This window comes from Methylobacterium sp. FW306-05-D, assembly GCF_058782155.1.
The window spans coordinates 1-53582 of record NZ_JBYSXL010000029.1 but is presented as its reverse complement, the minus strand read 5'-3'; the positions used below and the strand labels follow the sequence as shown (position 1 = coordinate 53582).

The window sequence follows — 53582 nt, the reverse complement described above, 5'->3', positions numbered from 1 at the left end:
CCATTGCCGCCGCCGCCTCGGCCCCAGGGCCCTCCCCCGTTGCCGCTACCGCCGCCGCTCTGATTGCTCCAAGGCATGCTCGCCGATCTCTCCTGTTCCAGCAGCGTCTGCGCCGCGCACGAAGCCCACCCGCGCTCTCCGACCCGGCCTCCTCAGGAGGCGGGCCGGATCTCCCCCGCGTGGACAAGAGTGTTGATCTCGTCGTGACCCGACCCTGGCACCTGCGTGGGCGCGCGTGATCCTGTCAAGATTGCCACTTGGGCATCGGGCGCGGGAAAGACAACCGCACCGGTCGCCATTGCGCAATGGGTCGCGGTGCCATGGTTTACGCCGCGGTCACGCCGTGCGCTCCAGATCGACGAAGCTGAAGGCGCAGGCGTCGTGCTCGCCGGGCGGATGCGCCTCGCGGTGCGTCTCGTGGAAGCGGCCCCGGTCGAAGGGCGGGAAGGCCGTATCGCCCTCGGGCGCGAGATCGACCTCGGTGAGGTGGATGCGCGCCGCGTGGGGCAGCGCCAGGGCGTAGATCTCGCCGCCGCCCGCCACCATCAGCTCCTCGGCCCCCTCGGCCGCCGCCAGGGCGCCCGCCCAGTCATGCGCCACCGCCACCTCCGGCACCGCGAAGCCGGGGTCGCGGGTGAGCACGATGGTGCGCCGGCCGGGCAGCGGCCGGCCGATCGACGCGAAGGTCTTGCGCCCCATCAGCAGAGGCTTGCCCAGGGTGAGGGCCTTGAACCGGCGCAGGTCGCTGCGCAGGCGCCAGATCAGGTCGTTGTCGCGCCCGATGACGCCGTTGCGGGCGACCGCCGCGATGATCGTGATGCGGGGAACCAAAATTCTCTTCGATCTGACTCAAACCGCGACGGGCGCGCGGATGGCTGGGTGCGCCTCGTATCCCTCGATAGTTATGTCTTCAAACCTGAACCCGTCAATCGAACGAACCGCCGGGTTCAGCCTTAACCTGGGAAGCGATTTTGGCTCTCGAGATAGCTGCAAGTGCGCCTGATCGAGATGGTTTAGGTAAAGATGGGCATCACCCAATGAATGGACGAAATCGCCAGGCTGAAGGCCACATACTTGAGCAATCATAGAAGTTAGCAAGGCATAACTTGCTATATTAAAAGGTATACCAAGAAATACATCCGCGGAACGCTGATAAAGCTGGCACGACAGGCGTCCATTTAAAACGTAGAATTGAAACAAACAATGGCACGGAGCCAAGGCCATTTTGTCTAATTCTGCTGGATTCCATGCAGTTACGATTAATCGACGAGAATCGGGGTTACGCTTTATCTCTTCGACGACCCAGGCAATCTGATCTATTGTCTCGTCGGTTATTCCCGGTTTTTTCCAGGATCGCCACTGCTCTCCGTAGACCGGCCCCAAATCACCGCAAGGACTAGCCCATTCATCCCAGATTGTGACACCGTTCTGGTGAAGCTTTTCGATATTTGTACTTCCGGAAAGAAACCACAGAAGCTCGTGAATGATTGAGCGCAAGTGAAGCTTCTTCGTGGTAACCAATGGGAAACCTTCGCTCAAGTCGAAGCGCATTTGATGTCCAAAAATAGACAGAGTCCCGGTGCCGGTCCGGTCATCCTTACGGACACCTTGCTCAAGGATTTTTTTGAGCAGAGAGTGGTATTCATGCATAACAAGAGTCTCCACGGGCTATTAAACCGCCCGCGCTACGAACTTTCTCTTAAGCGGACTCAAGGGACGAACGTCTCAATCCGGGATACCGATTCTTAGACTCGACACGTTGATTTTAGGACTTTCGCCGCGAAGCAACAACAGCTCTTCATGGGCTGGATTCCGGCCGCGCTCAGTCCAGCGGGGGGGCGAGCACGTAGGCGATCATGGCGAGGTTGCTCCAGGCGTGGAGCACGATGCCCGGCCAGAGCCGGCCGCTGCGCCAGCGCACCCAGCCGAGGACCAGCGCCAGGGGGATCAGCGAGACGGGCCGGGCGAGGCCCGCGGGGGTGAGGTGGGCGCCGGCGAAGAGCAGCGCGGTCGCCAGGATCGCGCCGCGCGCCGCGAAGGCCTGCCGCGCCCGGGCGAACAGCGCGCCGCGCATCAGGAGCTCCTCCGCCAGCGGCGCCAGCACGAGCACGTAGGCGAACCACAGGGCCGCCGCCGCCGGGGTCAGGCCCGGCGAGAGGGCCGTGTGCCGTCCGATGGGCATCCGGAACAGCTCGGCGCTGCCGGTCACCCAGGTGATGTGGATCAGGGGCCAGACCAGCAGGAGCGCGGCGAAGCGGCGCGCCGACAGGCCCGGGGCGCCGGGCCCCCAGGGCGGCGGCACCGGCGCCGCCAGGGCCAAGGTCCGGCGCCAGGCCGCCCCGTCCCGCCAGCGCACCGCGCCCACGACGAGGAGGGCGAGGACGACCTGCCGGACCACGTCCACGGCGAGCTCCCGCAGGGCGAGCTGGCGCGGATGCAGCCGCGGTCGCTCCCCGCCGAGGAGGGCGACGCCGTCGATCCAGTCGCCGCCGACCCGGACGATCACCAGGGCGAGGAGGGTCGCGACCGCCAGCGCCAGGAAGGCCGCGAAGGCCAGCCCGGCGAGCGCCGTCACGGCCGCGAGGCCGGTCCGCACCCGCGACGCGCGGGGCTGCGGGCATGCGGGCCACGCCGCCTGCGACTCCGGCAGCGGCGCCCCATCATCGGGCTTCAAATGCGGCGGCACTCCCACTATGATCAAGGCGTTGGCCGAGGGGCTCGGCGAGGACGGGGACCCGGCTTGGCCGGAACGGGGTTCGCGGTCGGAACGGTAACCCGGCGGCGGCGCTCCGGACCACGGGCTTTTGGACGCAAGGCCCCCGTCCGCGAGGCCCCGAGGCTCGACAGGCTCCGGGTTTTGGCGGAAGCTCGGTCTTCGGCCAGCCGACGTCACGGCCGTTCAGGCAGGGTTCCGGGAGGGCCGTTCACCGGTGCTCCCATTCGATTTTTCATCCGACCCGGAGCGCCCTCGCGGCGTGAGACGGCGGGCAGTGACCGGGCATAAGCGACCGCAGATGGCAGACGACCTGATCCGCTACGATCTCCTGGTGCAGGACGCCCTGCGCGGCGTGGTGCGCAAGGTGCTGACCGACGCGGCCCGCGAGGGCCTCGCGGGCGAGCACCACTTCTACGTCTCGTTCCGCACCGAGGCGCCGGGCGTGCGCATGTCGCAGCGCCTGCGGGAGAAGTACCCGCAGGACATGACCATCGTGCTCCAGCACCAGTTCTGGGATCTCGGCGTCACCGAGCACACCTTCGAGGTCGGGCTGTCCTTCTCCGGCGTGCCCGAGCGCCTGCTCGTGCCCTTCGACGCCCTGACCGGATTCTTCGATCCCTCGGTGCAGTTCGGCCTCAAGTTCGACCTCAGCGAGGGCACGGAGGCGGTCGCCGCCGGGGAGGAGGCGGAGGAGGATGCGCCGGCCGCCGGCGGCAAGACCCCGCCGCGCGGCGCCGCCTCGGAGCCGACCGAGATCAAGCCGAAGGGCACCGGCCTCGCCACCATCGGCAGCGCGGTGCCGAAGATCGGCGCCGCGCCGGCGCCCGCCGCCCAGGCCGCGAAGGCCGAGGACGGCTCGGAGTCCAAGGCCCCGGCCAAGAAGGCCGAGGACGCCCCCGAGACCAGCGCCGAAGTCGTCAGCCTCGACGCCTTCCGCAAGAAGAGCTGAGCGAAGCGGCGCCGACGCGGACGCCCAACGAAAAAACCGCATCGTCATTCCGGGGCGCCGCAGGCGAGCCCGGAATCCAGAGCCGCCGACGGCGTCAATCCTGGCACCGCCTGTGCGTCTGGATCCCGGGCTCCGCTGCGCGGCCCCGGGATAACGCGGTGCTGCGCGCGGGTAAGTCCTCCGATCCCGGTTGAACGCAGACGACGGCCCTTCGGACAGCGAAGCGCGTCCCTCTCCCCCTCGCGGGGAGAGGTTAGGAGTGGGGGTGGTTGGGTGACCCTCACGGGTCGAGGCCAGCGGAGCCACCCCCATCTCTCCACAGGCTCCCGAGAGCCCCCCTCACCCCCGTGGGCGCACCGTCATGTGCAGCCCGTGCTCCGGCCGGAGCGTCACCCGGTGGAGCGGCGTCACCGGGGCGTGGTCGTCGGCGAGCGAGAAGCGGGCGGCGCGGGCGATGTGGGCCAGCACCACCACGGCCTCCTGCAGGGAGAAGCTCTGGCCGATGCAGACGCGCGGGCCGGCCCCGAAGGGCAGATAGGCGAAGCGCGGGATCGCGGCGCGGGCCTCGGGCAGGAAGCGCTCGGGCATGAAGGCCTCGGGCTCCTGCCACAGGGTCCTGTGGCGGTGGAGCACGTAGGGCGCCACCATCACCAGGGAGCCCTTGGGGATCTTGATGCGGCCGATCCGGTCCTCGGCGATGGCCTGCCGGCTCAGGAACGGCACCGGCGGGAAGAGCCGCATGGTCTCCTCCATCACCGCCTTCGTGTAGGGCAGCGCGTCGGCGTCGAAATCCTGGTCCGCCGGCACGGCGTCGACCTCGGCCTCGATCCGGGCCCGGGCGGCCGGGTCCTGCGACAGGCAGTAGAGCGCCCAGGTCAGGGCGTTGGCGGTGGTCTCGTGGCCGGCCGCGATGAAGGTGACGATGTTGGCCTTCACCTCGAGGTCGGTGAGCCCCTTGCCCGTCTCCGGGTCCTGCGCCTTCAGGAGGAGCGTCAGCAGGTCGGCCGGCGCGGTGCCCTGGGCGATCAGGGCGCGGCGGCGCTCGATCAGTTCGTCCACCACCTCGGCGAAGAAGCGGATGGCGGGGCGGGCCCGCAGGCGGCCGATGCGGGGCACGAAGCCCGGCACCCCGAACACGTCGAGGGGATCGATCGGCCCGACCGATTCGAGGAAGCGGGTGATCGCCCGGCCCAGGGCGTCGGGATCGCTGGCGAGGCCGTGGGTGAAGATCGTCCGCTCCAGCACGTCGAGGGTGACGCGGGTCATCTCCAGGGCGACGTCGATGCGGGTGCCGTCGCGGCGCGCCAGCCGGCGGGCGATGCGGGCGCCGGCGGCGTTCATCGGCGCATTGAAGCCGAGCACGTGCCGGGCCGAGAAGATCGGCGCCAGGGTCCGGCGCTGCAGCTTCCACTCGTCGCCCTCGGCGGTGAGCAGCCCGTTGCCGAGGCCGGGGGCGAGGACGCGCCGCTGCAGGTCGTCCTTGCGGTAGTTGGCGGCGTTCTCGACGTAGAGGTAGCGGATCAGGGCCGGGTCGCTCACCACGGTGACGCGCCCGAGGGCGCCGTCGGCGGCCACCACCGGCTTCTCGAAATGCACGTCGAGCCAGGTCGTCAGCGGATTGGCCCGGGCCGCCTTGAGGAAGCCGAACAGGCCCGGCTGCTCGCGCAGGGGCTTGGGGACCGCCGGGCGGAAGCGGAGCGGCGGCACCGGTTCGACGCGGGCTTCTACGAGGGCGGCGGCACGCGGCATGTAGGACAACTCCGGGTCCCCGAGGGACTGGCACGGGGGGCTGTGAAGCCATGACAATTCGGCGCCGGGCACACGGCCCGTTCACGATGCGCCATCGCGGTTTGGGTGCGTGCGGTTTAAGTAGGGTCCGTTCTAGCCAGACGAAGAGGCCACGATGTCGCCCACCGAGACGCCCGCCACCCGCACCGAGTCCGACACCTTCGGCCCGATCGAGGTCCCGGCGCATCGTTACTGGGGCGCGCAGACGCAGCGCTCGATCCAGAACTTCAAGATCGGCACCGAACGGATGCCGGCGCCCCTCGTCCACGCCCTCGGCATGGTCAAGCAGGCCGCCGCCCTGGTGAACCAGGACCTCGGCGCCCTCGACCCGAAGGTGGCCCAGGCCGTCGCGGCCTCCGCCGCCGAAGTGGTCTCCGGCGAGCACGACCAGGAATTTCCCCTGGTGGTCTGGCAGACCGGCTCGGGCACCCAGTCGAACATGAACGCCAACGAGGTGATCGCGAGTCTGGCCAACGAACTGCTGGGCGGCAAGCGCGGCGGCAAGTCGCCGGTCCACCCCAACGACCACGTCAATCGCGGCCAGTCCTCCAACGACGTGTTCCCCACCGCGATGCACATCGCGGTCTCGCGCGAGATCAACGACCGCCTGCTGCCGGCCCTGAAGCACCTGCACGACGCGCTCCAGGCGAAATCCGAGTCCTTCGCCTCCATCGTGAAGATCGGCCGCACCCACCTGCAGGACGCGACCCCGGTCTCCCTCGGCCAGGAATTCTCCGGCTACGTCGCCCAGGTGGCGCTCGGCACCGAGCGCGTGAAGGCGACGCTGCCGGGCGTGCTGGCGCTCGCCCAGGGCGGCACGGCGGTGGGCACCGGCCTCAACGCGCATCCCGAGTTCGCGGACAAATTCGCCGCCAAGGTGGCGGAGCTGACCGGCCTGCCTTTCACCTCCGCCGCCAACAAGTTCGAGGCCCTGGCGACCCACGACGCCCTGGTCTTCACGCAGGGCGCGCTGACCGCCCTGGCCTCGGGCCTGTTCAAGATCGCCCAGGACATCCGCTTCCTCGGCTCGGGCCCGCGCTCGGGCCTCGGCGAGCTCTCGCTGCCCGAGAACGAGCCCGGCTCGTCGATCATGCCCGGCAAGGTCAACCCGACCCAGTGCGAGGCCCTGACGATGGTCTGCGCCCAGGTGATCGGCAACGGGACCACCGTGAGTCTGGCCGGCAGCCAGGGCAATTTCGAGCTGAACGTGTTCAAGCCCGTCATCGCCAACGCGGTGCTGCAGTCGATCCGCCTGATCGCGGACGCGGCGGTGAGCTTCACCGACAATTGCGTCGTCGGCATCAAGGCCAACGAGGACAAGATCGCCGACCTGATGAGCCGCTCGCTGATGCTGGTGACCGCGCTCGCCCCCTCGATCGGCTACGACAAGGCCGCCGAGATCGCCAAGACCGCGCACAAGAACGGCACCACCCTCAAGGAAGAGGCCCTGCGGCTGGGCTACGTCACGGCCGAGGAGTTCGAGCGCGTGGTGCGCCCCGAGACGATGCTGGCGCCCAGCGCCGAGTGAGGGAGCCGACCGGCATGGCGGAGATCATCAACCTGCGCCAGGCCCGCAAGGACCGGGCGCGGGTGGAGAAGGAGGCGAAGGCCGCGGACAACCGCATCGCCTTCGGCCGCCCGAAGAAGGCCCGGACCCTGGCCGAGGCCAAGAAGGCCATCGAGGTCTCGCGCCACGAGGGCCACAAGCTGGTGGGACCGGATTCGGAGGGGTGATGGGGGACGGCGCTTCGCGCGCGGCCCATTGGCCCGATGCCGTTTCGAGACCAGGCTGGCCCGCTCCCTGAAGGGATGACCCAAGCGTGGCGTCGACGGGAAGCCCGCGCGCAGCACCCCGTCATCCCGGGGCCGCGCAGCGGAGTCCGGGACCCAGAAACGCCGGTGGTGCGAGGACTTGCACCGTCGGCGGCTCCGGATTGCACGCCTCCGGCGCGCCCCTGCGGCGCCCCGGAATGACGGTGTGGTATTGGCTGCGATCAGACCGGAAGCCCCTCACGCAGCACCGAGTCATCCCGGGGCCGCGCAGCGGAGCCCGGGATCCAGAAACACAGGTGGTGTAGGACATGACGCCGTCGGCGGCTCCGGATTGCACGCCTCCGGCGCGCCCCGCGGGTCCGGGCTCGCCTGCGGCGCCCCGGAATGTCGGCGTGGTGCCATCTGCGATAACCCTTCCCGCAGAGGGAGGAGAGGCTGTCACAATGACCACCGGCGTCACCAAGCGCTCCGTGATGATCGCCGGCCACCGGACCAGCGTGTCCCTGGAGGACCCGTTCTGGGAGGCGCTGCGGGCGATCGCAGGCGCGCGCGGTCAGTCCGTCCAGGCGCTGATCGGCGCCATCGATGCGGAACGGCAGGGCCAGAACCTCTCATCCGCCATCCGGGTGTTCGTGTTGGCGAACCTGCGCGCGCAGGCCTGACGGCCGCGCGGTCGTCGGACGGCGGATGTCCAGCAGGCTGTACGAGGCCGGCGCACCGAAGGTCCGGCGGAAGGCGTTGGCGAAGTGCGCCTGGTCGGCGAACGCCGCTTCGTGCGCGGCCCCGGTGAAGTTGGCGCCCTGCACGACGGCCTCGATGGCGCGCCGCATGCGCAGCCAGCCGCGATAGCGCCGGAAGGGGACGCCCATGGTCGCGCTGAACAGGTGCTGCATCCGGGAGGAGGACAGGGACGCCGCCGTGGCGAGCCGTCCGGCGCTCATCGAAGCCTCCGGCCGGGCGCGCAGGTCCCCGAGGATTCGCGCGATCCGGGGATCGACCGGTTGATCGGTCCGCCGGCCCGCGAAATCGGAGAGGTCGGCGATGGCCGCGCCGGCCCAGTCGCAGGCGTCGCGCCGCTCGAACAGCGCGCGCAACGCGCCGACCTCCCCGCTCCGGCCCACGAGGGCGGGGCCCACCGGATCGGCCGGGCCCATCAGCCCGGCGAGGGCGCGTGCTCCGGCATCGGGCTCACGGTAGAGGACGCCGAGGGGATCGCCGCCGCATGCGAGTTCGTGCGGCATCCCCGCCGGGACGAAGGCCGTGCGGCAGGTGATCCAGTCCCCCGGCTGGAAGCGGATGCGGAACGTGCCGTAGAGCCCCGCGAGATAGACCGGGGCGCCGTGCTGGTGACTGGCATTGTAGGCGAGCGGGCCGGCGAAGAGCGTGTGTCCCCCCTCCACATGCCAGATCGGGCCGGGCGACGCGCCGGCCGGCGCAGCACGTTCGTTCAAGCGCGAAGCCCTCCCGCCGCGATAGACCGCTGATGACCGGTCCCGCGACCATCCTGACGGAACCGGGCCACCCGGGAAACTCCCAGCGATGACCGAACTCACCCGCCGTCGTCTCGCCGCGGCTCTGGTTGCCGGCCTCACCCTGCCGAGGGCCGCCCTGGCGGCCCTGCGCCCGACCCTCCCCGCCGGTCTGCACGAGGTCCGCCTCGGCGCCTTCACCGTGACCTCGCTCCGCGACGCCGACGTCGCCATCGACGGGCCCTGGCCGATCGTGGGCGAGGACCGCCCGAAGGCGGAGGTCGAGGCCCTGATGCGGGAGAACGGTCTTCCGCCGGACCGTTTCACGCCCGGCTTCACGCCGATCCTCGTCCGGACCGGCCGCGAGACCGTCCTGTTCGACACCGGCAACGGCGAAGTCGGCTTCGTCCCGCGCCCGGCCGGCGGGCAACTGGCGCGCCTCGTGCGGCAGGCGGGGCTGTCACCGGACGCGATCGACCTCGTGGTGATCACGCATTGCCACACCGACCATATCGGCGGGCTTCTGGAGGACGGGCGGCCGCTCTTCCCGAGGGCCGGGTACGTGCTGGGGGAGCGGGAATTCGCCTTCTGGAAGAACGACGATCGCCTCGCGGGCTCGCCGGACGGCAACGAATACAAGTCGGCCCGGATCTTCCGGAGCCACCTGCTTCCCCTCGCCGAACGCATCCGCTTCATCGCGCCCGGCCAGACCGTGGTGCCGGGCATCGATGCGGTGGCGGCCTTCGGCCACACGCCGGGTCACCTCGCCTTCCACCTGGAAAGCGAGGGCCGGCGCCTGCTGGTCTGGGGGGACTGCGCCCATCACGAGGTCGCCTCCCTGGCGCGGCCCGACTGGCACGCCCTGTTCGACATGGACAAGGCGGCCGGTGCGGCGACCCGCCGGACGATCTACGACATGGCCGCCACCGACCGCATCCTTGTCGCCGGCTACCACACCGCTTTCCCGTCCCTCGGCCACGTCGTCCGCGAGGGACTCGGGTACCGCTGGATTCCGATCTCGGACTCGCTCCGGCCCTGAAGTCCCCCTTACTCCGCCGCCAGGAGCGCCCGCTCCGGCAGCCCCTCCAGGGCCGTCGGCTTCGGGCCGCCGGTCGCCCAGTCCAGCAGTTCCGCCGTGTGGACGATCGGGATCGCCGTGCCCTTCCCGATCTGGGTGGCGCAGCCGATGTTGCCGGTGGCGATCACGTCGGGGCGCATCCGCTCGATGTTGGCCACCTTCCGGTCGCGCAGGCGGTTGGCGATCTCCGGCTGGAGGATGTTGTAGGTGCCGGCCGAGCCGCAGCAGATGTGGCCCTCGGGCACGTCCTTCACGGTGAAGCCCGCCGTCTTCAGGAGGTTCTTCGGCTCGGTGCGGATGCCCTGGCCGTGCTGCATCGAGCAGGCCGAGTGGTAGGCGACCACGAGATCCGTCTCGACGATCGGCGGCATCAGGCCGATGGTGGCCATGTACTCGGTCACGTCCTTGGCGATGGCCGAGACGCGCTTGGCCTTCTCCGCATAGGCCGGGTCCTCGCGGAACATGAAGCCGTAATCCTTGATCGTCGTGCCGCAACCCGAGGCGGTGACGAGAATCGCGTCGAGACCGGCGCCGTCCATCTCGGCGATCCAGGCGTCAATGGTCCGCTGCGCCTGGGCATGCGACGAATCCGCCTTGCCCATGTGGTGGGTGAGCGCGCCGCAGCAGCCCTCGCCCTTGGCCTGGACCACCTCGACCCCGTGCCGGGTCAGGAGCCGGATCGCGGCCTCGTTGAAATCGGGACGCAGCACGGATTGGGCGCAGCCGCGCAGCAAAGCGACGCGACCTCGACGCGACGGCGCGGTATACCCCTGCAACGCCGCGCTCGCCTCCAGGGCCCGGGTCTCGGCCGGAAAGGTGCCGGGCCGGTCGGTCGGGTTGCGGTTCGGCAGGTGGGCCGGGGCGAGGTCGAGCATCGCCGCCAGGCGGTTGCCGACCCGCGGCAGCCGCGCCACCAGGGGCCGGAACGGGGCGCCGATCTTCGCCCCCAGGAGGGCCAGGCGGAAGCGGTTCGGGTAGGGCAGCACGAAGGCCAGGACGCTGCGGAGCAGCCGGTCGCTCAAGGGACGCCGATAGGTTTCCTCGATATGCGCCCGGGCATGGTCGACGAGGTGCATGTAATGCACCCCCGACGGACAAGTCGTCATGCAGGACAGGCACGAGAGGCAGCGGTCGACATGCTTGACCACTTCCGGCACCGCCGGCTTTCCACCTTCGAGCATGTCCTTGATCAGGTAGATCCGCCCGCGCGGGGAGTCGAGTTCATCGCCGAGGAGCAGGTAAGTCGGGCAGGTCGCGGTGCAGAATCCGCAATGGACGCAGGTCCGCAGGATCTTCTCGGACGCCGCCATGGCCGGATCGGCGAGCTGCGTCAGGCTGAAATTGGTCTGCACGGCGTGTCCTCGGGTCCACCCTCGTGCCGTCCATCGGACCGGGCGCACCCGGTCCGTGTCGGCATCGTCGTTCTTGGCCCTGTCTGTTTAGAGCGTCTCGCGCCTGTTGCCGAGCCTTGGAATCGCTCCGAACAGCCCGGCCGGCGCGACCTCGTCCCGCACCGGAGGCCGCTCAGACGCCGGCATACATCCGGCCCGGATTGAACAAGCCATTGGGATCATGAGCGGATTTGATCCCGGCGGTGACCCGCCTCAGCGGCTCGGAGAGGGGCTCGAAGACCGGCACGGCGGCGCGGACGGCATCGGGGGCGCGGACCAGCGTGGCGTGGCCGCCCTGCGCCCGCACCGCCCCCCGGACGATCTCCGCGCCGGCATCGCCCGCCGCATCCGTCGCGAGCCAGATCAGGCCGCCGCCCCAGTCGTAGAACCAGCGGGCGTCGCGCCCGGCGCCGATCGCGGCCGTGACGGCGGGCCCGCGCGTCGGGGCGGTGGAGATGCGCCAGATCGCGGCATCGCGCGGCTCGGCGAAGGCGGTCGCGTCGCGAATCCGCATCCAGAGGGCATTACCGGCCTCGCCCTCGACGAGCTCGGGTTCGCCGAAGCGCTTGAGAAGACGGCGCAATTCGCCGAGCCGATAGTCGATCGACTCCGAAAACCCCTCGATCCGCATCAGCGTCCGCGCGGCGCCGCCCGCGATGCCGGCGGGCAGGTGGGCGGCCCCGGTCAGCTCGAAGGGCGAGCCCAAAGCCGCGCTCAGGGCCGCGATCGCGCGCGCATCGTCGAGGTCCGGAAAGGCGAGGGTCGCGACCCGCTCCTGCACGGGGAGCACCTTGAAGGTCACCTCCGTCAGGAGGCCGAGGGTGCCCCAGGAGCCGGCCATCAGCTTCACGAGGTCGAGCCCGGTGACGTTCTTCATCACGCGGCCGCCCGACTTGATCGCTTCGCCGCGCCCGTTGATGAAGCGCACGCCGATCAGGCTGTCGCGGGCGGCCCCCGCATTGATCCGGCGCGGCCCGGAATTGTTGGCCGCCGCCACGGCGCCGAAGGTCGGCTCGCCGGTGCTGCCCAGCAGGGGACGGTGGTCCATGGGCTCGAAGGGCAGCATCTGGCCGCGCGCGGCGAGCAGCGCCTGGACCTCGGCCAGGGGCGTGCCCGCCCGGGCGGCGACGACCATCTCGGCCGGCTCGTAGAGGGTGATGCCGGTCAGGCCGGCGCTGGAAAGGGTGGCCTCGTCCTGGGGCGGCCGTCCAATCCCGCTCTTGGTCGCACCGCCGACCAGGCGGAGTGTCTCCGAGCCGGAGGCCGCCGCGCGGACGACCTCGGCCGCCGCGCCCTCGTCGTGAGGCTGATATGCACGCATCGCTTCCTGCCCGATCCGGGGCGCTCTGCGGCGCCCTCGATCCTGTTCCTGTGCGGCCACCTTAGAGGAGCTTCGCGCCGATGGCATCCGGCGCGGACCCGCTATTCGGCCGGCGCCGCCTCGGACGGAGGCCGGCCGAACCGGGCCTCCACGTGCCCGCGCAGGCCCGCGATGTCGAAGAGCCAGACCAGGGCGCCGTAGACCACGATGCCGAGAGGCACACCGATCATCAGGGCCCGGGTCGGCTCGATGTGGCGAAGGGGCAGCAGGCAGAGTGCCATCGCCAGGGAGGCGATGCCGGCCGCCAGGATCTCCCACCAGGGCAGGCGCAGGCGGTCGGGTCCGGTCAGTGCGCGCCAGGCCAGGAGCAGGGTGGCGGCGGCAAGGCCGAGGGTCTGCGCGACCGCCACCCCCTCGGGTCCGAGCCGGGGTGGCAGGACCCACAGCCCGAGCGCGTTGAGGCCGAGTCCCACCAGGGCGGCCGCGATCACCGGGCGGGTGCGCCGGCGGATCTGGAAGATCGGGTTCAGGGCGAAATTCATCATCGCCAGGCAGAAGAAGCCCGGGACCATCAGCCCCGCATAGGCGGCGAAGGGGCCGCGATAGGCCTCCGGAACCACCAGCGCCTCCAGGCCCGGCAGCACCGCCCAGAATCCCACGGCACAGGGCAGCAGCAGCGCCACCACCACGCCGATGTTGCGCCCGACCTGACGCTCGGCGGCCGCACGGCCCTCCTCCTCCTCGACCCGGACCGCGAGCTGGAACAGCAGCAGGTCGAGGGCGGTCCCGAGGGTGCCGATGCTGCGGGTCGTGACATCGGCGGCGAGGGCGAAGTAGCCGGCTTCGGCGAGCCCCGCATGGGCGGCGATGCTGCCGCGGTTGAGGAAGGGCATCAGCTGATAGATCGCGTTGGCGGCGATGAGCGGCAGGCCGTAGGCGACGAAGAGGCGCCACGCCTCGCGCAGCTTGGGATGCGGGTGCGGGACAGTTGGATCGCGCAGCGGGCGATACAGCAGCAGGACGGCGAAAGCTTGGCTGACGCCTGCGGCTGTCAGCACCCAGACCGGCTTGGGGAAGAACCAGGCGGCACCGGCCATCAGCACGAAAGCGAGGCCGTTCTTGACGGCGACGAGATTGAAGTAGAGCCCGCCGTCGAAGCGGGCTCGGGCGAGCGCGGCGTGATAGTCGAACACGCCGATGCCGAGGGCGGCCACCGCCGCGCCGGCCGTGATCGCGAGGCGCCCACCCGCGCTGGGCTCGATGGTCAGGCCCAATCCGGCGCAGATCAGGGCCGCCGCGAAGAGCGCCAGCGCCAGGACCATGTAGGCGCGGTCGAGGCCCTGGCGGATCCAGGGCTCGTCCAGGCGAACCCGGGTCGAGTAGAACCGCGTCGCCGACAGACGCAGCCATTCGAACAGGACGGTGTTGGCCACGATGGCCCCGGCCGTCGCGAGGGCGAACAGGCCGAAATCGGCAGGGCCCAGCAGCTTGGCGATGAGCAGGCCCAGGATGAAGTTCAGGCCGGCATTGAGGATGAAGGCAGCGATCACGGCCATGGCGCGGACGGGTTCATCCTCGGATGCCGGCGCGACGGGGTATCGCTGCGCACTGCTCTAGCACCACGCGGGCAAACATTCCGTCAACCGGTCACAACCAGCCCCGGATGCGGAAGAAAACGATCGGAATGATGGCACTCACCAGGATGAGGGCGAGACCGTAGGGATAGCCGTAGGCCCATTCCAGCTCGGGCATGTGTTTGAAGTTCATGCCGTACATCGAAGCGATCAGGGTGGGCGGAATGCCGACCACGGACGCGACGGTGAGGACCCGGAAGGTGTTGTTCTGTTCGATGCTGATCAGGCCGAGGGTCGCGTCGAGCAGGAACTGGACGTTCTCCGAGAGCCGGATCTCAAACTCGTCGAGGGAGGCGATGTCGCGACGCACGGCCTCGAAGCGCGGCACCTGCTCTTCGCCGAGGATATGCTCGCACTCATTGGCCACGAAGGGCACGATCCGCTCCAGGCCGAGGAGGCTCGACCGGATCTTGCCAAGGGTCTTCCCGCGCCGGCCGATGCCGCGCAGGATCCGGCGCAGCGCCAGGTCGCGCCGACGGGGCGTCTGGGCGCGGAGCTTGGTGTCCCCGGCGGGAGCCCCGCTACGGACGTCGAAATCGAAGATCCGCGTGGACAACTCGTCGAGGTCCGCGCCCATGTCCTCAAGAGAGTCCGCGAGGCTGTCGACCAATTCCTCCATCAGAAGGAGGAAAATCTCTGTGGAGGTTGTGCCCGGCCCGTCACCGGCATCGATGCGCTTCTTCACCTCCGCGAAGGCGCGCAACTCGTGGAAGCGCACGGTGACGAGCCGGTCCCGGGTCAGCACGAAGCCCAGGGGCTTCAACTGGGTGTCGAGCTTGTCGAAGGTCACCATCGGGGTGGACAGCGAGAAGCCGGATCTCAGCCGCCGCAGCCGGCTCGAGTTCTCGACCTCGCTCAGCGCCTTGCGGGAGGGCACCCGGATGCCGGTGCAGGCCTCGACCCGCTGGGCCTCCTCGGCACTCGGATCATCGAGATCGATCCAGACGACCTGCGAGGGATAGGCCGCCGCCGGCGCCTGGGCCTCGGGCTCGACCGCGCCTTGCGGACCATGAAGCTTGATCATCCGCGAAGGACTTTCCGTCGTCGTGGGGAAATCGGGGGATGATCCTGTCGCCGGATCGTCGTCGGAGCCTGCGACAGTCTTGACTCGAACGGCTCCCGCGCCTAACTCGGCGCCATCGTTAGCACTCACCCATGGAGAGTGCTAACGGCCTGGGTTGAGCGCGCTGCCGCGCCGCATCAACGCCATCCACGAATTTGAAGCAAGAGGGCAGCTCATGAAGTTCCGTCCGCTGCACGACCGTGTCGTCGTCCGCCGCATCGAAGGCGAAGAGAAGACCAAGGGCGGCATCATTATCCCGGACACCGCCAAGGAGAAGCCACAAGAGGGCGAGATCGTCGCCGTCGGCCCCGGCGCCCGTGACGAGGCCGGCCGCGTGAACCCGCTCGACGTCAAGGCCGGTGACCGCGTCCTGTTCGGCAAGTGGTCCGGCACCGAGGTCAAGATCGACGGTCAGGACCTCCTGATCATGAAGGAATCCGACATCATGGGCGTCGTCGCCTAAGTCGGTTTTCGGTTCTCCTCCCGTTCACGAGCCCTTCGAGGGCGCCGTCCGGCGCCTCGGGGCCCATCACTGACAAGGATCTGACATGGCAGCGAAAGAAGTCCGCTTCGCCTCCGACGCCCGCGAGAAGATGCTCCGTGGCGTCGACATCCTCGCCGACGCGGTGAAGGTCACGCTCGGCCCCAAGGGCCGCAACGTCGTCATCGAGAAGTCCTTCGGCGCGCCGCGCATCACCAAGGACGGCGTCACCGTCGCCAAGGAGATCGAGCTCGCCGACAAGTTCGAGAACATGGGCGCCCAGATGGTGCGCGAAGTGGCCTCGAAGACCAACGACATCGCGGGCGACGGCACCACCACCGCCACCGTGCTGGCCCAGGCCATCGTCCGGGAAGGCGCCAAGTACGTCGCCGCCGGCATGAACCCGATGGACCTGAAGCGCGGCATCGATCTGGCCACCACCGCCGCCGTGAAGGACATCACCGGCCGCGCCAAGAAGGTCGCCTCGTCCGAGGAAGTCGCCCAGGTCGGCACCATCTCGGCCAACGGCGACAAGGAAATCGGCGAGATGATCGCCCATGCCATGCAGAAGGTCGGCAACGAGGGTGTCATCACCGTCGAGGAGGCCAAGACGGCCGAGACCGAACTCGACGTCGTCGAGGGCATGCAGTTCGACCGCGGCTACCTCTCCCCGTACTTCATCACGAACGCGGAGAAGATGGTCGCCGAGCTCGAGGACCCCTACATCCTCATCCACGAGAAGAAGCTGTCCTCGCTCCAGGCGATGCTGCCGGTTCTCGAGGCCGTGGTGCAGACCGGCAAGCCGCTGGTCATCATCGCCGAGGACATCGAGGGCGAGGCGCTCGCCACGCTCGTCGTGAACAAGCTGCGCGGCGGCCTGAAGGTCGCGGCCGTGAAGGCTCCGGGCTTCGGCGATCGCCGCAAGGCCATGCTCGAGGACATCGCGATCCTGACCCAGGGTCAGATGATCGCCGAGGACCTCGGCATCAAGCTCGAGAACGTCACCCTCCCGATGCTCGGCCGCGCCAAGCGGATCCGCATCGAGAAGGAGACCACCACGATCATCGACGGTCTCGGCGAGAAGTCGGACATCGAGGCTCGCGTCGGTCAGATCAAGGCGCAGATCGAGGAGACCACCTCGGACTACGACCGTGAGAAGCTCCAGGAGCGCCTGGCCAAGCTCGCCGGCGGCGTCGCGGTCATCCGCGTCGGCGGCGCGACCGAGGTCGAGGTCAAGGAGAAGAAGGACCGCGTCGACGACGCGCTCAACGCCACCCGCGCTGCGGTCGAGGAAGGCATCGTCCCCGGCGGCGGCACCGCCCTCCTCCGCGCCCGCGAGGCGGTCCGCGCCCTCAAGAGCGACAACCCGGACGTCCAGGCCGGCATCAAGATCGTGCTGAAGGCGCTCGAGGCTCCGATCCGTCAGATCGCCGCCAACTCCGGCGTCGAGGGCTCGATCGTGGTCGGCAAGATCACCGACAACACCTCCTCGATCACCTTCGGCTTCAACGCCCAGACCGAAGAGTACGTCGATATGATCCAGGCCGGCATCGTCGACCCGGCCAAGGTCGTGCGCACCGCACTGCAGGACGCCGCCTCGATCGCCGGCCTCCTCGTCACCACCGAGGCCATGATCGCCGATGCTCCGAAGAAGGACGGCGGCGCCCCGGCGATGCCGGGAGGCGGCGGCATGGGCGGCATGGACTTCTAAGTCCCAGCACCCAGCACAAAGACTGAGAGGGGGGGTCGCCGGAAGGTGGCCCCTTTTTCGTAGAAGGCCTCAGATCAGCGCGAGGTCGCTGGGTGTCACATCGGGGAAGATGCGGCCGACACTGGCGGTATCGAGGCCGTAGAGTCGCTGAAAGAGTCCGCTCAGCAGCGCGCGGTAATCGGTGAGCACCGGGTAATCCCGGTTCTGGAACAGATGCGCCTCGTCGGCCCGCACCTGCGGACCTGCGATGCGGCCGCCCCGCACGCTGCCGCCGAGCACCCAGTAGACGCTGCCGTGGCCATGATCGGTGCCGCGATTGCCGTTCTCGCGGAAGGTGCGGCCGAACTCAGAAACCACCACTACGACGGTGTCGTTCCAGCCCGTACCGATCTCCTGCACGAAGCCGGCGATGCCGCGCCCGAGTTCACCGAGGCGGTCGGCGAGGTATCCGGTGGCGCCGCCCTGGTTCACGTGCGTGTCCCAGCCGCCGACATCGACGAAGCCGAGGTTGAACTGATCGCGCATCAGACGTCCGATCCGGCGGGCGGCCAGCTCGAAGCCCTTCGGCGAGACGGCGCCGCGATCGGCCTGGGCCTGATGGTCCGAGATCGTCCGGTAGACCTCGTCGCGGACCCGGAAACCCTCGTTCACCGCACCCGCCAGGGGCTTGCCCGCATACATCGCCCGGATAAGCTCGGCCTGACGCTCGTCGATCCCGGGCTTGCCGAGCCCGTTGATGGCGACGTTGGGCACGGGCTCCGGCCCGCGGAAGACTAGGGGCGACTGCTCCGTGAAGGCGATGGGGCGCACGCGGGTCAGTTCGGCGGCGAGGCGCGCCATGAAGCCGGACTGGTAGTTGCGCGATTCGCCGACGGTCTGTCCGAGCTCGATCGTATCCTGCGTCTCGAAATGGCTGCGGGTGAGGTCGTTCGTCCCGGCGAAGGGCACGAAGGCCGCCTCGCCCCTGGTATAGAGCGGCAGGATGGTGTCGCGCAGGGCCGGATGCAGGCTCCAATCGGCGTCGAGAGCGACGGCGGCGGCCGGATTGGCCAGGTCCGGCCGAGCGACCGCGAGGGTCGGGCGGGCGCGGTAGTAGAACTCGCTACCGGTCGGGATCACCACGTTGGCCGCATCGTACGCCCCGCGCAGGAATACGACGAGGAGCCGGGCATCCGCCTTCGGCGCGGCCCAGACCCGGCCGGCGACGGTGCTGGCGCCGAGGGCGGCGGCGGCGCGGAGGAGATCGCGTCTGTTCATCGCGTCGGTGCCTCACTGCATGAACTCGGGGGACGACAGGAACAGGGTGTTCCAATCCTGTGGCGAGACGGCGCGGCTCAGGGCCAGCTTCGTCTGCGCCGTCAGGGTGGCGGCGAGCGGGCCGAAGTAGAGGGCGTTCTGGAGGAGCGGAAAGGCAGGCTCCTCGACCGCGTCGGGCAAGGCCGGCTTGAACAGACCGGACGGCCCCGAGCCGATCTGCCGGGCGATCTCAAAACGCGTCGTGAGCTGGCCGGGGCCGTTCCACGCCGCCGCGTCGAGGGGGTAGCCGTCCGGCGTCGAGCGGTTGAACAGGCCCTCCCCGAGGCGGTTCAGCCAGCCCTGCACGGGCGCGGTGTTGCGGATGACGCGGTCGTCATAGGCGAGGCGCAGGGCCGAGAAGACGTAGCGCACAGGGTCCTTGAAGCCCTTCCCGGCGGCGTCCGCGAATTCGGAGGCATGGACCAGGGCGTCGAGGATCGCCGCGATGTCGCCGTCCTGGCGCTCGTAGATCTCGGCCAGATGCTCGACCAGGGCGTCGGAGGGCGGGAGCCCCATCAGGTACCCGGCCATCGCCCGGGTGACGTTGCGGGCGGTGGCGGGATGACGGCTCAGGATGTCCAAGGCCTCGCCGATCTCGTCAAAGCCCCGCCCCCGGATGGTGTGTCCGAGCAAGACCTTGTCGCCGTCGTCGTGCCGGGCCGGATTGAAGAGGAAGAGCCCCCGGCGGACGATCCTGTCCTGAAGCGCAGGCTTGACCTTCGGATTCTCGGGTCGCGCGTCGATGCCCGCCCCCGTGAGGATTCGAGCGAGTTCCTCGACGTCGTGCTGGCTGTACCCGCCCCCGACGCCGAGCGTGTGCAGTTCCATGAGTTCGCGGGCGTAGTTCTCGTTGATCCGGCCGGCGGCGTTCTCGGCATTGTCGAGGTAGCGCAGCATCGCCGGATGTTCGAGGGTCGCGCCGAGCAGGTCGCGGAACCGCCCAAGGGCGTGGGGCCGGATGGCGGTGTCGACGTAGTCGCCCACGAGGGCGCGCAGGTTGGCTTTGCCCTGGTGCACGTTGAAGCGGTTGAACCAGAACCAGGTCATCCGCTCGCGAACCTGATCCGGCGCGTAGAGCGCCCGCAGGATCGTGGCCGCCACCGACTGCCGCAAGGCGTCGTTCAGGGCGCCCTGATAGGCGGCCTGCGCGGCCTTCTTCGCGTCCGGGTCGGTGAGTGCGTTCGCGGCCTTTGCCTGCGCTTCGAAGGCGGCGACCCGCTCGATCAGCGGGGCCTTCGGCTGGGCCTCCTCGATCTGGGATTGCGCAACGGCCGGTAGCTGCATCGCTGCGGCCGGACGGATCTGCCCCGACAGCCACGCCTCGCGTCCTTGATTCCGCAGCGCGGAAAAGCTCGTCGGCGAAGCGCCCCAGGTGAGTGCGTCGAGGAGCGCCAGGTCCGAGGGGCCCGCCGGCGCGGGCGCGGCGGTCAAAGGCGCCGTCGCCAGCACGATCCAGATTAACGCGGAGGCGAAAATCGCCCTGCGGCCCGATTTCACCATGGACCACCCTCAAGGCTCTCCAGACGGAGGATTCGGCCACGGAATCGTGGCGGAGGCATGGTGAAGCCGAGCCGGGAAACCTGCCGGAAACCAGATGTCCGAGGCGGCGGAAGCCGCCTCGCGCGCGCTGTCTCTACCGGCCGAAGATGCCTTTCAGGAACTGGGCGGTCCGGTTGCGCTTCTTCTTGCGCTCGAGTTCGGTGGCATCCTTGACCCAGGCCACCTGCACCACCCGGCGCTCCCCCTCGAACGGCTCGTGGCCGTGCCAGGAATTGTCGGCCCTCAGGAAGGCGAACATCGTGCCCATGGTCGGCGGCACCTCGACGGCGAAAGGCTCGTAGTTCTTGCCGTCGTAGAGCACCCGCAGGCGGCCGGCGGCCGGGGCGTCCCAGGCGTCGTTCATGTAGATCAGCATCGTCATCACCTTGGACGGGCCATCGGTGTGGATCGAGCCGTATTTCAGCTGGCTGCGCTTCATGATGGTGGTGAGGCGCGGGCAGGAGACGAGGTCGATGCCGAACTTCTCGCCCATGATGCGCGAGAACTCGTCGCTCTCCAGTTCGTCGATCAGCGCCTTGAAGCGGCCCTTCAGGGCAACCTCGTCCACCGTGAGGTAGCCCGGCTTGGCGATCGCGGGGAAATCCTGGCGGATGTCCTCGACGGCGTCGGGCTTGAGGACGTCAGTGCCGAGGAAGAAACTGTAGGGCTCGCGCGAGACCGGAGCGGCCCGCACGGCATCAAGGTTGAGGATCGACAATCCCGTCATGGTTTCGACGTTCGTCCGTTCGGGCGCACCGGGCCGAACTCGGGCGGTCGCGCGCTGGGTGGAGCGCCCCTGCGGGAGCGCAATCCCGGTGGATAGAGCGCCCGATTGCGGCAAGCGGACGGCAACCCCTTTCCGCGCCACGCGGAAACTGCCATGCTTGACGGTGTCGAAACCGAAAAGTGGCGCCGAGTATCGTGACGAGACGCCTCGCACTTGCCTTCTGCGCCGCCCTGGCGACGCCGGCCAGTGCCCAGAGCCCCCTCTCGACGACCCAGCGCATGACCTGTGCCGACGCGATGGCCCTGGTGAAGAGCCGGGGCTCCGTTTCCATCAGTTCCGGTGGTATCCCTGAGCGCTTCGTGCGCGACCGCGGGCAATGCAATCTCACCGAGATCGCGGAGTTGCGCTTCGTGCCGACCCGCGACAATCCGGAATGCCCGATCGGCTATCGCTGCCGCGAACCGGAATTCGGCGACTGGGACTGGTAGGAAGGTCGTCGGCGTCCGGCTCCTGCGCCGCAGGAGAGCGCCACGATCTCGCCACGACCCGCCTGCAATGCCGGTGGAGCGGCAGCCCCCGGGGGTATGCCGCCCGACGATTTCAAGGGATGGGGAGACGCGCGTGGCCGTATTGAGGACAGGCCTCGGCCTGCAAGCCGCCATCACGGCGCTCTTCGCCCTCGCGCTTCTTCTACTGCCCGGCGTCTCCGCGCCCATCTACGTCAGCCTCAGCGGCCTCGCCATGGCGGGCATCCTGCTCGCGTCGGGTCGACTCTCGTCCTACCTGAAGGTCTTCGTCTCGGTCTACGGGATCGGCTACCTGTTCCTGGCCGGGGCCAAGCAGCTGGCGGCCATGGGCTTCCTGCCGCCGACGCTGGCCGCGCTGCTGCCGCCGAGCTTCGCCGCCACCGGCGCCGTGGTGTTTGCCGGCATCGTTCTGGCGATCTCGTACCTGGAGCCGATCCGGGCGATCACGCTGATCGCGGACCCCTACTTCGCCACGACCGACAAGCCGACCCGCGAGATCGGCCCCTTCCGCCTGTTCGGCAACACCGAAGGCAAGGTCGGCCAGCGCCTCGTCGCCCTCTCGATCTTCATCACCTTCGCGCAGGTCGCCCTGCAGCTGCGCCTGAACTTCTGGTTCCGTGACCTGTTCAACGCCTTGCAGGAATACAACGCCGACGCCTTCTGGTACCAGCTCGTCTGGGTGTTCGCACCACTCGCCACCGTCTGGGTGGTGGTCGGCATGTTCGACACCTTCGTCGATGCCACCCTGCACATCCGCTGGCGCACCTGGTTGACGCGCAGCTTCTACGGCCGCTGGCTGGATGCCGGGACGCATTACCGGGTTCCTTTCACCGGGGAGAGCGCCGATAACCCGGATCAGCGCATCCAGAGCGACATCAACCTCTTCATCTCGCAGACCACCACCCTATCGATCCGGCTCCTGTCGCAGGCCGCGACCCTGGTCTCCTTCATGGTCATCCTGTGGGGTCTGTCGCGTGACTTCGTGCTCCCCTTCACCGACACGGTGGTGCCCGGCTTCCTGGTCTGGCTGGTGGTCGGCTACGCCGTGGTCGGCACCTGGCTCACGCATGTCATCGGCCGCCCGCTCATCGGGCTCGACTTCCGTCAGGAAAAAGTGGAGGCCGATTTCCGCTTCTCGCTTGCCCGTACCCGCATCTACGGCGAGCAGATCGCGCTGCTGCGCGGTGAGCGCGCCGAGACGGTACGCCTCGGCAGCCTGTTTCATGCCATCGTCGACAATTACCTCGACATCATCGTTCGGCGGATCAAGCTCGGCAGCTTCACGCTGTCCTACAGCCAGATCAGCGTTGTGTTTCCCTATATCCTCGCCGCCCCGTCCTACTTCTTGAAGAAGATCACCCTCGGGCAGTTCCAGCAGACCGGCGACGCCTTCAGCAGCGTGCAGTCGTCGCTGTCGTTCTTCATCAATTCCTACGTCACCATCGCGGCCTACCGCGCCAACACGAACCGTCTCTCCTCGTTCAAGCTGGCGATGACCAAGGCCGAGGCGATCGGCGGGACCGGCGAGGGCCTGTTCCAGGGCAACGACACCAAGGGCGACGTCACAGCCTCGCAGCTAAGCCTCGCCCTGCCCGACGGACGCGAGATCGTGTCCGCCGACGACCTGACCATCGCGAAGGGCGGCACGACGCTGCTCACCGGTCCCTCGGGCTCTGGCAAGTCCACCCTGTTCCGCGCGATCGCGGGCATCTGGCCCTTCGCCACGGGACGGATCGACCTGCCCAAGGGGCAATCGGCTCTCGTGCTGCCGCAGCGGCCCTACATCCCGCTCGGCACCCTGCGGGGCGCCGTCGTCTATCCGAACACCACGGACATGTTCCCGGACGAAGCGATCCGCGATGCTCTGGTGGCCGCCCAACTGCCGGCGCTCGTCGATCACCTCGACGAAGTGGATGCCTGGGATCAGCGTCTCTCCGGCGGCGAACAGCAGCGCCTCGCCGTGGCCCGTGCGGTCCTGGCCAAGCCCGACTGGCTGTTCCTCGACGAGTCCACCGCCGCCCTGGACGAGCCGAGCGAAGCCGCGATCTACCGGATGCTGCGCGAGCGCCTGCCGGGCACGACCATCGTCTCAATCGGACACCGCTCGACGCTGCACGATCTCCACGACCGGCGCCTCGACATGCAGCCGGCCAATGATGGACGGTTCGTGCCTCGGGAAGTGCCTTCGCCGGTCGCCGCGGAGTAACGCTCAGCGCAGAAACGTCACCGCGATCGGCGCCAGGATCGCGGTGAGGAAGGCGTTGAAGCCGAGAGCGATGCCCGCGAAGGCGCCCGCCACCTCGTTCACCTGGAACGCACGCGCGGTGCCGACGCCGTGCGCCGCGAGCCCGGCGGCGAAACCCCGCGCCCGCATGTCCCGGATGCGCAGGGCGTTCATGAGGGGCGTGACGAGGATACCGCCGGTCATTCCGGTGAGCATGACGATGACTGCGGCGAGCGTTGGGTCGCCGCCGAGGGTCTGGGCGATGCCCATGGCGACGCCGGTGGTCACGGATTTCGGCGCCAGGGAGATGATGACGTCGCGTGGGATGCCGAAGGCCTTCCCCAGGAGAAGCGCCGAGGCGAGCGCCACCACCGAGCCGACCGCGAGGGCCGCCAGCATCGGCGCCAGGGAGCGCAGCACCGTGGCGCGATATTCGTAGAGAGGGATCGCCAGGGCGACCGTGGCCGGTCCGAGCAGGAAGTGCACGAACTGGGCCCCCTCGAAATAGGTGGCGTAGGGGGTCCTCGTGAGCTCCAGCACGGCGGCGGTGAGCGCGATGGCGATGAGCACCGGGTTCGCCAGGGGATGGCGACGGGTGGCCTGGGCAATCCTGTCGGCGACCACGTAGGCCAGAAGCGTCACGGTCAGCCACAGCAGCGGCGTCCGCGAGAGATAGACCCAGACGGCGAAATCTCCGGTCATGGCCGCGCCTTGGGTTTGGCGAGCCAACGTGACACGGCCACGAAGGTCAGCGCCGTGGCGGCGAGGGTCGCGACGGTCGAGACCAGCACCACCAGGGCCAGGGCGACGCCGTGCACCGCGAGCACATCGAGGCGCCCGACGATCCCCGCGCCGGCCGGAACGAACATCAGCGAAAGGTTGGCGAGCAGGCCCTTGCCGGTGGCTTCCAGGCGCCCGTCCACGAGGGGCGCTGCCAGCACCCGGGGAGCCAGCCGAGGCGCGCGATCCCGCGCGACCAGAAACAGCAGCAGCAGCGCCAGGCCGATCAGCGGCCCCGGCACCGGCAGGTCGGCCGCTCGTGCGAGGGCTTCGCCGATGAGCTGCGCCAGAAGGATCAGTGTGAGGCTGAGGATCATCTGGGCGGCGCACTCAGCCGAGGGAGGCCTGTCCCTCGGCTGCGCTGCGCTGGGCCTCGCGGATGGCGGCTTCGTCGAGTCCAAGCAGACCGCCGAGGCGCTCGACCAGGGCTTCCTCGAACTCGTGGACGCTGCCGTCGGCCCCGGCCACGGACCACGCCATGGCAAGGAGTCGCGCACGCCGGTCCAGCCCGACCTCGTGACCGATCAACTCGACGAGTTGCGACATGTCGCGGGTCTGCGCGTCGAACGCAGCGGCGCGGGCGATCAGGGCCTCCGCCTCGACCCGGCTCTGCGCAAACCGCCCCTCGACGAGGCGGCCGAGACGCTCTGTCTCCTCCGGTGCCAGGATACCGTCGGCCCGCGCGACGTGCACGAGAAGCGCGATGGCTGCGAGGCGCTCGTCGGCTTCTTCGGCGGGCGCGTCATGGCTCCCGAGACCAAAGGATTCGGCGGCATAGGCGCGAAGGCGGGCGAGCAGCGACATGACAATCCTCGGAATGCCCCGAATCCTTCGTGGGCGACCGCCGGGCCGTCAAGCAATCGGTCCCTCGGCGGCGGCGATGCACCGGCACCGTGTCCATGGCGCATCGCTTTTCGCGTCGCATTCCGAGCTACGCGAGACCGGTCCCAGCTTGCCATCCGACGCGGCGCCCGATATGACCCTCCCCCGAACGGTCCCCTCGGGTTTCAGATCCCGATACGGAATCGCGCCGCAATAGCTCAGCTGGTAGAGCACCTCATTCGTAATGAGGGGGTCGGGGGTTCGAATCCCTCTTGCGGCACCACCGTTCCTTTTCCGAACGCTCATCCGTAGGTCGCTGCGTCGGCGTCCGTGCGTGCGCGTGCTCGGGGGAAGTGACGTTCTCGGGACACAATGCGCGGGCGGGAATATTTCCGCTGCATTGGCAAGGATTTGGTCCCCGCCGAACCCCAAACCCCGCTCCGGGCCGGCGCCGGAACATCGGCCGGAACGGGGACTTGGTGTTCCGTGTCGGCAATCAGGCCGAACCGCGAGGAATGTCCATGTCGAGCGATCCCGAAACGCACCGCGACCTGATCGCCGGCCTCAAAAATGCGATGGGCAAAGGCGACGGGTCCTTCGAGGAAGCGGTCACGCGCGCGTTCGAGCACGTGTTCGACCACCTTGGCCGCTTGAATTCACACGTTTCGCTGGGTGGTCCGGGCGGGCAGGAGCGCCCGCTGAAACCGGGCGAGTCCGAGACCTTGCGTTAAGGTCAGCCCTTGTCCGACCCAGTGTTGCAGGATCGGATCTCCCGCCCCCTGAGTCGGGGCGAGAGAGCGACCGATCAGGCGTCCTGAGCCGCCGTCGTGCGGACGGGAAGGCGCCAGTTCGGACGGATGAAGTGGCAGGTGTAGCCGTCCGGGCGACGCTCCAGATAGTCTTGATGTTCCGGCTCCGCCTCCCAGAACGGACCGACCGGGGCCAGCTCCGTCACCACCTTGCCGGGCCAGAGGCCGGACGCATTCACGTCCGCGATCGTCTCTTCGGCGACCTGCCGCTGGGCATCGTCGGTGTAATAGATCGCCGAGCGATAGCTCAGACCGCGGTCGTTGCCCTGGCGGTTGGGCGTGGTCGGATCGTGGATCTGGAAGAAGAATTCCAGCACGCGGCGGAAACTGGTGCGCTCCGGATCGAAGATGATCTCGATGGCCTCCGCATGGGTGCCGTGGTTACGGTAGGTGGCATTCGGAACGTCTCCGCCCGTGTAGCCGACACGGGTCGACACGACGCCCTCCTGGCGCCGGATCAGGTCCTGCATCCCCCAGAAGCAGCCACCTGCGAGGACTGCGCGTTCTTGGCTCATGGTTCACTCCAGCTCGAAGCCCGATGGCGATGCTGGATAGATAGGGAGCCCACCGGCATTCTGCTGCCTCCCGGCGATGTCGCGGTTCGCTCGCTCCTGCAAAAACCGTCGCTGACGCACGGCAGGTGAACGGGACCCCGGAAACGACAACGGCGGAGCTTTCGCCCCGCCGCCCGATGAGAGCGATCCGGCGAACCGCGCCCTAACGGGCCGTCCCTCCGGAGGTACGACCATACTGCCAGACCGGGAAGCTGTTCTGCTCGGCGTTGCCCTCCTGTGCGGAGGAGGGGCGGCGGCCGTAGCCGATAGACCCGGTGGTGATTTCGCCTTCGGCGCGGACCTCGTGGCCGCCGGGTGCCACGACCGCAGAGATGCCCGCGGGCGCGGTGTAGCTCTGGGCCAGGGCGGGCGACGCGGCGGCAGCGACGCTCAAGACGACAGCAGCAACAGTTGAAACAAGACGCGTGTTCATAGCACAATCCAATCAGGTTTGCGCGGTCTCCGTCGAAGGGCGGCTGGCCGTGACTCGTTGAGTGACCTTCATCTATGCTCACCTAAATCAGATCGCGGTGCCGTTTGGCACGTCTGCACCGTTCGAACATTCGATCGTGACACGTTCCGCTCGGGATAATCGTATCGAGGCGGATCCGGCATCAGCCGTAGGAAAGGGATTCGGCCGGCTCCCGTCCAAACTGGCGATGCCCTATCCTGTGCGCCGGACCAACTCGTCGACGGTCTCGGAGAACAGGCGGGACGTGCCCTTCATCAGCATCACACGCCTTCGGATCCGCTCCCTGCGCTTCCTGCCGAGCTTTGCCCTGCACACTCTACGCTCCCAGAAGCAGGTCCGGCACGCGCTGGGGTTCCGCGAGGGGGCGGTGCTGGCCGACCTCGATTGGGCTTTCTGGACCATGACGGGCTGGGACGACGAGGCGGCCATGCGCCGCTACATGACGAACGGCGCACATCGCCAGGCCATGCCCCGACTGATCCACTGGTGCGACGAGGCCTCCGTCGTTCACTGGACCCAGTCCGAGGCGGGGCTTCCCTCCTGGGCGGAGGCCGATCGACGGATGCGCCGCGAGGGCCGCCCGTCGAAGGTCCGCCATCCCAGTGCGGAGCACGGCGCGCTGGACTACCGATCGCCACGCCTGACGCGGGGCGGCCCGATCAAGCCCGCCGGGGCGTGACGGGGAAGCGACAACGTCTTCGTGCGCGGGCGCCTTCGCGGTGCCCGGGCGCACATCCGCGCCCTCGGCCCGGGTGCATCAAGAGGGCGGCCGCCATCGCCCCCTCGGTGGCCAGAACCAGCGGCGCAGCGGCCCACAGGCCCTGCGCCGTTCGGCTTTCTCGCCCGGTGCGCCGGGGCTATCCCGGCGGCCCAGGGGCGCCCACGGGGTACCGGACCGTCCTTCTTTGCCTGCGTTCCGCGAGGATCGTGATGAGACTGCGCCTGCTCGCCCACTCGATCGGCCTCGGCGCGGCCCTGCTGGTCGGTTCGGCGACGCTGGCTCGCGAGCGGACCGCCCTCAAGGTGCAGGCCTGGGTCGCGAACGTCATCGCGAAGATCGATGCCGCCGATCGCGAGCGACCGGTTCCGGGCCGGCGGCGCGGGGCCGGGACCGTCGTGGTCCGGGTCCAGATCGCGGCGGACGGCTTCGTCAACCGGGTGGAGATCGAGCGCAGTTCCGGCGTGGCCGCTCTCGACGAGCGCGCCCGAAGCCTGGTCAGAGCGGCCGGGCCCTTCGGACCGCCGCCCGCGCCGCTGCTGACGCCGGCCGGGACGACCGACCTCAGCTTCCCGATCCGGCTCGATCGCTGACGCTACAGAGGTGTGAAATCGGGCGCGGGCGGACCGGACTGCGCAGCGGCGATGGCCGGATCGACGCTCCACCCTTCGGAACGGTGCCGGGAATGGGCGCCGATCAGGAGGCTGCGCTGGGTGCGCATGATCTTCAAGAGCCGCTCCGTCCGACGGAGGTCCTTCTGCGTCTCGGCGGCATCCCGCTCCTCCGCGAGCAGGACGGCGACGAGGATCATCTGCTCGACGCGACGCTGCTCGGCCGTGGCGATGATCCGCTCGACGGCGGCAAGCCCCTCCTCCAATGCCGCCCTCATGCGCCCCCTCAGAGCCCGCGGTGAGGGGGGCAGGTTCGGGCATTGCCGCGGATCGCGCATTCACGATTGTTGATCGGGCGGCGATTTACCGGACCGGAGGGGCGGCCGGCGCGCGGGCAATGCCTAGGGTGTGCCGAGGAGCGGGAGCCAGATCGCCAGGGCGAGGAGGGCCGCCAGCAGCACCGGCGGGGTGAGGACGAGACCGACCCTCAGGTACTGGCCCCAGGTGATGCGCTGGCCCTTGGCGGCGAGGACGTGCAGCCAGAGCAGCGTCGCGAGGCTGCCGATCGGGGTCAGTTTCGGGCCGAGATCGCAGCCTATCACGTTGGCGTAGATCATCAATTCGCGGATCAGGGGCGACAGGCCGGGGGCCTGCTGGATCGAGAGGGCGCCCACCAGGACGCTCGGCATGTTGTTCATCACGGAGGACAGCAGGGCGGCGGCGACGCCCGTCCCGAGGGTGGCGGCGACCGGTCCCGCATCGGCGAGGCGCACCAGGCCCCGGGCGAGGAGTTCGGTCAGCCCGGCATTCTTCAGGCCGTAGACCACGAGGTACATCCCGAGGCTGAACAGCACGATCTGCCAGGGGGCCCCGGCCAGGACCCTGCGGAGCGGGATCACCCCGCCGCGACCGGCGACGGCGAGCAGCAGAAGGGCGCCGGCGCCGGTGACGGCGCAGACCGGGACGCCGAACGGGGCGGTGACGAAATAGGCGGCGAGCAGCACGGCGAGGAGCGGAAAGGCCGCGCGGAAGACCCCGGCATCGCGGATGGCGCCGCCCGGGGAGTCCAGTCGGTATACCGCATAGGTCGCGTCGAGGTCGCGCCGGTAGAACAGCCACAGCACCGCGAGGGTCGCGGCGAGCGAGACGAGGTTCACCGGCCCCATCACGGCGGCGTAGCGGCCGAAGGAAATCCCGAAGGCATTCGCCGAAACGATGTTGACGAGGTTCGAGATCACCAGGGGCAGGCTGGTCGAATCGGCGACGAACCCGCAGGCGACGATGAAGGCCAGCGCCGCCGCCGGCCGGAACTCCAGCCGGAGCAGGATCGCCAGCACGATCGGCGTGAGCAGCAGGGCGGCGCCGTCATTGGCGAAGACGGCCGCGATGGCGGCCCCCAGCAGGACCACCAGCGGGAACAGCCGGCGGCCGCGTCCGCCGCCCCAGCGGGCGACGTGCAGTGCGGCCCAGTGGAAGAAGCCGGCCTCGTCGAGGACGAGGGAGATCACGATCAGCGCCACGAAGGTGAAGGTGGCGTCCCAGACGATGTGCCAGACCACCGGGATGTCGCCGGGCTGGATCACCCCGCAGGCCAGCGCCACGGCGGCGCCCGCGAGCGCGCTCCACCCGATCCCGAGGCCCCGCGGCTGCCAGATGACGAGGGTCAGGGTGACGGCGAAGATGGCGAGGGCGAGCATCGGTTCGTCTTGTCCGGCTGGGTTGTCGCGGCGCGAGATCTTGCGAGACCCTGCGAGATCTCGATCCCGGCGGTCAGGGGCCCGGAACGGGCCGTCCCCGCGCATCGACGACGGGCGCGCCGTCCTCCTTGGCGAAGGCCCCCTGCTGGGGCGGCAGCAGGGCGAGCACGGTCTCGGAGGGCCGGCACAGGGCGACGCCGAGGGGGCTCGCCACCAGGGGACGGTTGAGGAGGATCGGGTGGGCCGCGATGGCGTCGAGGAGCCGGTCGTCGGAGAGGGCCGGGTCGTCGAGGCCGAGTTCGGCGTAAGGGGTGCCCTTCTCGCGCAGGAGGTCGCGGATCGTGAGGCCCGCCCGCCCGGCGAGGCGGCGCAGCAGCGCCCCGGTGGGCGGCGCCGTGAGGTAGGGGACCACGTGCGGCTCGATGCCGGCGTTGCGGATGAGGCCGAGCACATTGCGGGAGGTGCCGCATTCCGGGTTGTGGTAGATCACGACGTCCATTGGGCACTCTCCATCAGGCACGCTCCGGGCAGCAGGCCGACAGGGCGGCGACGGCGGGGGCGCAGACCTCCGGCCGGCCCTGGCAGCAATCGCGCATCAGGAACTGGATCAGGGCCGACAGGTCCGGATAGGCGGCGCTGTAGCGGATCGACCGGCCGTCGCGCCGGGCGGCGACGAGCCCGGCATGGCTGAGTTCCTTCAGGTGGAACGACAGGTTGGTGGCCGAGACCCCGACCGCCTCCGCGAGGAGCCCCGCCGGCATCCCCTCGGGCCCGGCGGTGACCAGGCGGCGCACGATGCGCAGGCGGTGCGCCTGCCCGAGGGCCGCGAAGGCGGCGACGGCTTGCCCCTCGTCCATCATGATGTCAATGCTTCAAACATCATTGAACAGTAGAGGACCCGCGCGCCTTGGACAAGACGCTTCCCTCCGACGAGACCGTTCGCACACCCCCGGCCCAGCCCTTCGCCGACGGGCTGCCGGCGCTGAGCGCCCCGCATTTCGCCGTGCCCGAAGCCGGGGATCTCGGCGTCGCCCGGGCCTTCGCGCACGCCCCGCGCTTCCTCGTCCTCTACGGCTCCCTGCGCGAGCGCTCCTACAGCCGCTTCCTGGCCTACGAGGCCGCGCGCCTCCTGGAGGCGATGGGGGGCGAGGTGCGGATCTACGACGCCCACGGCCTGCCGCTGCCGGACGACGCCCCCGCCGACCATCCCAAGGTGCGGGAGTTGCGCGCCCTCTCGGTCTGGTCCGAGGGCCAGGTCTGGGTCAGTCCCGAACGCCACGGGGCCATGACCGGGGTGATGAAGGCGCAGATCGACTGGCTGCCGCTCTCGGAGGGCTCGGTGCGCCCGACGCAGGGGCGGACGCTCGCGGTGATGCAGGTCTCCGGCGGCTCGCAATCGTTCAACGCGGTCAACGGCCTGCGCGTGCTCGGGCGCTGGATGCGGATGATCACCATCCCCAACCAGTCCTCGGTGCCGATGGCCTACACGGCGTTCGACGAGGCCGGCCGGATGAAGCCGGGGCCGCTCTACGACCGGGTGGTCGATGTCTGCGAAGAACTGGTGAAGTTCACGCTGCTGACCCGCGAGCGGGCCGACTACCTCGTCGACCGCTATTCGGAGCGCAAGGAGCGGGCGGAGGAGCCCGCGCCGGAGCGGCTTCGGGGGGTGGCCGCCGATATCGGCTTCGGACCCCGGCCCGCCTGAGGCCCCGTGGCGAAGCGCCCCCGGAGCGAACCACGGCAGCGCCGGGTCGTTGTGCTGGAAAGGTCGCGGAGCGAAACAGGCACATGGCAGAGCCATCGGACAGCACGGCGCGGGGCGCCGCAGAGGCAGGCGGCGCAGAGGAAAGCGTCACGCAGGAAGGCGTCACGGCGCAGGGGATCTCCGCGCAGGACATCCGGGCGCATATGGAAGTGCGCTCGTCGGACGGGCTGCATGTCGGGACCGTCGACCACATGGAGGGCGACACCCTGATCAAGCTGACGCGGTCGGACCCCGCCGCCCATGGCCGCCACCACCTGCTGCCGCTGTCCTGGGTCGAGCGCGTGGACGAGCACGTCCACCTCACCGCCACGGCGGCCGATGTCCGGGGCTACTGGGAAGACGCCGGCTGAGCGGCCGTCGTCCCCGGGCGACCATTCGTCCGGTCGCCCGGGGCGCGCGCGGCCCTATCTTGCCGAAATCCTGTCGCGGTGAAAGCTTGCGGCGGGTGAAGACTGGCGGCAGCGCCGTGGCGGGAAGACGTGCGATCACCCGGCCCGCGCGACAGGAAACCTTCGGACATCATGGAACGGCCCAGCGTCATCATCGGCATCCACGGCTTGGCCAACAAGCCGCCGGTCGATGAGAAGACGCGCTGGTGGCGGGACGCCATCGCCGAGGGGCTGGCGCGCAATGCCGGCCTCGACGCCGCCTTCCGCTTCGCCTTCGTGTACTGGGCCGACCTGCGCTACGAGGCGCCGCTCGCCAGCGACGCCATCGCCGAGCCCTACCGGCCGCAGGCGGAGGCGGGCCCCCTGCCCGCCGAGGCCGAGGCCCCGGGCCTGACCGGACAGGACCTGCTCGCCACCCTCTATGCCGGGATCGACCGCATCGAGGAGGCCACCGGGATCACCCTCGTCGACGACGTCATCCTCGAACACCGCTTCGACGACCTCTGGCACTATCACGGCGAGCGCGCCTTCGCGGCCGAGGTCCGGACCCGCCTGGGCGAGCGGCTGGCCGCGTTCCACGACCACCGCATCCTGCTGGTCGCCCATTCCATGGGCTCGGTGATCGCCTACGACGTGCTGCGGCTCCTGGAGCGGGAGCGGCCGGACCTGCGGATCGACCATCTCGTCACCGTCGGCTCCCCCCTCGGCCTCGCCAAGGTGAAGATGAAGATCGCCGACGAGTTCGGCGAGACCCGGGTCCCGGCCAACCTCGGCCGCTGGACCAATCTCGCCGACGGCAACGACATCGTCACCCTCACGGGCACCCTGGCGGAGGATTACGGGCCGAGCGAGTCCGGTGTGGCGGTCGCGGATCACCGAGTGGTGAACGACTACCGCCGCCCGACGGGCGAGGCGAACCACCACAAATCCTACGGCTACCTGCGCACGCCGGAGTTTTCGGACATCGCGCGGGAGTTTCTGGAGCGAGAGTGCCTGGAGACCGAGGCGCGGACGGCCGCGATCGCAGGAGGCTCGTGACGGCGGACGCTCCGCGCAAGCCCGGGCGGCACGGGATTGGCCGGAGCCCGGTGCGCCGCCCCGGGACAGCGCGGGCCGCCCGCGCGGGTTCGCCGTCATCCCGGACCGGAGCATGCGGTCGGGGGCTCCCGTCCGCGGCGACCGGCCCACGAAAAAGGGGACGCCTCGCGGCGTCCCCTGATCCGTCGACCCTTTGGCGGGTGCTCAGCGCTGACCGGCGTGGTCGCCGTCGCGCAGGGCGCCCGTCGGCTCCTGCACGTGGGCCTCGAGGAACCAGAGCTGCTTGTCGACGCCGCGCGAGACCTCGGTGAGGAGGTCGGCGGTGCCGGCATCGCCCGCCTCGTCGGTGTCGTCGATGTTCTGGCGCACCGCGTTGGCGTAGACGCCGTAGCGGTCGATCAGGGCGGCCAGGTGGTCGGCGATGGCGTAGGCGTCGAGCGGGTAGGCCTTCAGCTGCGAGGCCGAGGCCACCGCCTGGGCGGTGCCGCGGGCGGTGCCGCCGAGCTGGGTGATGCGCTCGGCGACCTTGTCGTTGTAATCGTCGAGCTCGGTCCGGAAGCCGTCGAGCATCTCGTGGATGCCGATGAACTGCGGTCCCTTCAGGTTCCAGTGAGCCTGCTTCACGTCGAGGGCGAGATCGATTCCGTCCGACAGGCGCGCGTTCAGCACGTCGATCGAAACCTTCTTCGCGTTGGACTTGGTGCCGTTCTGGGTCTCGTGGAGACGCTGGTTTCCGGCTTGTGTCTTATCGGCCATTCGGATCGTCCTTCGAGTCTCGTGGAGGGCGTGCCGCGCGACCCGCACCCGGGGGGCGGTCGCAGCGCCGAGCCTTCCGATTTCGGCTGAACGTGATCTCGGGCAGGCGGCGGCGGGCGTCCCCTGCGCGATCAGTCTGGCCAATAACGACAGGCTTCGGCCCATGTTCCTGTCGTCGCGCCGTCGCGGGCCCGTTCCCGGTGGATGACGGCCCAGGCATGCGACCCCCGCATGGCCTCGCCCGGACGCCGCCGATCACCGCCCGCCCACCGCCGGCAGGCGATCGTCAACCATAAATTGATGTCGCCGGCCCGACGGCGAACGACGTCGCCGATCCGGCGTTGGCCGACCACAGACGGACGGACGCGCGAGGCCGTCGTTCATCTTGTCTGACGTATCCCTGTCCTTGCCTCCGGCCTCGAACCGCGCGTCGTCACGAGTCTCCGCGCCGACCGAATCTTGATCTCGATCCGCACGGCGGCCCGAAATTTCGACGTGGTAAGACAAAGGTGAACGGCGGTGCGGCGAGAACATCGACACCCGGTGACAATTCTTAAGTCCGGCGTGATTAGTCTTGCAAAGGATCGGCGCCTGCCTCAGGTTCGCCGTCCGCTTCGCCGGCAGCGCCGCTGCCACCGCACCGGGCATGGCATGTCGCGATGATGGGTCCAGAACTCGCACGAAGCTGCCCGGAGCGCGGGCTTTCCGCGCCGGCCGTGCCCGACGTCGCAACCCTGCCCGACGTCGTCGCCGCGCGCGGCCCCGCGCCCCTGCGCATCCTCGTGGTGCACAACCGCTACCAGGTCCGCGGCGGCGAGGATTCGGTGGTGGCCCAGGAGGTGGCGAGCCTGCGCCGCGCCGGGCAGACCGTCGAGACCCTGTTCTTCGACAATGCCGCCATCCGCACGGGCTGGGACCGCCTGCGCACGGCCTGGGAGGCGCCGCACGCCCCGCGCGGGATCGCCGCCGTGGTGGCGGCGGTGCGCGCCCTTCGCCCCGACGTGGTCCACGCCCACAACGTGTTCCCGCAGGTCTCGCCGGGGATGCACGCCGCGGTGCGGGCCGAGGGCGTCGCCACCGTGCAGACCCTGCACAACTTTCGCGTGACCTGTGCCAACGGCATCCTCATGCGCGAGTCTCGACCTTGTGAGGAGTGCGTGGCCGGCTCCCCCTATCGGGCGGTCCGGCACGCCTGCTATCGCGGCTCCCGTCTGGGATCGCTGGCGGTGGCGCGAATGATCGACGTCCACCGGCGGGCGGGCACCTGGCGGCGGGACGTCGACCGCTTCATCGCCCTGACGCCCTTCGCCCGCCAACGCTTCCTCGCCGCCGGGCTGCCGGACGACCGCATCCGCATCAAGCCCAACGGTCTGGCCGATCCGGGCCTCGACACGCGGGCGCCGCGGGCCGGCATCCTGTTCGTCGGGCGGCTCGTGCCCGAGAAGGGCATCGGCACCCTGATCGCGGCCGCGCGCCTGAGCCGCGCGCCGATCACGGTGATCGGCGAAGGCCCCGAGGCGGAGGCCCTGCGGGCGGCGCCCGGCCTCACCGTCCTCGGGCCCCGGGACCGCGAGGCCGTGCAGGCCGCGATGGCGCGGGCCGCCGCCCTGGTGGTGCCCTCGCACTGGTACGAGGGCCTGCCCATGGTCATCGCCGAGGCCTACAGCCTCGGCACCCCCGTCGTCGCCTCGCGCATCGGGGCGCTGGCCGACCTCGTCGCCGACGGCGGCACCGGCCTCCTGGTGCCCCCGCGCGATCCTGTCGCGCTGGCCGCCGCCCTCGACCGGATCGTCGACGACCCCGACGCCGCGCGGGCGATGGGGGCCCGGGCCCGCCGCGCCTACGAGCGCGACTGGACCGAGGCCGCCGTCACCGCACGCGCCCTCGCGATCTACCGCGAAGCCATCGCCTCCCGTTCCACCGACACAGCCCGGGCCGCCGCATGACGCGCCCCCTCACTCCGGACAGAGACATGCCTGCGCGCGCCTGGGGCCACGATCCGGATGTTCCACACTTCCTCCTGGGCGGCGTCCCGGTCTCGATCACCGACATGGGCGGGCTCGTCGCCGCTCTGCGGCGGCGCCTGAGCCGGCGCGCGCCCGCCCCCGGCACCTTCGTGGTCTTCCGCGACGCGCACGGCATCGTCCGGGCCCAGGACGAGCCGGAGGTGCGCGCGGCCCACGACGCCGCCCTCCTGGTCTGCGCCGACGGGCGCCCGCTGGCCTGGGTCGGGCGCCTGCGCGGCCACAGGGCGATCGCGCAGGTGCCGGGCATCGAATCGGTCGAGGCGGTGTGCCGGGCCGGCCTCGAGGCGGGCTGGCGCCACTTCTTCCTCGGCGGCGGCCCGGGCGTGGCCGAGCGGCTCGCCGCCGAGATGGCCCGGCGCGCACCGGGCCTGGCGGTGGCCGGCGCCGAGACCCTGCCCTATCGGCCCCTGACCGAGCCGGAGGCCCAGGACCTCTACGCGCGCCTGCGCGCCAACGGCACCCAGATCCTGTGGATCGGCCTGAGCACGCCCAAACAGGAGCTCTTCATGCAGGCCCACACCCCGTTCCTGCCGGGGGTGATCGCCATGGGGGTCGGGGCGGCCTTCGACGTCAATATCGGCACGATCCCGCGCGCGCCCCGGGTGATGACCCGGTTCGGGCTGGAATGGCTGTTCCGCCTGATCCAGGAGCCCCGGCGCCTGCGCGCCCGCTATGCCCAGGTGGTGCCGCGCTTCCTCGCCATCGTGGCCTTCGACCGCGCCCGCGGGGCCAAGCGGGCACCGCCGCCGGACGGAGTCCGCTCGGTCTGAGGCTCGGGCGGCCCTCAGTCGAGACAGGGGGCGAGGGCGTCGAGATAGGCCCGCGTCGCCGTCTCGAGGGAGAACCGCGCCAGGGCCGGGGCGGCCCGCGCCTGCAGGGCGGCGCGCAGGGCCGGATCGTCGAGGAGCGCCAGCGCCGCCCCGGCCCAGCCCTCCACGCTCATCGGCCGGACATGGCCGCACGCCCAGGGCTCGACCAGCTCCCGCGCCGCGCCGGAATGCGGCGAGGCCAGCACGGAGGCCCCGCTCTGCAGGGCCTCCTGCAGGACGATGCCCCAGACGTCGCCCCGGCTCGGGAACAGAAGCAGCCGCGCCGAGGCGTAGACCGCGCCGAGGTCCCCCTGCTGCACGAAGCCGTCGAAGCGCGCCGCGATCCCGGCCGCCGCGAGGCGCGATTCCATCTCGGCGCGCAGGGGGCCGTCGCCCGCGACCCGGACCCGCAGCGGCCGGCCGCGGTCCCGGCAGGCCAGGACGACGTCGGTGAAGAAGCGCGCGCCCTTCACCTCCTCGTTGAGGATGCCGCAGAACAGGAGGTCGTAGGGGCGGTCCGCGTCCGGCGTCGCCGCCGCCGGGCCGGGGTCCCAGGCGGGAAACAGCGGGGCCAGGGCGAGGCGGTCGGGGGGCAGGCCGTAGCCTTCGAGCAGGGCGAGGCTGCCCGCGCTCGCCCCGAAGCCGAAGCGCGCGCCCGGCACCAGCAGGCGCCGCATGGCCCGGTGCGGCCGCGAGCGCCGGCCCGGATCGGTCTCGGGCACGCCGTCCGTGCGCAGGCCGTAGGGCACGCCGAGGGCCCGCGCGGCGGCGGCGGCCATCAGCATGGTGGGGGCGAAGTCGTTGACGACGAGGACGCTTGGGCGCAAGGCCACGAGGCGCGGCACGATGGCGGGATTGACGTAGAGGTTGCTCACCGCGCTGCGGTAGCGGCGCAGGCCCGGCACCACCGCGAAGCGGTAGGCCTCGGGCTCGGGCATCTCCCATTGCCGGGCGGCCTCGCGGGCGCTGCAGGCGAGGACGTGGAGCGGCCGGTCGAGCAGGGCGCCGAGGCGCTCGTAGAGCCGGTGCATGTAGGGCGCCCGGGCGCCGATCGCGATCACGACGGGGCCGTCGCGGCGCCCCGGCGCGGGGCGGCTGGCGGGCCGGCTCATCGGACGGCGCGCGCCCGGCCCCGGCCGCCCACGAGGGCGTCGATCTGGTAGAGGCCCCAGTGCGGTTCCAGCACGTGGCGCGGCATCAGCATGCGGTCGTCCGGGCCGCGGGCGACGCCCCGGCGGGTGGTGTGGAAGCTGCGGTAGCCGGCCTCCCGGGCGAGCGCGGTGTCGCGCGCCGGGTCGAAATCGGTGCCGGCGACGCCCCAGGGGCAGGCGAAGTCCCGGACCGGACGGCCGGTCATCGCCTCGAGGTCCCGGCGCGAGCGGGTCAGTTCCTCGCCGACCTCCGCCGCGGTGAGGCGCCCCAGATTGCGGTGGGTCGCCGAGTGCGAACCGACGTCGAGGCCGGCCGCGAGCCAGTCGGCCACGGCGGCGCGGTCCATGTAGCCGGCCCGGTCCCCGCCGGGCGGGGCGTCGACCCAGTCGCTGACGAGGAACAGGATCGCCGGGACGGCCAGCCGGCGCAGCACCGGCAACGCCACGGCGTGGTTGTCGGAATAGCCGTCGTCGAAGCTGACGAGGATATACCGGCCCTGATCGAGGGCGCCGCGCGCCACGAGGTCGGCGGCCCGGTCGGCCGTGACGAACGTGCCGTGGCGGCCGAGGAAGCGCAGCTGGCGCTCGAAGCGCGCCTGCTGCCCCGGGGCGACGTGGTGGTAGCAGAGGGTGTAGAGCCCGGGCGGCGCCGCCGCCATCGACCGGGACAGGGCCCGCAGGCGCAGGGCCGCCTCGCGCAGGACGGGCGTGTCGCGGATGACCTGTTCGAAAGTCCTGGGCATGGCCCGGTCTTAGCAGGTCGCGGACAGATCAGCACCCGGCGGACGGATCGGCCGCTCGACAATCGCCAACAGCGTTAAATTAAGGATCTTCACAGTCTTGCCGGGAGAAGAGCCCTCCGCAGACGGGGATGCAAGGCGTTTGCCCCTAAGACGGCGCATCGGCCGCCACGGACGACCGTGAGAGGCGGCATGGATCGAGAGACGAGACGGGGCATGAAGGTCCGATGAGCGCGGCGCTGACCATCCGTCCCTGCGAGGACCCGGCCGTCTGGGACGAGGCGATCTGGTCGCTGCCCCGCGGCAACGTCTTCGCGTCCTGGATGTGGGGCACCTACAAGGGGAAGGTCGGCTGGGACGTGACCCGCCTCATCGTGCGCGATGCCGGCGAGGCGCCGCTGGGGCTGATCCAGGTCCAGGTGAAGCGGCGCGGCTTCGTGCGCTTCGTCCTGCTCCAGGGCTGCCCGCTCCTCACCGAGAAGGGCGAGAAGCACGCCGAAGCGGTGGTCGCCCTCCTGCTGGAGCATCTCGCGCTGGGCCGGCTTGACCTCCTGGCGGTGAGCTTCGAGCATTTCCAGTCCGATGCGATGCTGCTCGCCCTGCTGGGGCACGGCTTCGTGCCGGCGCAATCGGCCAAATACTTCACCCTGGAACTCGACCTGACGGGCGGCACCGGGCCGATCCTGCAGGCGATGGACCAGCGCTGGCGCAAGGCCCTGCGCAAGGCCGAGCGCAACCCGGACCTGACCACCCGCTTCCTCACCGACCTCGACGAGCGCCTCGCCGCCTTCGACGCGTTCTGGGAGATGTACGGGGCGCTCCAGGCCCAGAAGGGATTTCGCGACAGCCTGAACGGGCCGCTCTTCCGCGATCTCGTCGCGCGCGACCCCCACCACCGCATCCTCGAGGTGCGCGAGAAGGGCGAGCGGGTGCTGATCCGCATCGCCCATGTCTCGGGCCAGCGCTTCACCGACTTCTACACCGCCTCCAACGACCGGGCCCGGGCCTGCGCCGCCCCGACCCTGGCGGTCTGGCGCTTCGTCGAGCAGGCCTGCGCGGAGGGACGCCGGACCTTCGATTTCGGGGGCATCGACCCGGCGAGCAACCGAGGGGTGTTCGAGTTCAAGCACGGCCTGAGCAAGAGGCCGGCCCTCAGCGGCCCGCGCTGGATCTACGGCCGCACGCCGCGCCTGCGGGACGCGGCGGCGGCGTTCCTGTCCTATCGCTGACCGACAGCGCCCCCCGGAAGGCCGATGGTCCCGCACGCCCCCGTCATGCCGACGCTCGACGACGAGACCGGGTTCGCCGCCCGCGCGCGGCGCTTCGCGCGGCGCCCGGCCCTGGCCTCGCTGCTCGACCAGGCCATGGTCAGCGGCTTCGGCTTCCTCAGCGGCATCGCCACCGCGCGGCTGGTCGGCATCGAGGAATTCGGCCTCTTCGTCCTGATCCTGATCGTGACGGCCTTCGCGCAGGGGCTGCACAACGCCCTGGTGACGGCGCCGATGATGACCCTGGCGGCGCGGGGCCGCCGCTCCGCCCCGACCTACGACGCCACGATCCTGGCCGCCGCTCTCCTGGCCGCCCTCCTGGCCGCGGCCGGGGTCGCCCTCGCCCTCGTCGCCCTCTTTGCCCTGCGCCATCAGACCGTGGCGGTCGGCGTCGTCGCCGCCGGCGCCGGCCTGACGCTGGCGCAGAACCTCCAGCTCACCGTGCGCCGGACGCTGTTCGCCCGCGGGCGCGGCCTCGTCGCGGTGGCGATGGACACGGCCCGGGCCGTCGCGTTCCCCCTGGCGCTCGCCCTGGCCTGGTGGTCGGGCCTCGTCCTCGACGCGGCGCTCGTCACCGCCCTCCTGGCGGGCACCGCCCTTGTCACCGCCGCCCCCCTCGCCTGGGGCATCTGGCGCGCGCCCCGGCGCTCGCTGCGCCTGAGGCCCGTGCTGCGCCGGCACTGGGGCATCGGCCGCTGGATGTTCCCCCTGGTCTTCGTGACCTTCGGGCAGGAGCAGATGGCCTGGATCCTCGCCGGGATCATGCTCGGCGACGAGGCGATCGGCGGCCTGCGCGCGGCGCAGTACCTCGTCGGCTTCGTCATCATCCTCCTGACCGCCACCGAGAACATTCTGCCCATTGCGGCGGCGCAGGCGCGCGAGGCCGGCGGCGACCGGGGCCTGCGCGCCTATCTCGCCCGGGCGACGCTGGTCCTCGGGCCGCTGGTCGGCCTGCTGCTCCTCGCCATCGCCCTGCCGGCCGGGACCTGGCTCACCCTGGTGTTCGGGCCGGCCTTCGCGGATTACGCCGTGAGCGTGCGCATCCTGGCGCTGGCGATCGCCTGCATCTTCCTGCGCGATATGGCGACCCAGTACTTCCGCGCGACCCAGGACACCGGCCCGGTCTTCCGCGCCTTCGTGGTCAGCCTCGTGGTCTCGCTGGCGATCATGGTTCCGCTGATCGCCTGGGGCGGCATCACCGGCGCCGCCCTCGTCATCACCCTCGGGCACGCGGTCTCGGCCACGCACCTGATCCTGATTCTGCGGCGGCGCTCGGCCCGAACCCCGCCGGCGTGACGCCCGGGCGGCGTCGCGCGGGCGACACCCCCTCGATGACCCGCGCGTCGTCGCGGCGGCCTCCGGTCAGGCCGGGGCGTCCGCCCCGAGGAGACGGTCGAAATACCCGATGGTGTGCATCAGGCCCTCGCGGAGCGGGACCGTCGGCGCCCAGTCGAGCAGGGCCCGGGCCCGGGCGATGTCGGGCCGGCGCTGGCGCGGATCGTCGGGGGGCAGCGGGCGGGCGACGATGCGCGAGCGCGAGCCCGTCAGCTCGATCACGAGGTCGGCGAGCTCGCGGATCGAGAACTCGCCCGGATTGCCGAGATTGATCGGGCCGGTGACCTCGGGGCCGGTCCGCATCAGGCGCAGGATGCCGTCGACGAGGTCGTCCACGTAGCAGAAGGCCCGGGTCTGCGAGCCGTCGCCGTAGAGGGTGATGTCCGCGTTGCGCAGGGCCTGGACCACGATGTTCGACACCACCCGGCCGTCGTCGGGGTGCATGCGCGGTCCGTAGGTGTTGAAGATGCGCGCGACCTTGATCGCGACGGCGTGCTGGCGGTGGTAGTCGAAGAACAGCGTCTCGGCGCAGCGCTTGCCCTCGTCGTAGCAGGAGCGGTAGCCGATCGGGTTGACCCGGCCCCAGTAATCCTCCGGCTGCGGATGCACCTCCGGGTCGCCGTAGACCTCGCTGGTCGAGGCCTGGAAGATCGGGATCTTCAGGCGCTTGGCGAGGCCGAGCATGTTGATCGCCCCGATGACGCTGGTCTTGGCCGTCTGCACCGGATCGAACTGGTAGTGCGCCGGCGAGGCCGGGCAGGCGAGATTGTAGATCTCGTCGACCTCGACGTAGAGCGGGAACGTCACGTCGTGGCGCATGAACTCGAAGCGCGGATTGTCCAGCAGCGCCGCGATGTTGCGGCGCGACCCGGTGAAGAGGTTGTCGACGCAGAGCACGTCGTGGCCCTGCGCCAGCAGCCGCTCGCAGAGATGGGAGCCCAGGAAGCCGGCCCCGCCGGTGACCAGGACCGTCTTCGCCTCGCCGTAACGCATGCCGGGTCCGGACCTAACCGTGCCGCGGGGCGTCGCCGCCGGAAGCCCGGAACGCGTCCTCGTCGAGATGCTCGTCCCGGCCGGGGGCCTGGCCGACGCCCGTGTAGCGGAAGCCGCGCCGGCGCACGTCCTCGGCCTTGTAGACGTTGCGCAGGTCCACCAGCACCGGGGCGGCCATCGTGGTGCGCAGCCGGGCGAAATCGAGGGCCCGGAAGGCGTTCCACTCGGTGACGATCACCACCGCGTCGGCCCCGGCGGCGCATTCGTAGGCGTCCCCCGCATAGGTCACGTTCGACAAGAGCGCGCGGGCCGCCTCCATGCCCTCCGGGTCGTAGGCGCGGACCACGGCGCCGCCGTCCTGCAGGCCGGTGATGATCGAGAGCGAGGGCGCGTCGCGCATGTCGTCGGTGTTCGGCTTGAAGGTGAGGCCGAGGATCGCGATGGTCTTGCCCCGCACCGAGCCGCCGCAGGCCTGGATCACCTTGCGGGCCATGGCGCGCTTGCGCTGGTCGTTGACCGAGACCACCGTCTCGACGAGGCGGATCGGGGTGCCGGCATCCTGGGCGGTCTTGACCAGGGCCACGGTGTCCTTGGGAAAGCACGAGCCGCCGTAGCCCGGGCCGGCATGCAGGAACTTCGAGCCGATGCGGTTGTCGAGGCCGATGCCGCGGGCGACCTGCTGCACGTTGGCGCCGACCTGCTCGCAGAGGTCGGCGATCTCGTTGATGAAGGTGATCTTGGTGGCGAGGAAGGCGTTGGCGGCGTACTTCGTCAGCTCCGCGGTGCGCCGGTCGGTGTAGAGGATCGGCGCCTGGTTGAGGTAGAGCGGCCGGTAGACCTCGCCCATCACGGCCGACCCGCGCGCGCTGTCGGACCCGATGACGATGCGGTCGGGGCGCTTGAAGTCCTCGATGGCGGCGCCCTCGCGCAGGAATTCCGGGTTCGACACCACCGCCACCTCGGCGTCGGGCCGGGCCTCGCGGATGATGCGCTCGACCTCGTCGCCGGTCCCCACCGGGACGGTGGATTTCGTCACCACCACGGTGAAGCCGTTCAGGGCGTGGGCGATCTCGCGGGCCGCGGCATGGACGTAGGACAGGTCGGCGAAGCCGTCGCCGCGCCGCGACGGGGTGCCGACCGCGATGAACACCGCCTCCGCGTCGGCGACGGCGCCGGCGAGGTCGGTGGAGAAGCTCAGCCGGCCGTGGCGGACGTTCTCCGCCACCAGGGCCTCCAGCCCCGGCTCGTAGATCGGCATGCGCCCGGCCTTCAGGAGCTCGATCTTGCCCGCATCATTGTCGACGCAGATCACCTGGTGGCCGAAATCCGCCAGGCAGGTGCCCGAGACGAGGCCGACATAGCCGGAGCCAACCATCACGATGTGCATGAGATGCCCTTCCCTGCCGGAGCGCCTGGCCGGCCCCGACATCTGCGCGATCCGAGGCGCCTAGCAGCCCGGGATGCGTTGATCCATCACAGAATCCGTCGGGCGGGTCCGAGAGGAGGGTATCGTCGCCGCAGGACAGCCGCGGGCGGATCACGTTGGCAATCCTGAGCCGTGCACGACGTCACCACGCCGCGCGGCCACGGGCCTGCCCCGAAACGGCGCCGGGCCCGGAGACCGTCGGGTGACGGTCTCCGGGCCCGGCCGGACGAGCGGGTCGGCTTGAAGGCTCAGGCGGTCGGGTAGGAGAACACGCCCACCGACTTGTGGAACTGCACGGTCTCGCGCGCCCGGTGGCGGCGGGCCTTGGCCAGGAGGCGGCTGTCGAGACGGTCGCCGCCGATATCGGCGAACTGCCGGTCGGTCAGGTCCGCGATCTCGCGGGCCGAGGCGTTCTCCTTCCAGGAGGACCGGATGTGGTTGATGATTGACTGTACCATGGGAATGAGGTCCGAAACGGTTCGTGCAACGGAGCCTGTCGCCCCGTCGCCATGGCCCTGATGTAGGCCTCGCCGCGCTGCAGCACGAGCGGTCATGCGGCCGGTCTGGTATGCAGGATGGACATGAAACAGGCAGTGGTTGATTAACCTCTGCGCATTTTCCCCCTAACCCCCTCTTGACGCTGCGGTTTCCACGGCGCCGACACGGTTCGGCGGACCGCCCCTGCCCAATGCGCCGGCAGCCGTGGCACGCCCCATGTGCGGTGCAGCACGGATGTCCCGGAACCGGACGCCGCCCGGGGCGTCGGCGCTCCCGTGCGGGCGGGCCGGCCGCCTATTCGGCGGCCGCCTCGTAGGGCTCGGCGACGAGGCCGTCGGCGAGGAAGCCGCCGGACTGGCGCTCCCACAGGCGGGCATAGAGGCCGCCGCGCGCGACCAGCTCCGCATGGGTGCCCTCCTCGATGACCCGGCCGGCATCGAGCACGATCAGGCGGTCGAGGGCCGCGATGGTCGAGAGGCGGTGCGCGATGGCCAGCACCGTCTTGCCCTCCATCAGCGTGTCGAGACTTTCCTGGATGGCCGCCTCGACTTGGCTGTCGAGGGCGGAGGTCGCCTCGTCGAGGATGAGGATCGGGGCGTCCTTGAGGATGACCCGCGCGATGGCGATGCGCTGGCGCTGGCCGCCGGAGAGCTTCACGCCGCGCTCGCCCACCTGGGCGTCGTAGCCGGTGCGGCCCCTGTGATCGACGAGGTCGCGGATGAAGCCGTCGGCCTGGGCGAGGCGGGCGGCGCGCTCCACCTCGGCCTGGGTGGCGTCGGGGCGGCCATACGCGATGTTGTCGCGGATCGAGCGGTGCAGCAGCGAGGTGTCCTGGGTCACCATGGCGATGGCGCTGCGCAGGGACCCCTGCGTGACCCCGGCGATGTCCTGCCCGTCCACGAGGATGCGGCCGCTCTCCAGGTCGTGCAGGCGCAGGAGCAGCGCGGTGATCGTGGTCTTGCCGGCGCCGCTGACGCCCACGAGCCCGACCTTCTCGCCCGGGCGGATGCGCAGGCTCAGGTCCTCGATGATGGCGGCGTCGTCGCGGCCGTAATGGAAGCTGACGTTCTCGAAGCGGATGTCGCCGCCCGAGACCGCCAGGGTCGCGGCATCGGGCCGGTCGGTGATGGCGTGCGGACGGGCGATCGTCTGCATGCTCTCCTGGATGACGCCGACATTCTCGAAGATGCCGCGCACGGTCTGCATCACCCAGCCCGACATCGCCATCAGGCGCAGGACCAGGGCGAGGCCGGCCGAGGCCTCGCCGGTGGTCATGCCGCCGCGCTGCCACAGGATCACGCAGACGCTGGCGGTCGCCAGGATCAGCAGGCTGTTGAGGAGGCCGAGCAGGGTCGTGGTGCTGCTCACCAGCCGGAACTGGTGCAGATAGGCCTTGGTGTGCACGTCGACGGCGTCCCGCACCGCCGCGCGCTCCTCGCGGTCGCGGGCGAAGAGCTTCACGGTCAGAATGTTGGTGTAGCTGTCGACGATGCGCCCGATCAGGGCCGAGCGGGTATCGGCGGTCAGCAGCGAGCGGGACCGGGCGCGCGGCACGAACCAGCGGGTCAGGGCGGCGTAGGCCGCGATCCAGACCACCACCGGCAGGGCGAGCCAGAGGGAGATCGAGCCGAACAGGCCGACGGCCGTGACCGCGTAGATCGCGACGTAGAGCAGGGTGTCGATGAACACGACGGCGAGCTCGCGCACCGCCGGGCCGACCTGCACGACCCGGTTGGCGAGGCGCCCGGCGAAGTCGGCCTGGAAGTACGAGAGCGAGTGGCCGAGGGTGTAGAGGTGCGTGCGCCAGCGGATCTGGTTCGTCGCCTGCGGCACGATGAGCTGGTTCGACAGGATCTCGTGCAGCCAGATCGTGATCGGGCGCACCACCAGGAGGAGGGCGGCCGCCAGCATCAGGCCGGTGCCGTGCTCCTGCCACAGGGTGGCGCGGTCGGCCTTGTTCAGGAGGTCGATGAACCAGCCCATGAGCAGGTAGAGCGAGGCCTCCACCGACCCGGCCAGGATCGCCACCACGAACAGGATCGCCAGGGCGCCGCGGATCGGCCGCAGGTAGAAGCCCGCGAAGCCGAGCACCGATTTCGGCGGCATGCGGCCGTCGTCGAACGGCGCGAAGGTGTCGATCCGGCGCTCGAGCCAATCGAGAAACATGAGAACATCCGGTTGCTGCAGCGCTCCCTTAGCTATGCCGCCTTGACCGTCTGCCAACCGGGGGGCGATGCCGCACGGACCCGTCCGCCCCGTCCCGAGCCGCCGCCGATGATCCGCCTCGCCCTCTACCAGCCCGACATCCCGCAGAACACCGGCACGCTGCTGCGCCTGGCCGCCTGCCTCGGGGCCGCCGTGGAGATCATCGAGCCCGCCGGCTTCGACGTCTCGGACCGCCACCTGCGCCGCTCGGGCCTCGACTACCTCGACCGGGTCGCCGTCACCCGCCACCGCTCGTGGGACGCGTTCTCGGCGTGGCGCCGCGCGCAGAACATCCGCCTTGTCCTCGCCACCACGCAGGGCGCCCTGCCCTACACCGCGTTCGCCTACCGGGACGGCGACTGCCTGCTGATGGGCCGGGAATCGGCCGGCGTGCCGGACTCCGTCCACGCCGCGGCGGAGGCCCGGGTGGTGGTGCCGATCCGCCCCGACCTGCGCTCGCTCAACGTCGCGGTCTGCGCCGCGATGATCCTGGGCGAGGCCCTGCGGCAAACCGAGGGCTTTCCGGTCGCTGATTGAACGTTGTGCAATTCCGCACTTGAACGGTGTTCAAACCGTGCGACAACCGGGGGGTGGACAGCAGCCACGCAGCCGGAGCCCGACGATGCTCAACTTGTTTCGCACCCTCGCCCGCGGCGCCGCCGCCCGCGCCGAACAGGACCTCTTCGACCGCAACGCCCTCCTGATCCTCGACCAGCAGATCCGCGAGACCCGCGCCGCCCTGGAGCGCAGCCGCCAGGCGCTCGCCGCCGCCGTGGCCGGCGACCGGGCCGAGGAGCGCCGCCTCGCCGAGGTCGAGGCCCGCGCCGCCGATCTCGAGACCCGCGCCGTGGCGGCGCTCCAGTCCGGGCGCGACGACCTCGCGGGGCAGGCGGCCGAGGCGCTCGCCGAACTGGAGGCCGAGCGCGACGCCATCCGCGCCGCCCGGAGCCGCTTCGCCAGCGAGCTCGCCCGCATCCGCGCCAAGGTCGCCGACGCCACCCGGCGCCAGGCGGAGCTGGAACGGGGCCGCCGCCTCGCCGCCGCGGCCGAGACGGCCCGGCGCCTGCGGGTGAGCGCGGACCCGCAGGACCGGGCGACCCTCAAGGAGGCCGAGGCGACCCTGGCCCGCCTGCGCAGCCTCCAGGCCGAGGCCGACGACACCGAGGAGGCCCTGCGCGAGGCCGAGCCCGGCGCCGACATCGCCGAGCGGATGGAGCGCGCCGGCTTCGGCCCGAGCACCCGCCCCGCCCCTGCCGCGATCCTCGACCGCCTGCGCGCCCAGGCCGAGGCGGCCCAGTCGCCGGCCGCCTGACCGTCCCGTATCACCCCGCATCAAGGAGCACGACCATGACCAACGAGACCACGCAGCATTCCGGCGCCTGGGTCGCCTTCACGTACGCGTCGTTCCTCGGCTCCGCCGCGATGGTGGGTCTGGGCATCCTGTTCATGCCCATGGACATCTGGATCAAGGGCTACCTCGCCATGGGCACGATCATGCTCGTGCAGTCCTGCATCACCGCCACCAAGACGATCCGCGACGTCCACGAGGGCCGGCGCATGGTCAACCGGATCGAGGACGCCAAGACCGAGCGGCTGCTGATGTCGGTGAAGGATTGAGCCGCGGCGGGATCGTGGCCGCCCCGGTGAATTGACGGCCGGGCGGCGGGATGGGACATCCCCCGGCATGACGATGCCAGACTCCCCTGTCCCCCCGCTGCCCGAGGCCGAGCGCGACGCCGTCAAGGCCGAGGCGACGGCGTGGTTCACCACCCTGCGCGACCGAATCGTGGCCGCCCTCGAGACCCTGGAGGCGGAGGCGACGGGCCCCTTCCATCCCGACGCCCCGGCCGAGCCCGGCACCTTCGTGAAGACGCCCTGGCAGCGCACCGACCACACCGGTGCGCCCGGCGGCGGCGGCACCATGGCGATGATCAAGGGCCGGGTCTTCGAGAAGGCCGGCGTCCACGTCTCGGCCGTGCACGGGGAATTCGCGCCGGAATTCCGCGCCCAGATGCCCGGCGCCGCCGAGGACCCGCGCTTCTTCGCCACCGGGATCTCGCTGATCGCGCATCCCTGGAACCCCAACGTGCCGACCGTGCACATGAACACCCGCTTCGTGGTGACCACGAAGACCTGGTTCGGCGGCGGCGCCGACCTGACCCCGGTGCTCGACCGGCGCCGGACCCAGGACGATCCGGATTCGCTGGCCTTCCACGCGGCGATGCGCGAGGCCTGCGAGGCCCACGCCCCGGCCGCCGACTACACCCGCTACAAGGCCTGGTGCGAGGAGTACTTCCACCTCAAGCACCGCAACGAGCCGCGCGGCATCGGCGGGATCTTCTACGACTACCACTGGACCGGCGACCCCAAGGCCGACCTCGCCTTCACCCGCGACGTCGGCGGCGCCTTCCTCAAGGCCTACCCGGCCATCGTGCGCGCCAACCTGTCCACCCCCTGGACCGAGGCGGACCGGCTGGAGCAGCAGGTCCGGCGCGGCCGCTACGTGGAGTTCAACCTGCTCTACGACCGCGGCACGATCTTCGGCCTGAAGACCGGCGGCAACGTCGCCTCGATCCTGTCGTCGCTGCCCCCGACGGTGCGCTGGCCGTGAGCGGCCCGGCCGCCCCGCCGGCGGACATCACCGAGACCAACCGCGCGGTGGCGCGGATGCTGGCGGGCGCCTTCGGCGGCCGCCCCTCCGTCGCCCGGCACGCCGACGAGACCGGGCGCAGCCACGTCGACATCCTGACCTGCCTGGACGCCCCGCGCCCCGGCTTCACCGCCTGCGCGACGGTGACGCTGGCCAACCACCCGCTCTACCAGGACGGCACCGAATTTCCCGGGCGCTGCGAGATCCTGGGCGTCGGCACCGACCCGGACGTGGCGCGCATGCTGGCGGCCTGCGCCTTCCAGGTCATCGACGGGCGCTGGTTCCTGGCTCCCGGCATCGTCTTTCCCGGCCTGCTCACGGGCCTATCGGCCAGCCTCGCCCATGTCCTGTTCGTGCCGCCGACCCTGTTCGAGGCGCGCCTGCAGACGCTGTCCACCCCCGACGCGGCCCTGGCCTTCCTCCAGGCCGTGCCGATCTCGCAGGCCGAATACGCCTTCGCGGAAGCTTCCGGCGGCGATGCCCTGGAAGACCTGTTCGCCGCGCGCGGCACCGACCTCTTCGACCTCCAGCGGCCCTCGGTGCTCTGATGGCCGAGCCCGATCTCCCGACCCGCTTCGCTCCCCAGCAGGACGCGGCCCTGAAGGCGATCTCCGACTGGCGCAAGTCCGGCGGCGCCCAGGTCTTCCGCCTGTTCGGCTATGCCGGCACCGGCAAGACCACCCTCGCCCGGCGCATCGCCGACGACGTCGAGGGCACGGTGGTGTTCGGCGCCTTCACGGGCAAGGCCGCCTCGGTGATGCGCCAGAAGGGCTGCCACGACGCGGCGACGATCCACAGCCTGATCTACCGCACCAAGGAGACCGAGGAGGGCGGCCCGGCCTTCACCCTGAACCGGACCGGGCCGGTCTCGAAGGCCGAGCTGATCGTGATCGACGAGTGCTCGATGGTCGATTCGGACCTCGGCAACGATCTCCTGTCCTTCGACCGTCCGGTGCTGGTGCTCGGCGACCCGGCCCAGCTGCCGCCGGTGCGCGGGGGCGGCTTCTTCACCGAGGCCGAGCCCGACGTGATGCTCACCGACGTCCACCGGCAGGCCGCCGACGACCCCATCGTCCGGATGGCGATGACGGTGCGCGAGGGCGGGCGCCTGTCGATCGGCGAATACGGCGAGAGCCGCATCGTCTCGCGGCGCGCCATCGACCCGGCCGTGGTGCTCCAGGCCGACCAGGTGCTGGTGGGCATGAACAAGACCCGGCGGCTCTACAACAACCGCCTGCGCGAGCTCGCCGGCCACACCGACCCGATGCCGGCGGTGGGCGAGAAGCTGGTCTGCCTGCGCAACGACCGCACCAAGGGCCTGCTCAACGGCTCGACCTGGACCGTCCACGCCCAGCGCTCCTCGCCGCGCGCCGACACGGTGCGCCTCGACGTGGTGCCGGAGGACGACCCGGCCCTGCGCCGCCGCCCGGTGGACATCAAGGTGCTCAAGGCCGTGATGTCGGGCTCCGAGGAGGAGATCCCGGCCTTCCTCAAGCGCGAGACCGACGAGTTCACCTACGGCTACGCCCTGACCGTCCACAAGGCGCAGGGCTCGCAATGGGACGACGTCGTGCTGTTCGACGAGTCCTTCGCCTTCCGCGAGCACCGGGCGCGCTGGCTCTATACCGGCCTGACCCGGGCGGCCAAGCGGATCACCGTGGTGGTGTAGGGCGGTGGCATTCGGGGCCGGGCGCGCCTACCTCCCTCCCGAACCCCGCTTCTCCCACGCACCCGACATCCCAGGAGCCAGACTTGGCGCACGATTCGAACGGTCCGCCGCAGATGCACGCCACCACCATCCTGATGGTCCGCAAGGGCGGCCGGGTGGTGATCGGCGGCGACGGGCAGGTCAGCCTCGGTCAGACCATCGTCAAGGGCAATGCCCGCAAGGTCCGGCGCCTCGCCAAGGGCGCGGTGATCGGCGGCTTCGCCGGCGCCACGGCGGATGCCTTCACGCTGTTCGAGCGGCTGGAGGCCAAGCTGGAGCAGTATCCGGGGCAGCTGACCCGGGCCTGCGTCGAGTTGACGAAGGACTGGCGCACCGACCGCTACCTGCGCCGCCTGGAGGCGATGATGCTGGTGGCCGACAAGGAGGTCGGCCTGCTGCTCTCGGGGGCGGGCGACGTGCTCGAGCCGGAGAGCGGCGTCATGGCGATCGGCTCCGGCGGGAACTACGCCCTCGCCGCCGCCCGCGCGCTGGAAGACAGCAGCCACGATGCGGAAGAGATCGTTCGCCGCGCCATGCGGATCGCGGCCGAGATCTGCGTCTACACGAATGACAGTCTCGTGATCGAGACGCTGGAGACGGCCGAAAGCTGACGAAGTGCTGGTCCGTTAACCGAAGTTTTCGAGACACTGCTTACCAGCTTGTATCAAAGCTCCGAGCAGGGTCTCGAACATGACGATCAAGGCGAAGATACTGATGTTCGTCCTGGCCTGCGGGGCGATCACCCTGCTGGTCGCCGGCGTCGGGGTCGGCACCCTCTCGGCCTTCAACGACGCGATGGTCGAGTCCCGGCACGCGGCCCGCCGGGCCCTCGACGCGGCCAACGTCAACCGTCTCGTCAGCAACGTGGTGCTCGAATCCCGCGGCGTCTACGCCGCCAAGGACACCGCCGACGCGCAGAAATACGCCGACCGGATGCGCCTGAACCTGACGGCGATGAACGACCTCCTGGCCGCCTGGGGTGCGCGGGTGCCGGAGGCCGAGCGGGCGCAGTTCGCCCGCGTCGCCGAGGGCGCGGCCACCTTCACCGCCCTGCGCCAGGAGATCGCCCGGGCCGGAACCGCGGTCGCCCCGAAGGCGGCGGCGGAGCTCGGCTTCAACGAGGCCAACCGCGCCAACCGGCAGGCGTTCCAGGATTCCATCGACGCCCTGGTCGCCAGCGGCCAGGCCCAGGTCGCCGCCATCGATGCCGCCACCGACGCCCTCTACGCCAGCCGCCGGACCCTGCTGATCGCCCTCGCGGTAGGCGGCACCCTCGCGGGCCTCGGGCTCGGCCTCGTCGTCGGCCACCGCCAGATCGCCGCGCCCCTCGCCCGGGTCACCGCAGCGATCCGGCGCCTGTCCGAGGGCCAGCTCGACCTGCCGGCCGTGAAGCCCGGCCGGGACGAGATCGGCGCGATCTGGGCCAGCATGGAGATCTTCGCCCGCTCGATGCGGGAGAGCGCGGCCCTGCGGGCGACCCAGGACGAGGCCGCCGGCCTCGCCTCCAGCCGCCGCCGGACCGAGCGGACCGAGCTCGCCGACCGCTTCCAGGGCAGCGTCGGCGCCCTGGTGGGCGACCTCTCGGAGGCCGCCGCCGCCATGGAGGACACCGCCCGGACGATGTCGGCCCAAGCCGAGCGCACCAACCGGCAATCGGCCGCGGTGATGCGGGCCGCCCAGGAGACGGCGCAGAACGTCCAGGCGGTGGCCGCCGCCACGGAGGAGCTCGCCGCCACCGCCAACGAGATCGGCCAGCAGGTCGGCCAGACCTCGGCGGCCGCGGCGACCGCCGTCGAGAGCAGCCACCGGACCAATGCCCGCGTCGAGGCCCTGGCCGAGGGCGCCGCCCGCATCGGCGACGTCGTCGCCCTGATCTCGAACATCGCCGGCCAGACCAACCTGCTCGCGCTCAACGCCACCATCGAGGCGGCCCGGGCCGGCGAGGCGGGCCGAGGCTTCGCCGTGGTCGCTACCGAGGTGAAGACCCTGGCGGCCCAGACCGCCAGGGCCACGGACGAGATCACGGCCCAGATCGGCATGATCCAGGCCGCCACCCGGGAGACCGTGGAGGCGATCCGCGAGATCGGCACCACCATCGGCAGCGTGCACCACATCGCCCTCGGGGTCGCGGCCGCGGTGGAGGAGCAGCAGGTCGCCACCCAGGAGATCGCCCGCAGCGTCAACGACGCCGCCCGCGGCACCCACGACGTCACCGAGACCATGGCCGAGGTCCAGGGCGCGGCCGTCGAGGTCGGCGCCGGAGCCGCGCAGGTCCTGGCCTCGGCGGCGGAACTCGCCCGGCGCTCCAGCGCCCTCGACGGCGAGGTCACGCGTTTCGTCGGCTCGATCCGGGCCGCCTGAGGCGCCGGGACGACTGGAAAGGGCGGCGCGGCGCGCTTAAGTCGGGGGCGTGCGCCAGTCAGCCCCCCTCTCCCACCCGACGCGGCCTCGCCCCTGCACGGCCGGGGGCGGCCTGTCGCGAGGTCCCGTCGTGATTCCCGCCGGCCGCCCTGCGCCGGGACGCGCCGCGCGAGGCCGCGCCGGCGCCGATCGGACAAGCTCTCCCTCCGGGGTCTTCCGCACGGCGCCGGGTGGCGGCCGGCGCCCCGCGCATGCGCCGGTCGCGCGCGGCTTCCCCTGTCCTCTGCCCTGCTTTCTGCCCTGCCCCCTGCCC

55 protein-coding genes and 1 tRNA gene are annotated in these 53582 nt (G+C 70.6%); 28 read left to right on the top strand and 28 right to left on the bottom strand.

The window, feature by feature from the left end; genetic code table 11:
* Window positions 1-336: 336 nt before the first annotated feature.
* The 3 genes from AC3WLN_RS12280 to AC3WLN_RS12270 form a co-directional block, all read right to left on the bottom strand.
* Window positions 337-834: a dihydrofolate reductase gene (locus AC3WLN_RS12280; protein ID WP_492481532.1), complete on the bottom strand. Its 498-nt coding sequence runs from the start codon at window positions 832-834 to the stop codon at window positions 337-339.
* A gap of 15 nt (window positions 835-849) precedes the next feature.
* A complete protein-coding gene (locus tag AC3WLN_RS12275) occupies window positions 850-1650 on the bottom strand; it encodes a thymidylate synthase (RefSeq protein WP_492481528.1) in 801 nt (266 codons plus the stop codon).
* Window positions 1651-1822: 172 nt separating this feature from the next.
* The gene (locus AC3WLN_RS12270; RefSeq protein WP_492481526.1) at window positions 1823-2575 is read right to left on the bottom strand and encodes a CPBP family intramembrane glutamic endopeptidase; all 753 of its coding nucleotides are present in this window, start codon (window positions 2573-2575) and stop codon (window positions 1823-1825) included.
* A 439-nt stretch (window positions 2576-3014) separates the two neighbouring features.
* Between AC3WLN_RS12270 and AC3WLN_RS12265 the strand changes: the two genes are divergently transcribed.
* Window positions 3015-3665 (top strand): SspB family protein, encoded by a 651-nt coding sequence (locus AC3WLN_RS12265; protein WP_492481524.1) that lies wholly within the window; start codon window positions 3015-3017, stop codon window positions 3663-3665.
* 339 nt (window positions 3666-4004) lie between these two features.
* On the opposite strand, the gene AC3WLN_RS12260 is transcribed toward AC3WLN_RS12265, so the two are convergent.
* On the bottom strand, window positions 4005-5414 hold the full coding sequence (locus AC3WLN_RS12260) for a cytochrome P450 (protein WP_492481522.1): 1410 nt from the start codon (window positions 5412-5414) through the stop codon (window positions 4005-4007).
* 154 nt (window positions 5415-5568) lie between these two features.
* Between AC3WLN_RS12260 and fumC the strand changes: the two genes are divergently transcribed.
* The 3 genes from fumC (at window position 5569) to AC3WLN_RS12245 (ending at window position 7888) form a co-directional block, all read left to right on the top strand.
* Window positions 5569-6981 carry a class II fumarate hydratase gene (gene fumC, locus AC3WLN_RS12255; RefSeq protein ID WP_492481520.1) on the top strand — a complete coding sequence of 471 codons (1413 nt, stop codon included), beginning with the start codon at window positions 5569-5571 and terminating at the stop codon, window positions 6979-6981.
* A 14-nt stretch (window positions 6982-6995) separates the two neighbouring features.
* Window positions 6996-7187 (top strand): DUF4169 family protein, encoded by a 192-nt coding sequence (locus tag AC3WLN_RS12250; protein WP_492481518.1) that lies wholly within the window; start codon window positions 6996-6998, stop codon window positions 7185-7187.
* Between the two features lie 482 nt (window positions 7188-7669).
* Window positions 7670-7888 (top strand): ribbon-helix-helix domain-containing protein, encoded by a 219-nt coding sequence (locus AC3WLN_RS12245; protein WP_492481516.1) that lies wholly within the window; start codon window positions 7670-7672, stop codon window positions 7886-7888.
* Here the strand turns inward: AC3WLN_RS12245 and AC3WLN_RS12240 are convergent.
* Complete coding sequence (locus tag AC3WLN_RS12240) at window positions 7838-8677, bottom strand: helix-turn-helix domain-containing protein (RefSeq protein ID WP_492481514.1); 840 nt, start codon at window positions 8675-8677, stop codon at window positions 7838-7840. The genes AC3WLN_RS12245 and AC3WLN_RS12240 overlap by 51 nt on opposite strands.
* Window positions 8678-8765: 88 nt before the next feature.
* On the opposite strand from AC3WLN_RS12240, the gene AC3WLN_RS12235 reads away from it, so the two are divergent.
* Complete coding sequence (locus tag AC3WLN_RS12235; protein ID WP_492481512.1) at window positions 8766-9734, top strand: MBL fold metallo-hydrolase; 969 nt, start codon at window positions 8766-8768, stop codon at window positions 9732-9734.
* Window positions 9735-9742: 8 nt separating this feature from the next.
* On the opposite strand, the gene AC3WLN_RS12230 is transcribed toward AC3WLN_RS12235, so the two are convergent.
* The 4 genes from AC3WLN_RS12230 to AC3WLN_RS12215 all read right to left on the bottom strand — a co-directional run bounded on the left by AC3WLN_RS12230 (window position 9743) and on the right by AC3WLN_RS12215 (window position 15143).
* Window positions 9743-11125: a heterodisulfide reductase-related iron-sulfur binding cluster gene (locus AC3WLN_RS12230; protein ID WP_492481511.1), complete on the bottom strand. Its 1383-nt coding sequence runs from the start codon at window positions 11123-11125 to the stop codon at window positions 9743-9745.
* 172 nt (window positions 11126-11297) lie between these two features.
* On the bottom strand, window positions 11298-12485 hold the full coding sequence (gene glcE / locus AC3WLN_RS12225; protein WP_492481509.1) for a glycolate oxidase subunit GlcE: 1188 nt from the start codon (window positions 12483-12485) through the stop codon (window positions 11298-11300).
* A gap of 101 nt (window positions 12486-12586) precedes the next feature.
* Entirely contained in the window at window positions 12587-14041 is a 1455-nt protein-coding gene (locus tag AC3WLN_RS12220) for a lipopolysaccharide biosynthesis protein (RefSeq protein ID WP_492481507.1), read from the bottom strand.
* A gap of 91 nt (window positions 14042-14132) precedes the next feature.
* Window positions 14133-15143, bottom strand: a complete 1011-nt coding sequence (locus AC3WLN_RS12215) for a magnesium transporter CorA family protein (protein WP_492481505.1) — start codon at window positions 15141-15143, stop codon at window positions 14133-14135.
* A gap of 214 nt (window positions 15144-15357) precedes the next feature.
* On the opposite strand from AC3WLN_RS12215, the gene groES reads away from it, so the two are divergent.
* A complete protein-coding gene (groES, locus tag AC3WLN_RS12210; RefSeq protein WP_018042554.1) occupies window positions 15358-15645 on the top strand; it encodes a co-chaperone GroES in 288 nt (95 codons plus the stop codon).
* 85 nt (window positions 15646-15730) lie between these two features.
* A complete protein-coding gene (groL, locus tag AC3WLN_RS12205) occupies window positions 15731-17374 on the top strand; it encodes a chaperonin GroEL (RefSeq protein WP_492481503.1) in 1644 nt (547 codons plus the stop codon).
* A gap of 69 nt (window positions 17375-17443) precedes the next feature.
* On the opposite strand, the gene AC3WLN_RS12200 is transcribed toward groL, so the two are convergent.
* The 3 genes from AC3WLN_RS12200 to AC3WLN_RS12190 all read right to left on the bottom strand — a co-directional run bounded on the left by AC3WLN_RS12200 (window position 17444) and on the right by AC3WLN_RS12190 (window position 20936).
* Window positions 17444-18631, bottom strand: coding sequence for a DUF1501 domain-containing protein (locus AC3WLN_RS12200; protein ID WP_492481501.1), 1188 nt, complete (start codon window positions 18629-18631; stop codon window positions 17444-17446).
* 12 nt (window positions 18632-18643) lie between these two features.
* Window positions 18644-20170: a DUF1800 domain-containing protein gene (locus AC3WLN_RS12195; protein WP_492481499.1), complete on the bottom strand. Its 1527-nt coding sequence runs from the start codon at window positions 20168-20170 to the stop codon at window positions 18644-18646.
* Window positions 20171-20303: 133 nt separating this feature from the next.
* On the bottom strand, window positions 20304-20936 hold the full coding sequence (locus AC3WLN_RS12190) for a 2OG-Fe(II) oxygenase (RefSeq protein WP_492481498.1): 633 nt from the start codon (window positions 20934-20936) through the stop codon (window positions 20304-20306).
* A 194-nt stretch (window positions 20937-21130) separates the two neighbouring features.
* Between AC3WLN_RS12190 and AC3WLN_RS12185 the strand changes: the two genes are divergently transcribed.
* Window positions 21131-21424, top strand: a complete 294-nt coding sequence (locus AC3WLN_RS12185) for a hypothetical protein (protein ID WP_492481496.1) — start codon at window positions 21131-21133, stop codon at window positions 21422-21424.
* A gap of 133 nt (window positions 21425-21557) precedes the next feature.
* The gene (locus AC3WLN_RS12180) at window positions 21558-23669 is read left to right on the top strand and encodes an ABC transporter ATP-binding protein/permease (protein ID WP_492481494.1); all 2112 of its coding nucleotides are present in this window, start codon (window positions 21558-21560) and stop codon (window positions 23667-23669) included.
* A gap of 3 nt (window positions 23670-23672) precedes the next feature.
* Here the strand turns inward: AC3WLN_RS12180 and AC3WLN_RS12175 are convergent, their stop codons facing one another.
* From AC3WLN_RS12175 to AC3WLN_RS12165, 3 genes are read right to left on the bottom strand one after another with little or no spacing between them, the layout of a single operon-like run.
* Window positions 23673-24389, bottom strand: a complete 717-nt coding sequence (locus tag AC3WLN_RS12175) for an LrgB family protein (protein ID WP_492481492.1) — start codon at window positions 24387-24389, stop codon at window positions 23673-23675.
* A complete protein-coding gene (locus AC3WLN_RS12170) occupies window positions 24386-24784 on the bottom strand; it encodes a CidA/LrgA family protein (RefSeq protein WP_492481490.1) in 399 nt (132 codons plus the stop codon). Before AC3WLN_RS12170 ends, AC3WLN_RS12175 begins: the two co-directional genes overlap by 4 nt.
* A gap of 13 nt (window positions 24785-24797) precedes the next feature.
* The gene (locus AC3WLN_RS12165; protein ID WP_492481488.1) at window positions 24798-25271 is read right to left on the bottom strand and encodes a tellurite resistance TerB family protein; all 474 of its coding nucleotides are present in this window, start codon (window positions 25269-25271) and stop codon (window positions 24798-24800) included.
* Window positions 25272-25496: 225 nt separating this feature from the next.
* Between AC3WLN_RS12165 and AC3WLN_RS12160 the strand changes: the two genes are divergently transcribed.
* Window positions 25497-25572: transfer RNA gene (locus tag AC3WLN_RS12160), tRNA-Thr, on the top strand.
* 238 nt (window positions 25573-25810) lie between these two features.
* Entirely contained in the window at window positions 25811-26020 is a 210-nt protein-coding gene (locus AC3WLN_RS12155; protein WP_492481486.1) for a hypothetical protein, read from the top strand.
* A 74-nt stretch (window positions 26021-26094) separates the two neighbouring features.
* Here AC3WLN_RS12155 and msrA read toward each other — a convergent pair whose 3' ends face one another.
* Together msrA and AC3WLN_RS12145 are read right to left on the bottom strand one after the other, a co-directional pair.
* Window positions 26095-26613: a peptide-methionine (S)-S-oxide reductase MsrA gene (gene msrA / locus AC3WLN_RS12150; protein WP_492481484.1), complete on the bottom strand. Its 519-nt coding sequence runs from the start codon at window positions 26611-26613 to the stop codon at window positions 26095-26097.
* 202 nt (window positions 26614-26815) lie between these two features.
* Complete coding sequence (locus AC3WLN_RS12145) at window positions 26816-27046, bottom strand: hypothetical protein (protein ID WP_492481482.1); 231 nt, start codon at window positions 27044-27046, stop codon at window positions 26816-26818.
* Between the two features lie 322 nt (window positions 27047-27368).
* Here AC3WLN_RS12145 and AC3WLN_RS12140 point away from each other — a divergent pair, with 322 nt between their 5' ends.
* Window positions 27369-27803: a DUF3291 domain-containing protein gene (locus AC3WLN_RS12140; RefSeq protein WP_492481480.1), complete on the top strand. Its 435-nt coding sequence runs from the start codon at window positions 27369-27371 to the stop codon at window positions 27801-27803.
* A gap of 251 nt (window positions 27804-28054) precedes the next feature.
* Entirely contained in the window at window positions 28055-28435 is a 381-nt protein-coding gene (locus tag AC3WLN_RS12135; protein WP_492481478.1) for an energy transducer TonB, read from the top strand.
* Window positions 28436-28437: 2 nt separating this feature from the next.
* Here AC3WLN_RS12135 and AC3WLN_RS12130 read toward each other — a convergent pair whose 3' ends face one another.
* The 4 genes from AC3WLN_RS12130 to AC3WLN_RS12115 all read right to left on the bottom strand — a co-directional run bounded on the left by AC3WLN_RS12130 (window position 28438) and on the right by AC3WLN_RS12115 (window position 31010).
* Entirely contained in the window at window positions 28438-28731 is a 294-nt protein-coding gene (locus tag AC3WLN_RS12130; RefSeq protein WP_492481476.1) for a hypothetical protein, read from the bottom strand.
* Window positions 28732-28854: 123 nt separating this feature from the next.
* Window positions 28855-30150: an arsenic transporter gene (locus tag AC3WLN_RS12125; RefSeq protein ID WP_492481474.1), complete on the bottom strand. Its 1296-nt coding sequence runs from the start codon at window positions 30148-30150 to the stop codon at window positions 28855-28857.
* A gap of 73 nt (window positions 30151-30223) precedes the next feature.
* Window positions 30224-30649 (bottom strand): arsenate reductase (glutaredoxin), encoded by a 426-nt coding sequence (gene arsC / locus AC3WLN_RS12120; protein WP_492481472.1) that lies wholly within the window; start codon window positions 30647-30649, stop codon window positions 30224-30226.
* A gap of 13 nt (window positions 30650-30662) precedes the next feature.
* Window positions 30663-31010, bottom strand: coding sequence for an ArsR/SmtB family transcription factor (locus AC3WLN_RS12115; RefSeq protein ID WP_492481470.1), 348 nt, complete (start codon window positions 31008-31010; stop codon window positions 30663-30665).
* A 47-nt stretch (window positions 31011-31057) separates the two neighbouring features.
* On the opposite strand from AC3WLN_RS12115, the gene arsH reads away from it, so the two are divergent.
* The 3 genes from arsH to AC3WLN_RS12100 all read left to right on the top strand — a co-directional run bounded on the left by arsH (window position 31058) and on the right by AC3WLN_RS12100 (window position 33342).
* A complete protein-coding gene (gene arsH, locus AC3WLN_RS12110) occupies window positions 31058-31855 on the top strand; it encodes an arsenical resistance protein ArsH (RefSeq protein ID WP_492481469.1) in 798 nt (265 codons plus the stop codon).
* A gap of 83 nt (window positions 31856-31938) precedes the next feature.
* On the top strand, window positions 31939-32265 hold the full coding sequence (locus AC3WLN_RS12105) for a DUF2171 domain-containing protein (protein ID WP_492481467.1): 327 nt from the start codon (window positions 31939-31941) through the stop codon (window positions 32263-32265).
* A gap of 171 nt (window positions 32266-32436) precedes the next feature.
* Window positions 32437-33342, top strand: coding sequence for a lipase family protein (locus tag AC3WLN_RS12100; RefSeq protein ID WP_492481465.1), 906 nt, complete (start codon window positions 32437-32439; stop codon window positions 33340-33342).
* A 204-nt stretch (window positions 33343-33546) separates the two neighbouring features.
* Here AC3WLN_RS12100 and dps read toward each other — a convergent pair whose 3' ends face one another.
* Complete coding sequence (gene dps / locus AC3WLN_RS12095; protein WP_492481464.1) at window positions 33547-34098, bottom strand: DNA starvation/stationary phase protection protein Dps; 552 nt, start codon at window positions 34096-34098, stop codon at window positions 33547-33549.
* A gap of 716 nt (window positions 34099-34814) precedes the next feature.
* Between dps and AC3WLN_RS12090 the strand changes: the two genes are divergently transcribed.
* Window positions 34815-36044: a glycosyltransferase family 4 protein gene (locus tag AC3WLN_RS12090; RefSeq protein WP_492481462.1), complete on the top strand. Its 1230-nt coding sequence runs from the start codon at window positions 34815-34817 to the stop codon at window positions 36042-36044.
* Between the two features lie 26 nt (window positions 36045-36070).
* Window positions 36071-36895 carry a WecB/TagA/CpsF family glycosyltransferase gene (locus tag AC3WLN_RS12085; protein WP_492481460.1) on the top strand — a complete coding sequence of 275 codons (825 nt, stop codon included), beginning with the start codon at window positions 36071-36073 and terminating at the stop codon, window positions 36893-36895.
* Between the two features lie 14 nt (window positions 36896-36909).
* On the opposite strand, the gene AC3WLN_RS12080 is transcribed toward AC3WLN_RS12085, so the two are convergent.
* Together AC3WLN_RS12080 and AC3WLN_RS12075 are read right to left on the bottom strand one after the other, a co-directional pair.
* A complete protein-coding gene (locus tag AC3WLN_RS12080; RefSeq protein WP_492481458.1) occupies window positions 36910-38046 on the bottom strand; it encodes a glycosyltransferase family 4 protein in 1137 nt (378 codons plus the stop codon).
* On the bottom strand, window positions 38043-38828 hold the full coding sequence (locus AC3WLN_RS12075; protein ID WP_492481456.1) for a polysaccharide deacetylase family protein: 786 nt from the start codon (window positions 38826-38828) through the stop codon (window positions 38043-38045). The genes AC3WLN_RS12080 and AC3WLN_RS12075 overlap by 4 nt, the downstream gene beginning before the upstream one ends.
* A 224-nt stretch (window positions 38829-39052) precedes the next feature.
* Here AC3WLN_RS12075 and AC3WLN_RS12070 point away from each other — a divergent pair, with 224 nt between their 5' ends.
* Together AC3WLN_RS12070 and AC3WLN_RS12065 are read left to right on the top strand one after the other, a co-directional pair.
* Window positions 39053-40054 (top strand): lipid II:glycine glycyltransferase FemX, encoded by a 1002-nt coding sequence (locus tag AC3WLN_RS12070; protein WP_492481455.1) that lies wholly within the window; start codon window positions 39053-39055, stop codon window positions 40052-40054.
* Window positions 40055-40078: 24 nt separating this feature from the next.
* Window positions 40079-41389 (top strand): lipopolysaccharide biosynthesis protein, encoded by a 1311-nt coding sequence (locus AC3WLN_RS12065; RefSeq protein ID WP_492481453.1) that lies wholly within the window; start codon window positions 40079-40081, stop codon window positions 41387-41389.
* 66 nt (window positions 41390-41455) lie between these two features.
* On the opposite strand, the gene AC3WLN_RS12060 is transcribed toward AC3WLN_RS12065, so the two are convergent.
* The 4 genes from AC3WLN_RS12060 to AC3WLN_RS12045 all read right to left on the bottom strand — a co-directional run bounded on the left by AC3WLN_RS12060 (window position 41456) and on the right by AC3WLN_RS12045 (window position 46511).
* Window positions 41456-42421 carry a UDP-glucuronic acid decarboxylase family protein gene (locus AC3WLN_RS12060; protein WP_492481451.1) on the bottom strand — a complete coding sequence of 322 codons (966 nt, stop codon included), beginning with the start codon at window positions 42419-42421 and terminating at the stop codon, window positions 41456-41458.
* Window positions 42422-42434: 13 nt separating this feature from the next.
* Window positions 42435-43808 carry a UDP-glucose dehydrogenase family protein gene (locus AC3WLN_RS12055; RefSeq protein ID WP_492481449.1) on the bottom strand — a complete coding sequence of 458 codons (1374 nt, stop codon included), beginning with the start codon at window positions 43806-43808 and terminating at the stop codon, window positions 42435-42437.
* Window positions 43809-44095: 287 nt separating this feature from the next.
* A complete protein-coding gene (locus tag AC3WLN_RS12050; RefSeq protein WP_492481447.1) occupies window positions 44096-44305 on the bottom strand; it encodes a hypothetical protein in 210 nt (69 codons plus the stop codon).
* Window positions 44306-44639: 334 nt separating this feature from the next.
* Window positions 44640-46511 (bottom strand): ABC transporter ATP-binding protein, encoded by a 1872-nt coding sequence (locus tag AC3WLN_RS12045; RefSeq protein ID WP_492481445.1) that lies wholly within the window; start codon window positions 46509-46511, stop codon window positions 44640-44642.
* 108 nt (window positions 46512-46619) lie between these two features.
* Between AC3WLN_RS12045 and AC3WLN_RS12040 the strand changes: the two genes are divergently transcribed.
* The 8 genes from AC3WLN_RS12040 (at window position 46620) to AC3WLN_RS12005 (ending at window position 53269) form a co-directional block, all read left to right on the top strand.
* Window positions 46620-47087, top strand: coding sequence for a tRNA (cytidine(34)-2'-O)-methyltransferase (locus AC3WLN_RS12040; RefSeq protein WP_492481443.1), 468 nt, complete (start codon window positions 46620-46622; stop codon window positions 47085-47087).
* 85 nt (window positions 47088-47172) lie between these two features.
* A complete protein-coding gene (locus AC3WLN_RS12035) occupies window positions 47173-47862 on the top strand; it encodes a PspA/IM30 family protein (protein ID WP_492481441.1) in 690 nt (229 codons plus the stop codon).
* A 35-nt stretch (window positions 47863-47897) separates the two neighbouring features.
* Entirely contained in the window at window positions 47898-48167 is a 270-nt protein-coding gene (locus tag AC3WLN_RS12030) for a YiaA/YiaB family inner membrane protein (RefSeq protein WP_108034802.1), read from the top strand.
* Window positions 48168-48234: 67 nt separating this feature from the next.
* On the top strand, window positions 48235-49161 hold the full coding sequence (hemF, locus tag AC3WLN_RS12025) for an oxygen-dependent coproporphyrinogen oxidase (RefSeq protein WP_492481439.1): 927 nt from the start codon (window positions 48235-48237) through the stop codon (window positions 49159-49161).
* Entirely contained in the window at window positions 49158-49748 is a 591-nt protein-coding gene (locus AC3WLN_RS12020) for a suppressor of fused domain protein (protein ID WP_492481437.1), read from the top strand. The genes hemF and AC3WLN_RS12020 overlap by 4 nt, the downstream gene beginning before the upstream one ends.
* A complete protein-coding gene (locus AC3WLN_RS12015; RefSeq protein ID WP_492481435.1) occupies window positions 49748-50869 on the top strand; it encodes an ATP-dependent DNA helicase in 1122 nt (373 codons plus the stop codon). The genes AC3WLN_RS12020 and AC3WLN_RS12015 overlap by 1 nt, the downstream gene beginning before the upstream one ends.
* 113 nt (window positions 50870-50982) lie before the next feature.
* Window positions 50983-51519 carry an ATP-dependent protease subunit HslV gene (gene hslV / locus AC3WLN_RS12010; RefSeq protein ID WP_492481529.1) on the top strand — a complete coding sequence of 179 codons (537 nt, stop codon included), beginning with the start codon at window positions 50983-50985 and terminating at the stop codon, window positions 51517-51519.
* Between the two features lie 79 nt (window positions 51520-51598).
* A complete protein-coding gene (locus tag AC3WLN_RS12005; protein WP_492481433.1) occupies window positions 51599-53269 on the top strand; it encodes a methyl-accepting chemotaxis protein in 1671 nt (556 codons plus the stop codon).
* Window positions 53270-53582: the final 313 nt, after the last annotated feature.

Bases quoted from the DNA above. Each gene is read 5' to 3' on its own strand.
- AC3WLN_RS12250 (WP_492481518.1), top strand. From the start codon at position 6,996: ATGGCGGAGATCATCAACCTGCGCCAGGCCCGCAAGGACCGGGCGCGG.
- AC3WLN_RS12005 (WP_492481433.1), top strand. From the start codon at position 51,599: ATGACGATCAAGGCGAAGATACTGATGTTCGTCCTGGCCTGCGGGGCG.
- glcE (WP_492481509.1), bottom strand. From the start codon at position 12,485: ATGCGTGCATATCAGCCTCACGACGAGGGCGCGGCGGCCGAGGTCGTC.
- AC3WLN_RS12265 (WP_492481524.1), top strand. From the start codon at position 3,015: ATGGCAGACGACCTGATCCGCTACGATCTCCTGGTGCAGGACGCCCTG.
- AC3WLN_RS12170 (WP_492481490.1), bottom strand. From the start codon at position 24,784: ATGATCCTCAGCCTCACACTGATCCTTCTGGCGCAGCTCATCGGCGAA.
- AC3WLN_RS12165 (WP_492481488.1), bottom strand. From the start codon at position 25,271: ATGTCGCTGCTCGCCCGCCTTCGCGCCTATGCCGCCGAATCCTTTGGT.
- AC3WLN_RS12220 (WP_492481507.1), bottom strand. From the start codon at position 14,041: ATGGCCGTGATCGCTGCCTTCATCCTCAATGCCGGCCTGAACTTCATC.
- AC3WLN_RS12235 (WP_492481512.1), top strand. From the start codon at position 8,766: ATGACCGAACTCACCCGCCGTCGTCTCGCCGCGGCTCTGGTTGCCGGC.
- arsC (WP_492481472.1), bottom strand. From the start codon at position 30,649: ATGGACGTCGTGATCTACCACAACCCGGAATGCGGCACCTCCCGCAAT.
- AC3WLN_RS12275 (WP_492481528.1), bottom strand. From the start codon at position 1,650: ATGCATGAATACCACTCTCTGCTCAAAAAAATCCTTGAGCAAGGTGTC.
- groL (WP_492481503.1), top strand. From the start codon at position 15,731: ATGGCAGCGAAAGAAGTCCGCTTCGCCTCCGACGCCCGCGAGAAGATG.
- hemF (WP_492481439.1), top strand. From the start codon at position 48,235: ATGACGATGCCAGACTCCCCTGTCCCCCCGCTGCCCGAGGCCGAGCGC.
- AC3WLN_RS12175 (WP_492481492.1), bottom strand. From the start codon at position 24,389: ATGACCGGAGATTTCGCCGTCTGGGTCTATCTCTCGCGGACGCCGCTG.
- AC3WLN_RS12105 (WP_492481467.1), top strand. From the start codon at position 31,939: ATGGCAGAGCCATCGGACAGCACGGCGCGGGGCGCCGCAGAGGCAGGC.
- AC3WLN_RS12115 (WP_492481470.1), bottom strand. From the start codon at position 31,010: ATGATGGACGAGGGGCAAGCCGTCGCCGCCTTCGCGGCCCTCGGGCAG.
- AC3WLN_RS12040 (WP_492481443.1), top strand. From the start codon at position 46,620: ATGATCCGCCTCGCCCTCTACCAGCCCGACATCCCGCAGAACACCGGC.
- AC3WLN_RS12030 (WP_108034802.1), top strand. From the start codon at position 47,898: ATGACCAACGAGACCACGCAGCATTCCGGCGCCTGGGTCGCCTTCACG.
- AC3WLN_RS12055 (WP_492481449.1), bottom strand. From the start codon at position 43,808: ATGCACATCGTGATGGTTGGCTCCGGCTATGTCGGCCTCGTCTCGGGC.
- AC3WLN_RS12195 (WP_492481499.1), bottom strand. From the start codon at position 20,170: ATGGTGAAATCGGGCCGCAGGGCGATTTTCGCCTCCGCGTTAATCTGG.
- AC3WLN_RS12155 (WP_492481486.1), top strand. From the start codon at position 25,811: ATGTCGAGCGATCCCGAAACGCACCGCGACCTGATCGCCGGCCTCAAA.
- fumC (WP_492481520.1), top strand. From the start codon at position 5,569: ATGTCGCCCACCGAGACGCCCGCCACCCGCACCGAGTCCGACACCTTC.
- AC3WLN_RS12085 (WP_492481460.1), top strand. From the start codon at position 36,071: ATGCCTGCGCGCGCCTGGGGCCACGATCCGGATGTTCCACACTTCCTC.
- AC3WLN_RS12075 (WP_492481456.1), bottom strand. From the start codon at position 38,828: ATGCCCAGGACTTTCGAACAGGTCATCCGCGACACGCCCGTCCTGCGC.
- AC3WLN_RS12245 (WP_492481516.1), top strand. From the start codon at position 7,670: ATGACCACCGGCGTCACCAAGCGCTCCGTGATGATCGCCGGCCACCGG.
- AC3WLN_RS12050 (WP_492481447.1), bottom strand. From the start codon at position 44,305: ATGGTACAGTCAATCATCAACCACATCCGGTCCTCCTGGAAGGAGAAC.
- AC3WLN_RS12060 (WP_492481451.1), bottom strand. From the start codon at position 42,421: ATGCGTTACGGCGAGGCGAAGACGGTCCTGGTCACCGGCGGGGCCGGC.
- groES (WP_018042554.1), top strand. From the start codon at position 15,358: ATGAAGTTCCGTCCGCTGCACGACCGTGTCGTCGTCCGCCGCATCGAA.
- AC3WLN_RS12130 (WP_492481476.1), bottom strand. From the start codon at position 28,731: ATGAGGGCGGCATTGGAGGAGGGGCTTGCCGCCGTCGAGCGGATCATC.
- AC3WLN_RS12215 (WP_492481505.1), bottom strand. From the start codon at position 15,143: ATGATCAAGCTTCATGGTCCGCAAGGCGCGGTCGAGCCCGAGGCCCAG.
- hslV (WP_492481529.1), top strand. From the start codon at position 50,983: ATGCACGCCACCACCATCCTGATGGTCCGCAAGGGCGGCCGGGTGGTG.
- AC3WLN_RS12135 (WP_492481478.1), top strand. From the start codon at position 28,055: ATGAGACTGCGCCTGCTCGCCCACTCGATCGGCCTCGGCGCGGCCCTG.
- msrA (WP_492481484.1), bottom strand. From the start codon at position 26,613: ATGAGCCAAGAACGCGCAGTCCTCGCAGGTGGCTGCTTCTGGGGGATG.
- AC3WLN_RS12070 (WP_492481455.1), top strand. From the start codon at position 39,053: ATGAGCGCGGCGCTGACCATCCGTCCCTGCGAGGACCCGGCCGTCTGG.
- AC3WLN_RS12125 (WP_492481474.1), bottom strand. From the start codon at position 30,150: ATGCTCGCCCTCGCCATCTTCGCCGTCACCCTGACCCTCGTCATCTGG.
- AC3WLN_RS12100 (WP_492481465.1), top strand. From the start codon at position 32,437: ATGGAACGGCCCAGCGTCATCATCGGCATCCACGGCTTGGCCAACAAG.
- AC3WLN_RS12065 (WP_492481453.1), top strand. From the start codon at position 40,079: ATGGTCCCGCACGCCCCCGTCATGCCGACGCTCGACGACGAGACCGGG.
- AC3WLN_RS12200 (WP_492481501.1), bottom strand. From the start codon at position 18,631: ATGAACAGACGCGATCTCCTCCGCGCCGCCGCCGCCCTCGGCGCCAGC.
- AC3WLN_RS12015 (WP_492481435.1), top strand. From the start codon at position 49,748: ATGGCCGAGCCCGATCTCCCGACCCGCTTCGCTCCCCAGCAGGACGCG.
- AC3WLN_RS12045 (WP_492481445.1), bottom strand. From the start codon at position 46,511: ATGTTTCTCGATTGGCTCGAGCGCCGGATCGACACCTTCGCGCCGTTC.
- dps (WP_492481464.1), bottom strand. From the start codon at position 34,098: ATGGCCGATAAGACACAAGCCGGAAACCAGCGTCTCCACGAGACCCAG.
- AC3WLN_RS12260 (WP_492481522.1), bottom strand. From the start codon at position 5,414: ATGCCGCGTGCCGCCGCCCTCGTAGAAGCCCGCGTCGAACCGGTGCCG.
- AC3WLN_RS12080 (WP_492481458.1), bottom strand. From the start codon at position 38,046: ATGAGCCGGCCCGCCAGCCGCCCCGCGCCGGGGCGCCGCGACGGCCCC.
- AC3WLN_RS12035 (WP_492481441.1), top strand. From the start codon at position 47,173: ATGCTCAACTTGTTTCGCACCCTCGCCCGCGGCGCCGCCGCCCGCGCC.
- AC3WLN_RS12190 (WP_492481498.1), bottom strand. From the start codon at position 20,936: ATGACGGGATTGTCGATCCTCAACCTTGATGCCGTGCGGGCCGCTCCG.